Here is a 57,671-nt window from a genome sequence, read left to right on the forward strand (position 1 = left end):
TGTTGGCTTGAGGAATTTGCCGCTCAGGCGGTCTTGCGCTGCGGCGCCGCCAGCTGCGTGACGATCTCCTCTTCGACTTCGCGCAAGCGGTCCTTGCCGAAGAAGATCTCGTCACCGACAAAGAAGGTCGGCGAGCCGAACGAGCCGCGGGCCACGGCGTTGCTGGTGTTCTCGATCAGCTTTTTCTTCACCTCGTCCTGCTGCGCGCGGGCGATGATGCGGTCGATATCGACGCCGGAAGACAGGAACGCCTCGCGGAACACCTGCGGATCGTCCATCTTCTTGGGCTCGGACCACATGTGGTGATAGGCCGCGCGGAAGTAGGGCTCGAACAGCCCTTCGAAATCGGCCGCAACGACGCCGCGCATCAGCATCAGCGTGTTGACCGGGAAGAACGGGTTCGACCTGAACGTCGTGATGTTGTGGCGCTGCAGGAAGCGCTCGGTCTCGATCGCGTTGTATTCCGGCTTGTTCTTGATGCCGCGCAGCGACTCGCCGGGCGACATGTTGCCGGTCGCCTTGTAGACGCCGCCAAGCAGCACCGGGATGTAGTCGAACTTCACGCCGGTGCGCTTCTCGATGTCGGGCAGCGCGAGTTCGGCGAGATAGGCGTTCGGACTTCCAAAATCGAAATGGAATTCGACCTTGAGCGGAGCAGCCATGGAACGCCCTTCCCTTCGATTGTCGGCGGCCGTCTGCCCGGCCGGATTGATCGTGGCCCGGACCATAAGTTCTATTTTAGAACTGTCAATATGATATTTGTCATCCTATAGCCGAACCATAGGCCTGTACGCGGCATCCTATTGAAATGATGTTAGTTCTGTTTTAGAATTTTACTTCCACTGTCGTCGCAGAGCGCTGGAGACGCTGATGAAATGGGATACCCTCGAGGAGGAGCCGTGCTCGCTGGCCCGCACCGTCGCGGTGATCGGCGATCGCTGGAGCCTGTTGATCCTGCGCGAATGTTTCCTGCGCATCCGCAGGTTCGATGACTTCCAGGCGTCGCTCGGGATCACCCGCCATCTGCTCGCCGACCGGCTGAAGAAGCTGGTGCGCTTCGGCGTGCTGCGCAAGATTCCCTATCAGGAGGCGCCGAAGCGCTACGAATACATCCTGACCCAGAAAGGCCTCGACCTCTACCCGATCATCATGTCGATCGTGCACTGGGGCAATATCCACATGGTCGACGCGCGCGGCCGGCCGATGCTGCACGAACACAAGACCTGCAGGAAGATGTTCGACCCCGTCATGGTCTGTTCGGAATGCGGCGAACCGCTGAGCGCGAAGGATGTCCACGTCCATCCGGGCCCCGGCGCGCGAAAGTCCTCACCCGTGCACGCAAGGGCGCAGGAGCGGGCCAGACGAGTAGCTGAATCGACCTAGAAGTGACCGTCGACCGCTGCGCGTTTCAGCGTGACGACGTCGCCATCAGCACGACATTGCCGCCAAGCAGGCAGCCTACCGGCCGGCCGCCGGCGAAGCCGATACGGACACGGATCTCCGACAGGCGTCCCATCGCCCTGCCCTGAAGGATTCGAATCTCGTCATCGTTCGGCGTGATCAGGCCGTAATCGAGCAAGCCGAACACCAGCGCCGCAGCCGCGATGCCGGTTGCGGCGTCCTCGCGATAACCGGATGAGCGCGGGAATTGCCGTGCCTCGAACAGGCGTACCGCGCGGTCGACCACCGCAAACGGATAGAGCCCGGTCGATCCGATCCGCCCGCAGACCGCCTCGACGTCCCCGACCGCGGGATCCAGCGCATTCAGCGCCTCCGGCGAGCGCATCGGGATCAGAGTCTTGATCCGCGATGTCACGGCATTGCAGGGCGTTCCGTCACCGATCGCATCCGGCCCGACCGCGAGAGCCCGGAGCACGTCGTCGCATTGCTCGGCGCCGAGCGGAACGGTCTTTCCGACCGGCTGGGTGATCTCGACACGGGGCTCGCCGTTGCGATCCCGGCTGATGAAGCCGGTGACCGGACCGCTGCGCGTTGCGATCCGGATCGTATCGCCCGGCAGTCGCCCCTGGCGTGCAAGCAGCCAGAGCGCACCGATGGTGGCGTGGCCGCACATTTCCATTTCGTGGTTCGGAACGAAGAAGCGGAACGTCGCGTCGAAATCGTCACTCTCCGCCGGCAACACGAAGCCGGATTCATGACCATGGCGGCGCGCGACATCCTGCATGTCGGATGCGCTCATGCCCCTGGCATCGACCACGATCGGACAGGGATTGCCTCCCTCACCGTCCACCGTGAACACGCTAACCAGCTCGACTGTCGTCATGATGCCATCCCCGAGGCTGCTACTTGACCAGCGTCGCGCCGGTTTCCGGATGCTGCAGCCAGCCGAGCAATGCCTCGTGGAAGCGCGCCGGCGCCTGGATCTGCGGCGAATGGCCGAGGTCGGGGAATTCGATCAGCTGCGCATGCGGAATCCGCTTCGCCGCTTCCTTGCCGAGCACCGGATAATTGCCGAGCGTCTTGCGGATTTCCGGCGGCGCGGTGTCCTTGGCGATCGCGGTGGTGTCCTTGTCACCGACAAACAGCAGGGTCGGCGGCTTGATCTGCTCGAATTCGTAGAACACCGGCTGGGTCGCGATCATGTCGTAGAGCCGCGCCGAGCTTGATGCGACCGCCGCGCGGCCCGGGCCGCGATACATGCCGGCCAGCATCTGCACCCACGTCTCGTAGGACGGATCCCAGGTGTCGGCGTAATAGGTGGCACGCTCATAGGCGCGGATGCCGTCTGCGGTGACGCGCGTCTCGCGCTGCATCCAGCCGTCAAGGCTGAGCCACGGCACGCCCTTGGCCTTCCAGTCCTCAAGCCCGATCGGATCCACCAGCACCAGCCGGTCGGTGGCGTCCGGATACATCAGGGCGTAGCGCATCGCCAGCATGCCACCGGTGGAGTGGCCGACCATGATCGAGTGTTCGATCCCAAGCGAAGCCAGCAGCGCGCGGCTGTTGCCGGCCAGCTGCTGGAAGGTGAACTGATAGCGTTCCGGCTTGGAGGATTTGCAGAAGCCGATCTGATCCATCGCGATCACGCGATAACCGGCGCCGCTGAGCGCCTTGATGGTGCCGTCCCAGGTGGCGGCACAGAAATTCTTGCCGTGCAGCAGCACCGCGGTCTGCCCGTTCGGCGTCGCCGGCTTGACGTCGAGATAGGCCATGTCGAGCTCCTGCCCCTGCGAGCTGAAGCGATAATGCTCGACCGGATAGGGATAGTCGAAACCCTGCAGCTCCGGGCCATAGGCCGGCTCGGCGGCCGATTGCGCCGATGCGCTGGACGCGCCGAGCGCGACGGTCGCAACGACGGCAAGGTGAAACAGGGCTCTCAGGTGCATCTCTCAAGGTCCGGAAATCAGGGGCGATCCGTGATGCCGTAGCCGAACGCAAGGGCGCCAGCCAGCGCTACAGCGATGATTTGTTCGTGATCGGCTTCGAGGCAGCTAATTGAGCATGATCTTCTCGGAAAACCGCTTCGCACTTTTCCGGATCATGCTCTAGGCCGGATCGAACGCCCGGATCGGCGGCAGATTGCCGTTGAAACGCTCAACCTCGACGGTCGTGAGCTGGCCGGTGCAGCCCTGCGCGAAAGATGACGTGCCGATGTCGCGGGTCAGCACGTTCGGATTGCCGTGAACGCAGAGCGGCGCCTCCTCCTCGGGGTCCATCGGGTCGTACCAGGCGCCGGTCGGCAGCTGGACCACGCCGGCCGCGATGCCGTCGGTGACATGCACCGCGGCAAGGCAGGCGCCGCGGGCGTTGAAGATGCGAATGATGTCGCCGTCGGCGATGCCGCGCGCCTTGGCGTCGCGCGGGTTCATGCGCGCGACCTCGCGGCCGCGATGCTTGGCCTCTAGCGAGTGACCACCAAAGTCGAGCTGGCTGTGCAGACGCGTCACCGGCTGGTTGGCGACGAGGAAGCACGGCGAGCCTGATGTCGGCGTGTCGGTCTTCTCGAGCCAGACCGGATGGCCCGGACAGTCCGCATCGCCGTGGTCGGCGATCTTCTGCGAGAAGATCTCGATGCGGCCGCTCGGCGTCGGCAACGGCCGCGCCACCGGGTCGTCGCGGAAGCGGCGCAGCGTGCCGCCGTCGTCGAGATGTTGCGGCACGACCAGGCTGCCGCGCTGCCAGAATTCCTCGAAGCTCGGCGCCTCGAGCCCGCCCGCGGCGAGCGCCTTGCGGGTCGGCTCGTACAGGTGCTCCAGCCATTGCCGCGACGTGCGCCCTTCGGTGAAGGGCTCGCGGGCGCCGAGCCGCTCGGCGAGATCGGCAAAGATGTCGTAGTCGTCGCGCGCGAGGCCGAACGGCTCGGCGATCCGGTGCATGGCGACCATCAGCGGATCGTTGGTGGAATAGCCGATGTCCTCGCGCTCGAGCGTCATCGTCGAGGGCAGCACGATGTCGGCGTGGCGCGCCGTCGCGGTCCAGGCGAGCTCGTGCACCACCAGCGTGTCGAGCCGCGCAAAGGCCTTGCGCAGGCGGTTGAGATCCTGGTGATGGTGGAACGGATTGCCGCCCGCCCAGTAGACGAGGCGGATATCCGGATAGGTTCGCGTCTCGCCATTGTAGCGGTAGGTGGTGCCGGGATTGAGCAGCATGTCGGCGATGCGCGCCACCGGAATGAAATCGGCGACGCCGTTGCGGCCCTGCCCGAGCGTCGGTCCCGGCACCGCATTGACGCGCCGGCCATAATAGCCGATCGCGCCGAGCGAATAGGCGTAGCCGCCGCCGGGCAGGCCGATCTGGCCGAGGGCTGCCGCCAACACCATGCCCATCCACACCGGCTGCTCGCCATGCTCCGCGCGCTGCAGCGAATGCGACACGGTGATCAGCGCACGCCGCCCGGCGAGCCGCCGCGCGAGCGTCGTGATGGTGTCGGCGTCGATGCCGCAGATCGCGGCGGCCCATTCGGCGCTCTTCGGCTGGCCGTCGCTCTCGCCGGTCAGATAGCGCAGGAACACCGGCCAGCCCTCGGTGTAGCGATCGAGGAAGGCCTGATCGTGCAGGCCTTCGCTGACCAGGGTGTGGACGATGCCGAGCATCAGCGCGGTGTCGGTGCCGGGCACCGCCGTCATCCATTCGGCGCCGGCCTCGACGGGCAGATCGTCGCGCAGCGGGCTGACCAGGACGAACTGACAGCCGCGCCGCTGCGCCGCCTCCATGGCGCCGCGCTCGATATGCTTGCTGATCGAGCCGCCCGCCACCATCGAGTTCTTCAGCGCCATGCCGCCGAATGCCAGCACGATGTCGGTTTCGGCTGCAATCTGCTCCCAGGTGACGTTGCGCTTGGTGATGTCCTCGTAACCGGTAAGAATCTGCGGCAGCAGCACCGAGGACGCGCCCGAGGAATAGGTGTTCACCGAACGGACATAGCCGCCGAGTGCGATGTTGAGGAAACGGTGCACCTGGCTCTGCGCGTGATGGAAGCGGCCCGCGCTCGACCAGCCATAGGAGCCGCCGAACACCGCGCCGGGGCCGATCGTGTCGCGGATCCGCGTCAGCTCGCCGCCGAGCAGATCGAGCGCCTGCTCCCAGCTGACCGAGACGAATTCATCGCGGCCGCGGCGATCATCGGGCCCGGGCCCACGCTCCAGCCAGCCGCGGCGGATCGCCGGTTGCGCGATGCGCGCCTGGTGGCGCAGCGCGCCGGGGAAGTTGTTGATGATGCCGTTCGGATCGGGATCGCCGCCATATGGCCTGACTTCGAGCCCCGCCTTGCCGAAACGCGCCGAAAACACGCCCCAATGCGAGGTGTGCGGCTTGAACCCATCGGACAGATCGAGGCCGGGATCGGGGTAGCCAATGGTTTCGCTCATCGAGTGTCCTTCATCCGCAGCCAGCAGTAAGGCCGCGCCTGTGTCGCGACGTTCCGGCCAGTATAATGATCCAATCGGCGCGCGGTACCCGCTATCAGAGATGTCGCACCGCACCGTGCCGGCATGACTGCGGGTGGTGGCGGAACTCCCCGCCGGGGCCGCGCTGCCAAAATATCGAAAACAACCCCATGCACAGTAGCCGGCGGTTGCCGCCGTTCGACAAGGCAACTTGACGCGTCGGGCAACTCAGAGGTATTTTTCCACTATTCCGAAATCGTGCAACCGTCCCCTCGCCCGCAATCGCGGGCTCTCCGGTTGCGATTGCGGCCGAAAATCCTCACCCACAATTCAAACTGCACCGGCTGCCGCAGCGAGCGATCGCCTGCGCGCTTGCCGCGCGCGTTCCAGGGAATACCGACATGACGACTGCACCAGACATCACCGTGCCGACGACGGTCGCCGCAACCGACCAGACTGCGGCTGCCGCAGCCCCGCGGATAACACTCTCGCCGCGTGGATTCGCCATCGACCACCCTGACCCGAAGCTTGGCGAACAGCTGATGGCGAACGCACTGGGGGCCGCCGATCGCGACGCGATGGAGGGCATCCTCCGGCAATTGGTCAAGGCCAGCGTGAACGGCGGCAAGCCCTGCGAGGTCAATCTCGCTTTCATGATCTCGATGGTGAAGAGCATTCGCCCACGGGATTCCGTCGAGGCGATGCTGGTGGCGCAGATGGTTTCGGTGCATGTGATGGCGATGCGATGCGCCCACCACCTCGCGCATGCGGACGACCTCGCCCAGCACGACAGCGCCGCGCGCGCATTGGGCCGGCTCGCCCGTACGTTTCCCGCCCAGATCGAAGCGCTGAACCGCCACCGCAGCCATGGCGAACCCGCCATCACCGTGCAGAACGTGAAGGTGGAGGACGGCGGCAAGGCCATTGTCGGCAACGTCACGCAGCATGCGAGCGTGATCGTTTCGGACAAGAACCCGGCATCCGCGGCGCGGGCGCCGAAGGCCGCGGGCTCCAGGCGAAAGAACGATTCCGCTGATGCCAGGCAGGACGCACAGGCATGAGCGATCACATCAGAACGACCGGGGCAATGCTGGCGAGCCCGCGCTGCGGCGCCAAAACCCGCACCAGTGGCGCGTGCCGCTCGCCGGCGGTGCACGGCAAGACGCGCTGCCGCATGCACGGCGGCGCACCGGGATCCGGCGCGCCAAGGGCAAACCAGAATGCCCGCAAGCACGGCCGGTTCAGCAGGGATGCGATCGCCGAGCGACGGCAGATTCGGGAGGTGCTGGGTGAAGTGCGGAAGCTGCTGGAGGGGATGAAGTGATCTGTTTTCGCAGCAACCGAGGGCCGTTGGCGTTCTTGGTGTATAGGGTATGCGCACCACACGGGGAGATACCTGGAACGATAGTGCCGTCCGGAATCTCTTGGCCTAGTCATTAGCAGCTCATTGATCGCTTGCTATGACGGTCGACGGAGACAAACGCATCTATTTCCGGGTGCAAGCACGCAAAAAGCCAGGCATTTTTGCTCCCTCACTAAATTCCATATCGTCGAATCCCAAGAATATTGGCGCGCCATAAGTGTATTGGAATGCCACGCCGACCGTTGCTGCTCGTTGAATGACGTTCAAAAGCTCGCCGTTGAGAGTGAACATGGCATTGATCCAGCCATTCACTAGTTTCGGACCGTCAGAAAGGTGCGCGGCGATTGGGACAGGTGTTCCATCTATTAAGAGAGATATAGCGCCCATCTTCATGATCTCGCGCTCCCGGCCTTCGGGATCAAAGATGGCGTAGAGGGCTACGCCACCATTCAGGCAAAGCAGAAGGAATTTATTGATTCCATGGTATGTTTCTCGCTCGCCTTTGAGATAAATTCCGTCGTCGATGGCCTCAATTGTCCAGACGGCTTTCTTCTGACCATTATTGACTACGTTTAGTTTCAAGAGGTCTTCGTGGGGGATGATGTTGACTTCAGTTTTCCCTGCCTTAGTCATCTCGCTCAGAAACTTGGGATCAACGCCCATGTCTCGAACGTATTGGACGATCGAGGCCGAAACGATTTGTGCGATGTCACTGTCTTGATCACTCTTCTGGTCAGAAAAGAAACGGTGAACCCCATAGTTTGAGTCTTTGGAAATGTATCGATAGCCGCCGACAGCCTTGGTGACACAGCACGAGGTGTCAGAAATGCTGCATTGGCCGCGCTCGCTCTCACTGGCTTCGAAGGCGTGGCGCACGACGGCAAGTCGATCGCAACCACTGACATGATATTTGAGACCGGAAGTGACCGCCCCATCTACGTCTTCGTGCCCCAAGTAAGAATGACGAGCAGGTCGCAATCGGCCTTGCTGCCAGAGCAGGCCGCCGAAGCCTCGAAGTTGGCCCAAGCTCTAGACAAGGCGCCGAAAAACCTCCGCCATATCCCGCGGCTACTTGCCCAATCGCACGAAGGCCGGCTGCAACCGCTGAACGCGTTTATCTCGGCCTGGGCCGGTCTCGAAATCCTCATCAGGGCAACGTTCGAGCAATATGAAAGATCGTGGAACACATCCATCAAAAGCGCTCTTCCAAACAGTGCGCTGAAGGTGGCTGAACGCATGCGCACGGTTATGAAAGACAAGTATCGGCTCGCGGATAAATTTGCCATCATGGCAAGCACGCTCGATTCCGCGAACGCTGACCAAGATATTGTTGTCTTCGAGGACCTGAAGAACGCACGGGACACTTTCTTCCATACGCTGTTGACCGATCCCACGGACCTTCCTGGTGATACGACCCGGCGGCTGCTCCGATTCAGGCCCGCTATCTGCGTGAAGCCAGGCCGTGACGTTTGATCCGTTCGGCGACTAGCGCGCGGATACCTACGCAATCTTGCCCAAGAGAAAGATTCCGCGATTGTAAGGCGGCTCGAACATGCCTCCTTCACGACCGGGATAGACGATGCGTTCGCGGCGCTCCAGAAAAAGAAGGCCCTGACCTACGCGGACTTGCTGTTCACGCATAAGACCCTCTTCGAAGCTATGTATCCGTGGGCCGGGCAGGACCGTCTTCAAACGGCACCGAACATCGCCGTTAGCCGGGGCGGCGTTTTGTTCGCACATCCCAAGTCCATCCAAAACGCAATCGAGCACGCTCTGAAGCTCGGCAACGATCCCAAGACCATGCGCGATAAGCCCGGCGAGGTCATGGGCTATCTGGCCCACGGCCATCCCTTTCTGGATGGCAATGGCCGCACGATCATGGTTGTTCACTGCATACTGGCTCAACGCGCCGGCTTCAGCATCGATTGGGCCTCCACAGACAAGACCGCCTACCTTCAAGCGCTCACGAAAGAGCTCGACGACCCTGGCAAAGGCTTCCTCGACAAATATCTCGAACCTTACATCCGCCCAGCGGTGAGCGATCTCAAAGAACACATCGCGGCGGCCAAAGGGCTCGATGGAGGCAGGGGCGAGACCGACACCGTTCGCGGAAGCAACGACGATCCGGCGATACAAGCCGAGTACAAGCAGCAGCTCAAACGCGACGAGCAAAGCAAGGGCGCTTGATCATTGGGCCTTTAGGCCAACGAATGGTACTTCGCGCGGCTTGGCGTTACGGTGACCGTGCACTTAATTTCCATTCTCGAAATGGGCCGCGCGGCATTGCCGCGCTGGGTGACGCGGTGCGGCTAACCGTTTTCTCAAGCTGACAAACTATCGGCATAAGGGAAACGAAGCCTTCCGGAAGTGAGGCCCATTGGTGACACCACTATCTGCCTCGACCCATTGCGGAACTGCTCGGCGTCGTGGCCCGATATTCCTTGGAACTGGACTTGCAGAACGCGCGGATGCGCCCATTCACCGTTGCGGCCAAACTGGACGTCGCCCATGACCGTCTTGAAGGTCGCCTTCCGTACGTAGGTTGAGAGGCTTGCATCGTCTAAGCCACCGGTCGCTTCGACAGCCTGCGCCAGCACCTGCATCTGGGCGTAAGCGAGCGGCGCCATGTAATGGCCCAAGGGATCGACACCCGCGTCACCGGCCCGTGTCTGGTAGGTATTCAGCATTTCCTCAACGCCAGCGAACATCATGTTGGGGACTGGTACCCAATACTCGTAATTCACGAATCCGTTGAGCAGCTGGCCGAGCGTGGTCTTCACCACTGTGTTTTGTGGCCCGATCATGCCGGCACCAACCATCTTCGGGCGGAACGAGTGTGCATGAATAGCGCGCACGAGGCCGATCGAGTCATCGAGGTATGAACAGAGAAACAGAAGGTCGCAGTCGCTCTTGGCGACGGCGTCGATGACAGGCGTGAAATTCTCCGTCGTCAGCGGGTAAGTCGCTTCATGGACGACACGGAAGCCGTGCTTGGCCGCATTAGCTTTTGCGCCAAGGATGGGGTTGCGAGAGAATTCCGCATCCGCCGAGACCAATGCCACGGTCAATGGTCGAGGCGTCTGCGCCGCGCCTAGCTCGAAGAATCCCTCGGTCAACGCGGCGTTCGGGTCCGGCCCGGTTGGGATCATCGCGAAGTAGTTGGGATAGGCGAGCGCATTGTTAACGCCGAGGCCCATCAGACCAACGAAGAACCGCTGCCGCTCCATGATGAGCGGCATTGCTGGCAATATGGTGTTAGTGCCGTAACCGCCGATGACGAGATCGACATGGTCCTCGTCCATCAACCGCTTGTAGAGGCCGGGAACGCGCGACGCATCGGCGTGATCGTCGTAGCAGATGAGTTCGACCGATTGGCCAAGCAGTCCGCCCCGGCGGTTGATATCCTCCCGCCAAATCTCATGCGCAAGCTGCGCCGACCGGCTGTTGCCGGCAACGGGGCCGGTCAGCGACAAGCAATAACCGATACGGATCGGTGCGGGCACGTTTGGCCCCTTACTTGGCGTGGCTGGCGAGAAGCTGAAGTTCCCAAGCCAGCGCAACAGCGCTGCCGCCGCCATGTTCGAGAACGACGCCTGCGACACCAGCAGCGGTTTTCTCTCGCGCCCAATCGCGCTGCCATTCGCCGAGCACGGCGAGCCAGGTGATTGGCACGGCACCCGCTTGAACCATGCGGCGCACAGCCATGTCATGGGCTTCCAGCGAGACGCCGCCCGAAGCGTCGGTGACGATGAACACGTCATACCCCTCGCCGAGCGCCTGTATCGCAGGCATGGCCAAGCAAATCTCGGTGTAGAGCGCGGCGAGCACGAGTTGCTTGCGCCCGCTCTTCTTCACGATGTTGGTAACGTTCGGGTCCTCCCAGGTATTGATGAAGGTGCGGTTGATCGGCTTCTGCTCGGGGAAGACATCCTGAAGCCCCTTGATGACATAGCCGCCGCGCTCCTCGATCACCGTGGTGAGGATCGTCGGCACGTTGAAGACTTTGGCGGTCTTCGCGAGGCCGATGACGTTGTTGATGATCATCGTCGGCTCGTGACTATTCAGGTTCGTGAACTGGTAGGGCTGATGGTCGATCAGCACGAGAATGCTGTCTTCGGGACGAAGCAAGGCGTCGAGGCCGGTCTTGGCAGGCATAAGAACTCCGTTAACAGATGTACGGGTGATGGCTCAGGGGCTGGGCGGGTCCAGAAAGACGTGAAGGGTCTTGATTTGACCGCGTTCAATTTGCGCGACGTCGGTGCCCGTCACGGCCGCAGGACCGTTCGGTGGACCGGACTTCCACCGCAGCCGTCCCATGCCGTGGTGGCCAACAGCAGGGCCAATCGCCGTGAAAACGAAATCGGCCGGCAAGTTTGCCAGCAATCCATCCACCGCCTTATTGATGGCGGCATGACCTGTCGCCGAGGCATCCGGTGGTTCAAAGAGTGTCGCATCGCCAGCATAGAGTTCCGAGATGGCCTTCATTCTGCGAGAGGCGTCGCGCTCGCCGAACACATGCGCGAGATTTGCCTGCATGAGGCCGTCATAGTCGATGGGTGCTGTGCTCATCTTCCGCCCTCCGGAGTTGGGAATTTTCGGAAGGGCGTGCCTCGTCAATCGCTCAACGCGATGTCGTTCGCCGATCCGGTTGCGGCGATAGTGTCGGTCCGCTTAACGAAACACACTGTTCGATTTTGCGATTCGCAGTCTGAATCTGCTACGGGATGACGGTCAGTTCTTGCGGTCGCGCCGCCATGCTGCCGGTGTCGTGCCGGTGAGCTTCCGGAACGTTCGCCCGAAATGAACCGCATCGGCAAAGCCCGTTGCCTCGGCCACCTCGTTGAGCGACGCGTGGCTGTCGACCAGGAGAGCCTGCGCGCGCCGGACTCGCGCATCGAGTTGCCAGCGATAGGGTGCCATCCCGGTCGACGCCTTAAAGGCGCGGCTAAAATGCGCGGGTGAAAGACTGATCAGCGCTGCCAGACGCGTGAGATCAACGCGCTCGGGCAAATGGGCGTCGAGATATTCAACGGTGCGTCGAAGCTGCCAGGGCGCCAGTCCCTTCCTGTTCGTGGCAGGAGCCGGTGCATCGGCGAACAGAAGCGCTGCAATCGCGGTCGTCAGCCCGTCACCATAAAGCTGCGCCGATGGGTCGGGATCGTTCACCGCGTCAGAGAGCAGCTTCGTCAGGGTCCAGATGCGATCATCGGAAAAACGCAGCCGAGGCGCATCGATTGCATCGGCGTTGAACCGGGTACCCAGCTGCTCGCTCAGCACCGCGAGATCAAAGCTCAACGTGGTGTCCCGCACGAAGCGAGCATCAACGCAGAAGCCCCATATTTCCGTGCCGGCGGGCGCAAAGAGTAACTGCCGCGGCACATAGCCGACCGGGCAAGGCTGGTTCTCTCGGAGACGCGGCTCGCACGGGGCTCCGGTCTCTTCCAGAAGAATATTGAGGCGGGTTTCATTCTCGTGGCGAAGATGATGAGACACCCGGCCCGCGCAGTGGAATTCGTTGAGAGCAACGCGCACGCCATTCCAGTCGCGCCGTGCCGTCGAGAGACCCAGCACATTCTCAGGCAAGAGGGAGGGACGTATGAGCATGGTTACTTATAGTCTAACCAAGCCAAATCTTAAACGCTGGTCGCTGGGCCGGGGCGATTCCGACAATTGCTTCCACAACGCGCGAGTGGCGGGTACCTCGAAGTGAGTTCCAGCAAAATCAATGCATTAGCCCTTCTTAAGGCGCATGTAGGATTGGTCTTATTTGCTGGTGCTTTGCCTGCCCATCGACTTTGCCGCTGGTCATCGGGCCTTCACCCACTCACGGCTTCGCCGCGCACGCATCGATCAACAGCTTCGCCACCGTGAACGCCGACTGCGCCGGCCTCTCTCCACGGTCGCGTTGCTGAGGCCGCAGCCGCGATAACCCTTGCGCACGGCGCGGTGGACAGCTCATGAATATAGGCGAGCACGTGCTCGCGCGCATCGGCGTGACGCCGCACCTTGACGTTCGGCTGGTCGAGGCAATAAATGACAATCATCATATAATGACCGACCCGACGCCCGGGCAGTTCCGAGTCCCGGCCATGCCGGCTCACAGGAAGGGCGCGACAGGAGAACCATGCGTCGAATTGTTGTGACGGGCCTGGGAACGGTGTCCCCGCTGGGCTGTGGCACCGAATTGGTCTGGTCGAGACTGCTGTCTGGGCGCTCCGGGCTTGGCGCATTGCCGGAGTGGGCGATGGCGCTGCCGGCCCGTGTCGCCGGAATGGTTCCCGATAAGGCCGAGGATTCGGAGGGCGGCTTCGATCCCGATCTGGCGTCCCCTCGCAAGGACCAGAAGAAGATGGACCGGTTTATCCTGTTCGCGCTGCTCGCCGCGGAGGAAGCCGTGGCGCAGGCCGGCTGGATGCCGACCGAGGCGCGCGCGCAGGAGCGCACCGCCACTGTGATCGCATCCGGAGTAGGCGGGTTTCCCGCGATTGCGGAGGCCGTGCGCACGGCGGAACGGAGCGGTCTGCGTCGCCTGTCGCCGTTCACCATTCCCTCCTTTCTGGCAAATCTCGCAGCCGGGCACATCACCATCCGCTACGGCTTCAAGGGTCCTATCGGCGCGCCGGTGACCGCTTGCGCCGCGAGCGTTCAAGCCATTGGCGATGGAGCGCGCCTGATCAGGTCCGCCGAAGCCGACATTGCGATCTGCGGCGGCGCGGAGGCCTGCATCGATCCCGTGAGCCTTGGCGGCTTTGCGGCGGCGCGGGCACTTTCGACGTCCTACAACGACACGCCGGCGCGAGCTTCGCGGCCGTTCGACCGCGACCGTGACGGCTTCGTCATGGGCGAAGGCGCAGGTGTCCTCGTCATCGAGGAGCTCGAACATGCCGTGCGGCGCGGCGCCAAGCCGATCGCGGAGATCATCGGCTACGGCACGACGGCGGACGCCTATCACATCACCGCCGGCCCGGAAGATGGCGACGGTGCCCGGCGCGCAATGGAGGCGGCACTCCGGCAGGCCGGGTTGCGGCCCGACCAGGTCCAGCATCTCAACGCGCATTCGACCTCCACGCCGGTCGGCGATCTCAGCGAATTGGAGGCCATCAAGCGCGTGTTCGGGCGCGAGGGAGGGGTTGCCGTCAGCGCAACCAAGTCAGCGACGGGACATCTGCTCGGCGCGGCCGGCGGCGTCGAGGCCATCTTCACAATCCTGGCGCTGCGCGATCAAATCGCTCCGCCCACGCTCAATCTGGAGAACGTCGATCCGGCTGCGCAGGGCATTGACCTCATCGCGAACGTTGCGCGGCCGATGGCCATCGAACACGCGATCTCGAACGGCTTTGGATTTGGCGGCGTCAACGCCAGTCTCGCCTTTCGACGATGGTCTTGAGCCGGTTGTCGATCAAATCCGCGATGAGCCGCCCGAGCACGCCGCTGCGCCCGACAGCGAGCGGCCGCCTTCTCGCGGTGTCTGCGGTAGAGCACTAAAGCGCGATGATTTTCGGTTTAATCGGCTTGACCGCAGACTCGCTTCGCCTCTCCCGCTTGCGGGGTCGAGACGAGCGAAGCTCGCTCTTAGGCCGACGCGCTCGGCAGCGCTCTTGCGCGCCTGAGCGCGGCGGGTGGAGGCTCTCTCCACGATGCGACTCGTGGAGAGAGCCCCCACCCCAGCCCTCCCCCGCAAGCGCAGGGCTATCGCATATGAGAGTGGGGTGATGTGGGCAGTGGCGTTGGGCTCCCTCTCCCGCTTGCGGGGGAGGGCGGGGTGGGGGTGTCTCCGCATTGTGTTCAACCGGCATGATTCCCGACATTTTGGACCGGCATGATCCCCGACAGTTTGGGTTAAGCGGTCTGTTCGCCCGGTTCGCGCAGCCCCTCACGAGGCGGAGCGAACCGGGTGAACAGGCCGCGGCGGTCGATGAGACCGACGTCGAGGTCGCAGAAGCGGACGACGTGGTCACCGGTATCGAGTTCGGCGATGCCGACAAGTTCGTTCACCAGCGCCTGACCGATAAAGACGAACTTGCCTTTCCATTTAATCTCCCCATTGCCGCGAACACGGCGGGCCTGGTGATCGGCGTCATACCAGGGGTCTTGCTCGCGATCCGGCATGGTGCGTTGAGATGCTCGATAGGCGTCCTCCGGCGGCCGTTGGCCCAGCGCTTCGTGAGGACGTTCCTTATTGTAATGCTCTCGGAAGGCGTCAAAGCGGGCCTGTTGCTCGGACGCATTATCTGCCGGTGGGCTCGATGTTTGCGCCTTCAAGGTGCGATGCATGCGCTCATGGCGACCGTTCTCCTGCGGCGAGGCCGGACGGATGAAGTGCGGCGTAATGCCGAGCTTCAGCCACCAGACCGACAATGTGGTGAGACCGCCGGCGCCGCGCGAGCCGAACGGCGAACCATTGTCGCAGCGGATTGCCCGCGGCAGGCCATGCTCGCGGAAAGCCCTCTCGAAGCGGGGGCGGACGCCCTCGGTCGTCGGTGCGACGATCTGCAGTTCGATCAGGAAGCGACTGTGGCTGTCAGCCACCGTCAACGGATCAATCCGGCACTGGTCGCGGGTGCGGAACCAACCCTTGAAGTCCACGCTCCACTCGTCGTTCGGCTCCTGCACCGGCGTGCAGGGACGCCGCTGGTCGAGCGGACGGCGGCGGCGCTTCACCGGCGAGATCAGCCCCGCGCGCTTGAGAATGCTCCCAATCGTCGACGCCGCCGGCCAATCGATCTCCGGCGCCTGGCGGTCAAGCAGGGCGAGCAGCTTGCGCGGTCCCAGATAGGGAAAGCGCTGCCGAGCCGCGATCACCTTCTCTGCAATCGCCGCATCGGTCGTTTGTCGGCATTGCTGCGGCGCGTGCGAACGGTCCCTGAACCACTCCGGATCGCCGCTCTGCTTCCGCTGGCGCCATGCGTAAAACGTGTCGCGGCAGATACCGTGACGGCGGCACAACTCCGACACGCTCCAGTTCCCGCTCTCGTACTCCATAAGCATCCGGATACGCTCTTCCATCCGACTGGTCTCTCTGAACGGCATCGTCGGGCCCTCCCGCCGATGCTTCTAGAAACCTGTCGGCAATCATGCCGGTCTAAACTGTCGGGTATCTATCCGGTCTGTACCATTGGGAATCCCACCGTGGAAACACCCCCACCCGCCACGCATCTTGCGATGCGTGTCGGCCTCCCCCGCAAGCGGGAGAGGCGAAGTGAGCCCGCGGATAGACTCCCGTGCTTCATCTGCGATAGCCCTGCCCTTTGCGGGAGAGGGAGCGCAGCGTCTTCGCGGCCACCAGTTCGACCTAACTTCATCAAGCTTTAACTTGAACGGTCGCGCCGTGATCCGGATAAAGACCACGGCCCGGCGATCCGGCCAATACCGGCAAATCATGTCTCGCGCTAAACCTTGTGCACAGCGTTGTCGCCGGTGGTGACCTTGATATCGGCATAGCGACACGCGCCGTGGCGGCGCTGGAACGGCGCCACGGCCAGCAGCCAGATTTTCGAGATGGCCTTCGCCGATCCACCGATATGGGCGGCGTAGTCTGCTGCGATGTCGCGTTCCTGCGCTTGCCAGGTCCCGAGGGCCGCCTTCCCGGAACGGACGATCATATGCGTCTCGATCGCGTTCCAGCCGGGCAACGGGCAGCGGAAAACCTTGCCTTCTGGCAAATGTTCGCTCCAGATGTAGGTCAGATCCTGCCCGTCCTCGAACTTCACGCCGATCGAAAGATAGTCGTGGGTCGCAGCCTGGTCTTCCGCGACGGCGGTCGGCAATTGATCGATTTTCCAGCGCCATGCGAGCCGCGGACGAGAGGCCAACGGAAGCGACAGCGGCCGCTTGATGATGCTGACGTGGCCCGTCGTGTCGCAGACGATCTCGCCGTCCGCACCCTGGCTGAAGACTTCCTGTCCACCGCCAAAACCGAGCCAGGTTCGACCAGCCTGACGGCAGCTTGCCGCCACGCTCAAGACGCGCAAGCTCGGACTTGAGCAGACCGCCCACATCGCCGTGCGCCAGGAGACTCTTGACGCCCACGCCGGCATCGGCGCGCCACAGCAGGGCGATACCGGTCACCTTGACATCCGCCTTCTTGTAGATGTCTTCCGGCGTCGCCAGCACCCCGTCCTCACTGGCCCATTCCGCGGCCGAACGCGCGACCTCGATCCGTCCATCGTGGGAGGCCGTCATGGTCCCGGTATCCAGCATCGGATTGTAGATCGGCCGGAGCCCGCGCGTGCGCGCGTGGAAGATCAGGCCGGGACCGAACCAGAGATCGTGTTCGCGTGACAGCCACATCCGACCGCTCAAGAGGAACGTCACCTGTTGGCCCTGCGCCGCGTCGAGCCCGAGATCGGTCCATGGCAGATCGCTGCCGTTGATCTCGAAAACCTTGTAGGCAACCAGTTCCGGTGAACTCGCCTTCGCAATGATTTCCTTGATCCCGCTCACCAAATCCGCCGGAGCCGGACCGCCCTGCTCGGCCGCTTGCACCGTCCGCAACGCAGGCGCGGCAAAGGGCAGGACCAGACCGAGCGCCGATGCACGCAACATGACATCACGTCGGGAAATTTTCCCGATACGGCCGGCCGCGGACGACACGCCAAAACAAGCAAAGCACATGCATTCCTCCCTGGTCCCGGTCGACGCCGGCGTTTGGCCGTGTTTCATCGATGGGCTTTCGAATGCTATGCTTTCGCTGCGAATTCAGCCTGCCATGATGTGCCGAAATGGCGGCCTGTTTGGCGCGTGAGGGCAGATGCACCAGACTGGTTACACACGCGCGAGCACGCTTGGTCCGATTGCCGACGTCGTGACGGCGGCCGGTGGATCGATCGAGCGGGTGTTCCGCCGCGCCGATCTTCCCCTCGGATTGCTGGAGGCGCCGGACACGCTGTTGCCGCTGCGCGATCACTTCCGGCTGTTGATGGTGACCTCGCGGGAATTGCACGACGAAGTCTTTGCGGTCCGGCTTGGTCGCCAGACGTCGATGGCGGGCCTCGGGATTTTCGGCAGATGGGTGGCCCAGGCCCCGACCTTGCTCGAGGCGATCCATCGCGCAGGAACGAGCCTGCCGCACATGCTGCAAAACGCCACCCAGCTGGTCGTCCGCCGTCATGGCAGCGAAATTCATTGGTCGTATGAATTGACCGACCCCGCGCGCGACGGACGCCGGCAGAACGAGATGCTCGCCATCTGGTACATGATCGCCGTGGTCAGGCATTTTGCCGGCGCCTGCTGGCTGCCGAGCCGGATCATCTTTGGCGACCTGCCAAACCGGCTGCGATACCTGATCGGCGAGTTGACGTGTACCGTTACTTCTATCGGCGACGCTGCCAGCGCAATCGTCTTCGATCGGCTGCTGTTGACGGCCGTCAATCCAAATCTCGGACAAGGCGATGGGCTGACCGCGAGCGAACTCGGACGCATTTTCGACCTGCCGGATCCGGAGGACCTGCCGGGCCGTGTTTTCGTACTGATCGAATTGGAGCTGCTCGATCGGCGTCCGACCCTTTCACGCATCGGAAACCGGTCGGGACTCACAAGACGAACCCTGCAACGCAGGCTCAGCGAGGTCGGACTGAGCTATAGCGACCTGCTGCGAAACGCGCTGCAGCGACGTGCGGTGAGACTGTTGTGCCAGACCGATCGATCGATCGGCGACATTGCATCGGTGCTCGGTTATGACGACCCCGCCCACTTCAGCCGGGCCTTCGAGCGCTGGAGCGGCGCGGCTCCCACCCGTTGGCGGCGTCTGCTTGAATCGCGCGTCCGGGGCGAAACCAATGGCGCGCCACTCAGAATAAAATCGCGAACCGATATGTAATTGAGATTGCTACACAATCCTTTACGCCGCGGCTTATCAGATCCAGCGCCTGCCAGAGCTTCCCAGCTGCAAGCATCGGTCAAGGGCGAGGGATATTTCAGAAGACAATTCAAATGGTTAGCTTTGCAGGCACGCGGATTCCTGGCGGCTCGACGGCCTTGAATTCAAATCGCCGTGCGAGCCTTGCCGGCGTCAACCAAAGCCGCACATCGCGCGACTAATGCAAAGGACGCTTCACATCGATCCGGAAACCGGCACCCGAAGACTTAAATCGAACCAGACCGGCCACGAAGCGACAAACAGCCACCGAAAAATAAAACAATGAGCTTCCTTCCGAGCTGAAACACACAGCAACGCTGAACGATGCATAAAGAATGTCGCGACTTCGTTTGGCTCACGGTTCGAATTGAACGCCCCTGTGGTTGTGCGACAAAGGACTCGCATCTAGGTTCCGCACCGGCCGGATTTCTCATGTTTGCCGCCTAAGGACGATTTCCCGCGACGCGGCCTGGACGCCTGCGCCGCCCATGCGGCTCCCCTTCGGAGCAGCCAGACCAGGAGACGACTGCATGTCCACCTCACAATCCCCGAAACTCGCGGAATCGACCGCGGTCAACGAGGCCGTCAAGGCACGGATGGCGCCGAAGCAGGCGACACAGGCCGCGCCCGTCGACATCACCGCCAATCCGGTGGCGAAGATCGTCTTCAATCCCGAAGCAGCTCCAGAGGAGCGCAGCCGCCAGGTCGGAGCCCTGCTCTCGCCTGATCTCGCCGAGGAGTGCAAGGCGTCGATCAAGCAGCTCGAGGCCTACAAGGAATATCTGGCGCAGCAGCGCACGCTGATGCAGCGCAAGCTGATCGAGCTGTCGTCGACGACCGTCTTCGCCAAGATGAAGCAGACGTTTGCCGACATGAACAAGGGCGTTCTCGACTTCCGCGAGATGATCCGGCCCTTGGTCGACAATCTGGATGCGCTCTACACGCTGCGCACCGCCGGCGACAATGTCGTGCTGGATACCTTCGCGGAGATCGAGGAGGATCGCAAGCGCGAGGCCGATTGGGACCGCCGTACGTCGGAGATCGAATCCGAAACGCGGCAAGTCAACTCCGACAAGGAGATGCTCGATCGCGACATCGCCAAGCTGAAGACGCAAACCGGCCTGTTCGGCGGCATCAAGAAATCCGCGCAGGCCGAAATCGCCGCCAAGGAGCTGCTGATCGCCAAGCGGATGGAGGGCCTGAAGGCCTGCCGCGACAAGGCGCTGGCGATCATCACGGAGAAGGCCGAGCACGACGCCAAGCAGGGCAAGTTCAAGGCCGAGAAGGATCAGGTCCGCAAGATGCTCGACATCTCCGGTCCCGAGCACGTCAAGCGCGTCGAGGGCATCATCAAGGCGGCGCTCGGCTATATCGACAAGTCGCAGGTCTCGGTCTCGGAGCTGCGCGACGAACTCGGAGGGATCGAGGGGCAAGCCGACAAGCTGGTCAAGATCAACTCGCAGATGATCACGGTGGTCGCTATCCTCGACAAGGGCATCGACCTCGCCAGCGCGGCGAACAAGGAGAAGGTGCAGGCGCTGTCGACCGCCCCGGCGGGCGAGGATACCCTTGCCCGTCTCGAGCGCGAGCGCAAGAAGAACGATTTCGAGCGCCACGTCACCACCCTGCTGGACAGCGGGCGGAGCACCAAGAAGACGGTGGCCGATCTCGAGAAGGACGCGGTTGACGCCAACACCTTCCACGACGCCCTCGGCAAGCAGAACGTCAATCTGCGCGAACTCTCCAGCGACGGCATCGCCAGCGTCGCGACCAGCCTGAACACCACCATCCAGGCGCTCAACAACTCGGCGCTCAACGAGGCCTCGGAGAGCGTGCGCGATTCGATGCGGGCGATGAACGCGGTGACCGACGACGTCGCCAACAAGGAAGTCATCCGCCAGGCGCTGCAGGTCGACGAGGCATCCAAGCGGATCATGGAGAAGGTCGAGTCGATGTCGAACATCGCCGAATCGCTGCAGGCCGCCAACAAGCTGCGGGAAGACGGGCTCTCCAACATCCAGAGCCGACTCGGCGAGCTCAGCGATGTCACCGCCACCGTACGTGCGCGGCTGCAGGAGAGCATCGGCATGGACGCCAAGGATCCCGGCGCGCCGGCCGCCTCGGCGGCAGCGAAACCGGTCGACGACAAGGAAATTACGTTCGGGCAGATCTGAGCACAAGTCTGAGCCCGCCCCGGACCGGCGCTGCCGGTCCGGCCTTCCCACTTCCACGCCTGACCGATGGAAATCTGAAATGGCCGACAACTTCCTGATCACCGGCAGCGAGGCGCTCGCCAACCGGAAGAACTTCAAGCTGGTTGGCTGCACGGAGAAGTTCGAGGAATTGTGCACCATCCTGACGCGGATGGAAGCCAACAGCGTGATCGTCTCCGGTCCGAGTGGCGTCGGCATCACCACGCTGGCGCTGGCGTTGCAGGCGCGCAAGGTCGACCCCGACGCGCCGTTCGACATCGTCAACAAGCGGCTGTTCTGGCTCGACACCGACGGCCTATTCGGCCTCGGCGACAACGACGCTATCGTCAAGCAGTTCAAGGCCATATTTGCGACCCTCAACCGCACCCCGGACAGCGTTCTGATTGTGGAGGATACGCTCGATCTGATCGATGCGCTGCGCAACAGCGGACTGATGCACATCGTCAACGCGTTGACGTCGATGGTGAAGACGAAGAAGACGCAGGTCTTCCTCGAGGTGCGCGAGGCCGACCTGACACAGGTGCTCAAGTGTCATTCCGACTTCCGCGATCATTTTACGCTGATGGATCTGACCGAGCCGGTCGGCGCTGAACTCGAGGAGATCGCGCTGCACGGCGCTGGGGATCTCGAGGAGAGCTACGAGGTCCGGATCGATCCGGCTGCGGTCAAGGCCGCCATCGACATGTCGAGCAAGTACCGTTCGCTCGACACCGGCCTCAGCGCGGCGCAGCCCGCGCGCACCCGCACGCTGCTCGATCGCGGCATGGCGCGCTATTTGCTGCGGGCGCACTCGACGCCGCCGCTGCTCGCGGAGCTCGAGGCGGAGCTCGCGCGTCTGATGGCTGGCGGGCCGTCCTCCGGAAACGAGGAAAAAGCCGCCACCGTGCGCGCCGCCATCGCCCGCCACAAGGCCGAGTTCGCCGAATACCAGGCCAAGATCAAGGGCTACTACGCGGCGCAACGCGAGGGCGAGAAGTCGATCGCGCACATGGAGGCCCAGCTGCGTGGGCTCGAGGAAGAGGAGAAGAAGCGGCACCTCGACGATCCCGCCGGCAAGGCCTCCGGCGGCGATGCCGACTTCGATCTGATCGCCAGGGCGTCCGGCTATGCGACGCCCGAGATTCTCAAGCTGCGCGGCGACATCGCGCAGACCCAGGCGGCCGTCGATGAAAATCGGGTGAAATACAAGGCCGTCACCAAGCAGATCAACGATCGGCTGCTGTTCACCGCAGATATGGTGATCGATGAATTCTCGCTGATCTCCGGTATCGACGCCTCCAAGCTCAAGCAGAACGACGCCGTCAAGCTGCTCAATCTGCACGGCTCGCTGAAGCGGCGCGTGTTCGGTCAGGATGCGGTGATCGATCATGTCGATCGTGCGGTCAAGGTCTGGCGGCGGGGGCGGCGCACCGACAAGCCGCTGCCGTTCCTGTTCTGCGGCGCCAGCGGCGTCGGCAAGACCGAGGTCGCCAAGGGGTTGGCGGAAGCCCTGTTCGACACCGACAAGGCGCTGAACCGCTACGACATGGGCGAGTTCATGGAGAAGAACGACGTCACCAAGCTGATCGGCGCGCCTCCGGGTTACGATGGCTTCTCGGCCGGCGGCGAGATGACCAATTCGGTGCGGGCCAATCCGTATCAGGTCATGCTGTGGGACGAGATCGAGAAAGCTCACCCCGACATCTTCAACATCTGCCTCAACATCCTCGACGACGGGCGCTGCCGCGACAATCTGGGCCGCAAGGTCGAGTTCGGCGACGTGGTGATGCCGATGACGACCAACATCGGCGCGGAGCATGCGCTGCGGGTCGGCACCGGTCCCGGCGACCTGAGCCAGGATGAGGCCTATGAGTTCACCATCCGCGACCTGAAGAAGGCCTTCCGAACCGAATTCCTGAACCGCTTCGAGGGACGCGAGAACATCATCCTGTTCCACAAGCTCAACATGGACACGATCGAGAAGATCGTGTTCCGCGAAATCTCGCGCATCAACGCCTTCTACGCGGCGCAATCGATCGAGGTCCGCTTCCCCGAGGCGCAGCTTCGGGAGTTCTGCGACAAGACCTATTCGCCCGAGATCGGCGCGCGCGGCCTGCCAGGCCGCATCAAACGCATCGAGGCCATGATCGTCGAGAAGACGATGACTGAGGCCGCCTTCAGCGGCACGCTCGACATCGGCTTCGATGCCACGAGCCGCAATTTCACGTCGACCTGGATCCGCCATGACAGAAAAGCCGCATGACGACGCCGATGCGTTGCTGGACGGCATCGACAAGACGCTGTCCGAGTTCAAGACCAAGGCCTATGAGGCCAAGAAGTCCTACGACCAGTCCGACCTCGGGCGCGCCCACCGGGAGCTGAGCATGCTCGGCCGGTTCTGGTCGCAGTTCGTCCGCTCCTGCGGGTGGATCTACCTGAAGCTGATCGCTCCGGTCACCTGGCGGATCTACCGCTTCGTGCGCTGGGCGTTCGCCCGCTACCGCGCGCTTTGGGCGCGCTGCGTCTACGCCAAGGACGCTTATGGCGATCCGGAATTCAGCAAGGCGCGCGGCGGCATCATGATCCTCGCGACGATCGCCGTCTGCTACATCCTCTACTGCGCCGCGGCGGTCGCCGCGACCTTGCCCTGGTACCTTGCGACCGTCCGGCACGACGAGCAGCTATATCTGTCCAACTCCCAGAACCTCTCGAGTTCGCAAACCGAGGGACCGGAGGTCCACGAGGTCTACGGTTGCGAGACGCTGCCCTGCACCGACCAGAACACGGTGACCTTCCGGGTGCGCGCGACCTGGTTCAACGAACTCTGGAGCGTGCTCCATCATGGTTCGCTGTTTTATCCCGGCTACGTCGCAGCCGCCGTCAGCCCGGTGCTGAACCGCTGTATCATCACCTCCTACGGTGTCCGCAAGAAAATCCTGGTGCGATCGTGGGATATCTATCCCGACCTCGTGCAGGTCGAATGCATGCCGACCGGCGCCGATGAGGGCAAGGACAGCAAGGTGATCAACAACAAGGACTATCGCTAGATCCACTTGGTGCACTTCAGTAGACAGGCAATCTTTGGCGCGCCGCTCAGAGCAAAACCGCAAACTCTTACTCAATTGAAATTGCTTGTGATTTTTCCCTCCCCGATGATTCGGTAGCCGCCGGCGCCGACTTCGGCCTCACGCGCTGCAGCAGGCATCTCGGCACGTCTCACGACAGCATGCGCCTTGGATAGCTTTGGGATCGGAGTATTGTCGTCGGCAGCAGTCGAAGCTTTGAGACCGGGGAATTCGCGTACGCGCTCGATCGCGATCAAGGCAGTGGCGCTCGAAGCGATGCACTCCAGAATCAAGCCGATGATCGCGACTGCGGTCGGACGGCGCGGCAAATGGAGGACAGTATGGCTTGGCGTGACGATAAGGCCCGTGCAACCCTGATCCGCGATGCCGCGGGAAGCGTGCAGCCGGGCAAGGCCCCCCGGAGCTTTGCCGAACTTCTGTTCGGCTACACCAATGTCGAGGACCTCGCCAATCACGATGCCTTGTCGCTGGCCTTCCTGGCGGAACAAGCCTGGGAGCACGTGCAGCAGCGTACCGCCGGCAGCGCCGACATCCGTGTCGTCAATCCGATGATGCCGGACGGGCGCGAGATTTCCGTGCTCGAGATTCTCAACGACAACATGCCCTTCCTGTTCGATTCCACGACGGCGGAGCTGGCCGAGCAAGGCATCGAAGTCACCCTCGTCGCGCACCCGATCCTCGCGGTGGAGCGCGATGACCAAGGCAAGCTGCTGCGCTTCCACGGCGAAACACTGCCGGAGGGAGCAAAGGGTACGCGGGAAAGCCTGATTCATCTCCACATCACCCGCCTGGACGCCGATGCCGATCGCCAGAAGCTGATCGACGGCCTCACCAGGGCGTTGAACGACGTCCGCGCCTGCGTCACCGACTGGCGTGCCATGCGCGACCGGGTCGAGGACGCGATCAAGACCTTCTCTTCCAATCCGCCGCCGCTGCCGATCGACGAGGTCGCCGAGGCCAACCAGTTCCTGCAATGGCTCTGCGCGGACAATTTCACCTTCCTCGGCGTGCGCGAATATCGCTTCTCGCCCGACGGCGATGCGTCCGACGACATCACGACCGGCAAAGGCCTCGGCGTGCTCCGCGATCCGGATGCGAAGGTCCTGCGCCGCGGCGGCGAAATGGTGGTGATGACGTCGGAAATACGCGAGTTCATGCACGACCCCACCCTGCTCATCGTCATCAAGGCCAACGTCTCCAGCCGCGTTCATCGTCGCATCCGCATGGATTATGTCGGCATCAAGCTCTACACGCCCGACGGCCGGCTGGAGGGCGAATTGCGGGTCGTCGGCCTGTTCACCTCGGGCGCCTATACCCGCTCCGCACGGCAGATCCCTTATGTCCGCCACAAGGTGACGCGGGCGCTGCAACGCGCCGGCTTCGACCCGAACAGCCATTCGGGCAAGGCGCTCATGCATATTCTCGAAGAATATCCGCGTGACGAATTGTTCCAGGTCGACGTCGACACGCTCTACAATTTCGTCATGGAGATCCTGATCCTCTACGAGCGTCCGCGCGTCCGCGCGCTGGCGCGGGTGGACAAGTTCGATCGCTTCGTCTCCATCCTCACCTTCATTCCGCGCGACAAATACGACACCGACGTCCGCACGCGCGTCGGTGCCTTCCTGGCGCAGGTCTACAAGGGGACGCTGTCGGCCTCCTACGTTTCATTCCCTGAAGGGGCGCTTGTGCGCGTCCACTACATCATCGGACGCTATGACGGCAAAACTCCCGTCGTCGAACGCGCCACGCTCGAAGCCGGGATCAGCGCCATTGCCGCGACCTGGGCCGACAAGCTGAAGGCCGCGCTCACTGCCTCGACCGATGGCATGCGGGCACGCATGCTCACCACCCGATATGCCCAGGCCTTTAGCGGCGGCTATACCGAGGTGTTCGGCGCGGAACAGGCGATCACCGATATCGCCACCATCGAAAAGCTCACGCCAACCCGCCCCGTGGCGATTTCGGTTCACCGTGACGAAAGCGAGGCCGATCCCAAGCGCTTCGGACTGAAGGTGTTCTCGCACGGCGCGCCCCTGTCGTTGTCCTACCGCGTGCCCGTGATCGAAAATCACGGCCTGCGCGTGGTCAACGAACGCACCTATCAGATCGCGCCGCGCGCCACGCCGGCGCCTCCGCCGGTTTGGCTCCACGAGATGACGATCGAGACCAGCGACGGCCAGCCGATCACGATCAGCCCGGAATTCAGCCATCGCCTTGAAGCCTCGATCATGGCGGTGGTCCGCGATCACGCCGAATCCGACGGATACAACGGCCTGATCCTGCGCACTGCCCTGGGCTGGCGGGAAGTCTCGACCATCCGGGCGCTGTCCCGCTACCTGCACCAGATCCGCGCGCCGTTCACCCAGGATTACTTGTGGGAGACCTTGCGCAAGAACGCCGCGATCACGGCCAGCCTCGTCGCGCTGTTCCAGACCCGCCTCGATCCACGCCTCGCCTCCACGGAGGCCGAGCGCGCGGCACGCGAGACGGCCCTGCTTGCCGAGGTCGAGGAGCAGCTCAAATCCGTCGCCTCGCTGGACGAAGACCGCATCCTGCGCCGATTCACCAACCTGGTGCAGGCGACGATACGCACCAATCTGTGGCAGATCGGCGAGGATGGACATCCGCGTCCGGTGATCTCCTTCAAGTTCGACGCGCGCCGGATCGACGACCTGCCGGCTCCACGACCTCTGTACGAGATCTTCGTCTACTCACCTCGCGTCGAAGGTATTCACCTGCGCTTCGGCAAGGTTGCGCGCGGTGGCTTGCGCTGGTCCGACCGGCCGCAGGATTTCCGCACCGAGATCCTCGGCCTCGTGAAAGCGCAGCAGGTCAAGAATGCCGTGATCGTGCCGGTCGGCGCCAAGGGTGGCTTCGTGCCCAAGCGCCTGCCGCCGCCTTCCAATCGCGACGCCTGGCTCGCGGAAGGCACCGAAGCCTATCGCATCTTCGTTCGCTCGCTGCTGGAGCTCACCGACAATCTCGACGGCGACATCGTCGTGCCGCCCGAATCCACCGTGCGCCATGACGGCGACGACCCCTACCTCGTCGTCGCCGCCGACAAGGGCACCGCCACCTTCTCCGACGTCGCCAACGCGATCTCGGTCGAGAAGAACCATTGGCTCGGCGACGCCTTCGCGTCCGGCGGCAGCCAGGGCTACGACCACAAGAAGATGGGGATCACGGCGCGCGGTGCCTGGGAGACGGTCAAGCGCCACTTCCGCGAGCTCGGCACCGACATTCAGACCACGCCGTTCACCGCGGTCGGGGTGGGCGACATGTCCGGCGACGTTTTCGGCAATGGCATGCTGCTCTCGCCGGCGACAAAGCTCGTGGCGGCTTTCGATCACCGCGACATCTTCATCGATCCCTCGCCCGATCCTTCGATCAGCCTCGCCGAGCGCAAGCGCCTGTTCGACCTGCCGCGATCGAGCTGGCAGGACTACAACAAGTCGCTGATCTCGCCGGGCGGCGGCGTGTTCTCGCGCCAGCTCAAGGCGATCCCGCTCACTCCGGAGATGCGCACCCTGCTGGATCTCGACAAGCCGCAAGCCACGCCTTTCGAGGTGATGACGGCAATCCTGAAGGCGCGCGCGGATCTCCTGTGGTTCGGCGGCATCGGCACCTATATCCGCTCCGCCGGGGAAAGCGACGATCAGGCCGGTGACCGCGCCAACGATCCGATCCGCATCACGGGCGGCGACGTGCGGGCCCGGGTGATCGGCGAAGGCGCCAATCTCGGCGTCACCCAGCGCGGCCGCATCGAAGCGGCGCAGAAGGGCGTCAAGCTCAACACCGACGCCATCGACAACTCGGCCGGCGTGAACACGTCCGACGTCGAGGTCAATATCAAGATCGCGCTGGCGCGCCTCGAGCGCGAGGGGCGCCTCAGCCCCGCTGACCGCAACAGCCTGCTGGCCGCGATGACCGACGAGGTCGGCACGCTGGTGCTGCGCAACAACTATCTGCAGTCGCTGGCGCTCTCGCTCGCCGAACGCAAGGGCGTGGCCGAGACCGGCTTCCTCACGCGGCTGATGCAGTCGCTCGAGCAACGCAGCTTGCTCAGCCGCGCGGTGGAGTTCCTGCCCGACGACGCAGCGCTCACCGAGCGCACACGGCGCGGCCAGTCCCTCGCACGGCCCGAGCTTGCCGTTCTGCTCGCCTACGCCAAGCTGACGCTTTACGATGACCTGCTCGGCACCAGCGTGCCGGACGATCCCTATCTTGCCCGAGAACTATCGCAGTATTTTCCGCGCGAGGTTCAGGACAAATACCCGACGGCGGTCGATTTCCACCGCCTGCGGCGGGAGATTATCGCGACCAGCCTCGCCAATGCGGTGATCAACCGCGGCGGCCCGGCCTGTGTCGTGCGCCTGATCGACGAGACGGACGCCGATATCCCGACCATCGTCATGGCCTATGTGGCGGTCGATGAATGCTACGGGCTGAAGTGGCTCAGCGACGCGATCGACGCGCTCGATACCTGCATCGACGGGCAGGTGCAGCTGTCGCTCTACGCTTCCGTGCAGGATCTCCTGCTCTCCCGCATGGTCTGGTACGTGCGCAATGTCGATTTCAAAGACGGGCTGGAGGCCGTCGTCGCGCGCTTCGGCCCGGCTATCCGCGAGATCGTCGCCGGGCTCGACGCCGCGTTGCCGACGGACTTGCAGGCCGCACGTGCCAAGCGGCGGCAGGAACTCACCGATGCCGGTGTCCCGGCCGGCCTCGCCGGCGAACTCGCCGATCTCGACGCTCTGGTCTCGGCGCCCGATATCGTGACGGTTGCGGAGCGTACCAACCGCCCCATCGGCGACGCCGCCGCGACCTTCTTCGCCGCCGAGGCGAATTTCCGTCTCGACCGGATCGTCGCCGCCGCGCGCAGCGTGCCGGCAAACGATTATTTCGAACGGATGGCGATCGACCGCGCCGTCGAGCAGATCGCCGGCGCCGAAAGAAGGCTGGCCGCGGATATGCTGGCAACCGGCCAGTCCGGCCAGCAGGCTGTCGAGACCTGGCTCGCGGCGCACCCGGAAGCGGCGCGCATCCGCCGCTCGGTCGAGGAGATCGCGGCCAGCGGGCTGACGCTCGCCAAGCTGACGGTGGCGGCGAACCTGCTGGGGGACCTGGTCAAGGCCTGAGGCGTGCGAGGCAGCGATGTGAAACCCTAAGAGCGCAGGCTGTTAGCCGGCGAACGGAGGACTGCAATGATCCACGCTACTTGCCATACCGCCGATAATGTCCGCTGCATCGAGTTCGATGCCACACCCTGGTTCAGCGAGGCTGACGCTCCGAGCATTGTCGATTTGGCCCAGCGAGGATGGGCCAGCACGGCGATTGCAGATTCCCTCGAGCGCCGACGAGGCTATGAAGGCTTGCACGACCTCGTTGAGTATGCGGCGAAGCGACTGCAACCGGAATCCCTGGAGGACCCAACCTGGGAAACCTTCGCATGCGTCGTCGATGGACCCGACGCCGTGGCCTGGCTCGAGGGCAACCGGCCCGACATTGTGGCAAGGATCAGGAACGCCATGTGAGGCGCCAGCAATTGCGACGATTGACCGGCGGCATCGCACGCGAAGCGGAAATGGCGCTTCCTAGGGAGTAACGGGGGAATGCTCACCCCTCGAATGCTAGGACTGTACTCATAAATCCGGTACCCGCGTGCGGTGATAGCGAGGTCCGAATCGCCCTCGAAAGCAGGCGTCGGACGATGCGGAAGTGAATGTCCGCTAAGGGCCAAGAACAGACATCACGTAGGTGGACCATCCTTTACTTGGCGTTCCCCTCTGATCCGCCTTAAGGTGCCTCTTGGTTGGATTGTGTGCCATGGTGCAAGAGAGGCCAGTCCGGGTCGAGCGCAGATTGTCGGCGATAATGGCCGCCGACGTGGCTGGCTACTCGCGGCTCATGCATAGCGACGAAGAGGCCACGCACGCCAGATTGACCTCTCTTCTAACGGAGGCCGTCAATCCGTCAATCACTGAACACGGCGGCCGCATCGTCAAGAACACCGGCGACGGGTTCTTGGCGGAGTTTCCGAGCGCAGTGCAAGCGGTTCGAGCTGCTCTACAATTCCAGACCCGGGTCAAAGATCTTACAACCGCCGATGCGGAAGACACGCGTATTGGTTTCCGTGTCGGCATCAATGTCGGCGACGTGATTGTCGAGCCGCATGACGTTTTTGGCGACGGCGTAAATATTGCGGCACGGCTTGAGAGCATCGCAGAGCCCGGCGGTATCTGCATTTCGTCTTCTGCTTACGACCATATCCGAGGCAAAGTCGGCATCGAATTCACCGATCTGGGCGAGCAAGCCCTCAAGAATATCGAACGTCCCGTGCGCGCCTATGCTGCTGTGGTCCTGGAACGATCATCCACGCCGGCAGCATCGGCCGAGCGCGCGAGGCCCAGCGCACTTTCAGCGCCTCGTCTTTCGATCGTGGTGTTGCCGTTCGCTAACCTCAGCGGCGATCCCGAGCAGGACTACTTCGTGGATGGCGTGACCGAAAGTTTGACAACTGATTTGTCGCGTGTCGCAGGTTCATTCGTCATCGGCCGACACACCGCATTCACTTACAAAGGTAAGGCGGTCGATCTCAAGCAGATCGGCCGAGAGCTGAACATCCGCTACGTGCTCGAAGGGTCTGTACAGCGGAACGGTAACCGGCTTCGGGTGAACGTTCAGCTTATTGAAGCTGAAACCGCCAGTCACCTTTGGGCGGACCGCTTCGACAAACCCGTCGCCAATCTGTTCGATATGCAAGACGAAATCGTCGCGCGGCTCGCTAACGCACTGAATACCCAACTCATTGAGGTTGAGGCACGACGAGCGGGTCGCTCGCTAGATCCCGATGCAACGGACCTGAACTTCCAAGGTACCGCGTGGTTAAATAAGGGCGCGACCCCCGAGCACTTGAGGCAGGCGCGTGGCTTTTTCGAACGTGCCCTAACCATTGATCCCCGAAGTGTGGGCGCGCTGGTCGGCATGGCAACCCTCGATATGATAGTAGGAATTGCCGTACTAACCGACGACCGCATCGGACGCTTTTCGGCCGCCGAAACAAATGCGATCAAGGCGCTTTCATTGACCCCAGATGACGCCTCCGCTCACTTTATCTTGGGTTGCGTCTACATGTTCACCAACCGCCATGCCCAAGGGATTGCTGAATGCGAACAAGCATTAGTGCTCAATCCTAATCTTGCCGACGCTCATGCCGCGCGTGGTTTGGCCAAATTTTTAATCGGTCGGGCCGCAGAGACCGAAGGTCACATACTTGAGGCTCTTCGTCTCTCCCCTCGGGACACCTTTGCTAACTGGTGGATGCATTGCCTAGGCAGGGCCAAGATACAACTAGGTGCGAATGCCGAGGCCGTCAATTGGCTACGACGAAGCATTGAGGCCAACCGAAATTTTCCTCTCACTCATTTTCAGTTGGCCGCTGCCTTGGGCTTGCTCGGTGCGCTGGATGAGGCGCGAGCTGCTGCAAAAGAGGGGCTTGCGCTCGATCCCGGCTTTACTATCCGCCGCTTCAGCACCGCGAAATCAAGCGACAATCTGACTTACCTTGCTGGGCTGGAGCGGGTCTGTCAGGGCATGCGCCTAGCCGGGGTGCCTGAGGGGTGATGTCGCAGACGGGTCACAAGGCGACATCCTTGCGGTCGGGCCGCCTGTCCGCTTTACCTCTCCAAAGCGGACATCCCGGATTTATGAGTACGCGCCCTAATGCTGCACCCGGTCCGGAAACGCCGTGTAGACGAACCAGGGTTCTGGATCCTCAGCCGTCGGAACATGGTTTTGCCTGGGCCTGATGACGATGGTCACGCCCTTCAAGTGCTCGTCCCAAAACACGCCCTTGTCGAGCACCTGATCGTTCGGGTTCTTGTAGACCTTCTTGAGCCATCCGCCGCCGGTTTCGTAACCGACGGCCTTGTTTTCTCGGACCCACTCCTTGCCGCCGGCCGTCGTTGTCCGGATCTCATCGATATTGTCGTGGATGATCTGTCCGATCGCCTTCATCATCGTGTCCTGGTCGCGCCACCTTGACGCCGCTTTGGTCTTGCCTTGACCCCGCCAGACGCTGAAATTTGTCGGCTGACCGTTGGTTTCCGATGGTGGCACCGCGAGCTTCTTCTCGCCGACGACCCTCTCCAGGAGTTTCGTCTCGGTCAGGTGCTCGTTGTGTCGTCCCAAAAGGTGCCCTCCCTCCTTTTCCCATATCAGCAGCTCGCGCGCGCCGACCTGCTTGTATTGCTTTGGCAGGCGAGGGGTGACGCTCGGCGGTGCGCCAACCGGCTTCTTCGGTGGGCCGGGCTTCATCGCCTGCACGAACAAGCCGCCCGGCTCCGAGCCCGTCGCCATGCTGAAGTGCAGGAAGGACACATTCATGCCGACGTAGCCCGCGAACGTATTGGTCAGCATCGCCAGTTCGAGAAGCTCGTGCCGGCGCTTGATGTTGAATTCGATCGTGGTTCGGAAATCGACCAGGTCCGGGGTGGTCGATCCGTTCAGCATCATCTCGTCGCGGGCATTCATCGGGATGATGGTGCCGTTTCGCCGCACGTAATGATCGATGATCGGCGGCTCATAAGGCTTCAGCCGCACCAGCCGCATTCCGGGAATGCTGGTCCGGACCGGGACGTCGTCGAGCGAAAGCTCGAGCTTTCGTCCGTCGTCGTAGTAAACGACCATCGTATGGAATTCGAAGGTATTCGGATTCGGATCGCTGGTGACGTTCGAGATGTTATGGTTGACGAAGCGCTCCTGATATTCCGGGTCGGAATGGGCTATCGTGCGAACGGTCTTGGCGTCTTCATCGACCAGTCGATATTGCTGGCTCCGTGGCTCCGGCTTCGGCGCCGCCCCCTTCACCGCCGTCAGGATTGCGAGCAGATCGTTCCGCGCGCTCGGCGACACACGAGTGTTGAAAGCGGTGGCAAGCGCATCGCTCGCATCCGGCGTGGAGAGACGTTCGTACAGCTTCAAGGCCAGTGCCGGATCGTCGACCGCCTGAAAGGCCGTTTTCAGCGAATTCAGACGCCGCACCCCGTCCGGCCCCGAAAGCGGCGCGCGCAGCAGCGCCATCACATCGGTCTCGAATTGCTGCTCTGTCATCTCTGGTCTCCAACAACCGCCCGGCAACGTCCTTTGGACGTAGCGGGCGTTGCGTTGGTTCGAACGGTCGCGACATGTTGAACGGCCCGGAGACTCTCGTTCTGTCTGTGATCTCGACGCACACTGAGGGCCACACGCGCGCGCCGAAGATCAGGTCGGCGCGGCAAGACCAAGAAGTTTTGCGCGTGGACCGATGCTGAAATGATGGCGCTCGAGAAACGTTGGCGCTACGGCACCAAGCAACGCACCGCCCACGAACTCATGCCTCTCCTTCAAAGGGGCGCGCTGCCAAAATATCGAAAGCAACCTCTCGATGGCGCGCCACTCAGAATAAAACCGCGAACTCTGATATCATTGAAAACTGCGATATAGCATCCAAGCGGGCCTGCCGATCGGCTTTGCCGCCGGTCATCGGGCCTTCATCCCCCTCACACCTTCACGCTCGCATCGATCAGCAGCTTGGCCACCGTGAACGCCGACTGCGCCGGCCCCTCTTCGGACTGCTGGCCGGTGACGTAGATGCCTTCGATGAGCAACAGCAGGGCGTCGCCGAGCACGGCCGGGTGACGCGCGCCCATGGCGGCGGCGAGCTCGCGCAGGCGCTTGCGAAAGACCTTCTTGTGCGCTTCGGCGACCTGCCGCGCGGGATTGTCCCGCGACGGGTATTCCACGGTCGCGTTGCTGAGGCCGCAGCCGCGATAACCCTTGCGCACGGCGCGCGTGGACAGCTCACGGATATAGGCGAGCACGTGCTCGCGCGCATCGCCGTAGGATTTTCCGCCGGGCTTCTCGAATTCCTCCCAGAAACGCAGGTCATAGTCGCGCATATAGGCGGCGGCGAGATCGTCCTTTGACGCGAAGCTGCGATAGAGGCTCGGCTTGGTGACGCCGGCTTGCTCGACCACCTCATCGACGCCGACGGCGCGGATACCCTCGCGATAGAACAGCTCGCTCGCGGAGGCGCGGATCCGGTCGGCGGCCCGGACCGGGCGTTCCGCGGATGGTTCGACGGTTTTCTTCATGACGGCTTTTCCGGATTCTCCCGCACGGCAGGCTTGACAATGTTACTTACCGGTACGTATACACACCGCATCGCAATACGTACCGGTAAGTAACATGCCCAATGCCTCCATTCAACCCACCCCCGTCCCGAGACGCCCGTTCGGCCAGAATTACGTATTCGTCGTCGTCGCCGTGATCTTCCTTGCGCTGCTCTCTTCGGCGGGCCTGCGCGCGACGCCGGGCGTGCTGATGCTGCCGCTGCAACAGGCGTTCGGCTGGAACGTCGGCGTGATCTCATCGTCCGCCGCGATCGGCATCTTCCTCTATGGCCTGGCGGGCCCGTTCGCCGCGGCCGTGATGCAGCGCTTCGGCATCCGCCGCACGGTGCTGGGCGCGCTCGCGCTGATGTCGGCGTCGACCGGCGCCAGCTATTTCATGACCGCGCCGTGGCAATTGTTCCTGACATGGGGATTGCTCTCCGGCATCGGCTCGGGCGCGGTCGCCAACGTGCTCGGCGCCACCATCGTCAATCGCTGGTTCACCACCAATCGAGGCCTCGTCATGGGACTGCTGACGGCGAGCACCGCGACCGGCACGCTGATATTCATGCCGGGCCTCGCGGCGTTGGTGGAATGGGGCGGCTGGAAGCCGGTGGTGCTGACAGTCGCTGCGTGCTGCGCGGCACTCATTCCGCTGGTCTATTTTCTCGTGCCCGAGCGGCCGGCGTCGGTCGGCCTGCGCTCATTCGGTAGCCAGCACGACGATCATGCCGCGCCGGCGGCGCAGGGCAATCCGTTCACCGCCGCGTTCTTGAACCTCGCGCGCGCAGCGAAGACGCGGGCGTTCTGGTTCCTGTTCGCCACCTTCTTCATTTGCGGTTTCACCACCAACGGTCTCGTCGGCACCCATCTGATCGCGTTCTGCAGCGACCATGGCATCGTCGAGGTGCATGCGGCGAGCCTGCTTGCGTTGATGGGGTTCTTCGACCTGTTCGGCACCACCTTCTCAGGCTGGCTCACCGACCGTTTCGATCCGCGCAAGCTGCTGTTCCTGTATTATGGGCTGCGGGGCCTGTCGCTGATCTACCTGCCCTACTCGGATTTCTCGCTGGTCAGCCTGTCGGTGTTCGCGGTGTTCTATGGTCTTGACTGGATCGCGACCGTGCCGCCGACCGTGCGCATCGCCAACGAAGCATTCGGTGACAAGAACGCGCCGCTGGTGTTCGGCTGGGTGGTCGCCGGCCATCAGCTCGGCGCCGCCTGCGCCGCGTTCTTCGCCGGCTTCATGCGCTCCGCCCAGGGCGATTACCTGCAGGCCTTCATGATCGCCGGCGTCACCGGCATCATCGCGGCCGTCCTGTCACTGATGATCGTCCGGCGCCCGGCGCAAGCCGTGCTCGCCGCGGCGTGAGAAGGGGCACACAGTGGTGCGACGCTACAGCCGCTATTCGGCGCGCACGTAAGTCGAACGGAAATAAATATCCGGACCGCCGGTCGGATCCTTCATCGGATCCGACGTCATCGTCAGGTCATTGCCCTCGATCTCGAAACCAAAGGTGATCGGCTGCAGGTACTGCACCGCGGACACTTCGGGATAGAATACCACCTTGTTGCCGCCGATCGACTCGAAGGGACCGGCGGCACTGGCCATGGTTTTCGACCATGCAATACGGTCGGCATCGGTCACGGCGCCGACGCTGGCTTTGCGATCCTCGGCGAAGAACATGTAGATCATCCGGTGACCTGTGGTGTGGATGCGATAGCCCTTGGGGTGCTCCCCGTAGGTCTTCACCACGGTCTCGACGCCGACCTGCCGCCGCTCGAAGCTGACCAGCTTCCAAACGCCGATGAATTGCGACGGCACTTCGTCGGTCATGGCGTCCATCAAGGCCCCCTGGTGGCGCTGAGCGTCCGGCTTCGTGCGCAGACGCTTATTCGTCGTCTATTCGACGAACGCGCCTCGGCATTCGAAAATCCTTGATTTTGCTGGCGCTCCCTAGGGGAATCGAACCCCTGTTTCAGCCTTGAGAGGGCCGCGTCCTAACCGCTAGACGAAGGGAGCGTTGAGGGGGAAGGCAATAGCCTTGAAATCGGCCTGCCGCAAGATGGCTTGTGCATTGCGGTGGGGATTTTGTCGGCCATGCTTGACGCGCCGGGCCGCTATTTCCCGCGGAAGCAGCCCCAAACCGGCCTGCCATGAGGGACCCCCGGCGCGGCCCGCCTGCACGGACCAGCGATGCGGCCGGGCCGATCGCATGACGGCCACCTCCGGATGTCACGTCTCCATCGTGCACGGCCCTGCTTTCGCCAAACGGAAATGCAAAACACTTGCCTGTGAAGTCACGCGGCGCCCGGCTCTGCTAACATCGCAGCCATTCACCACGCTGCGCGCCCGGCAAGGCGCTCGAGAAGCAAGAGGAGTGCTTGGAACAAAGCGCAAATCCTTGGCGCACGGCAATTTGGCTCACCAACATCTTGGCAAAACAAACATCATCGCGGCCGCAGGCCATGGAAGACGTTCCGCCCTGCCCGCATCGGTCAATAGCTTAAGCAGAGCGAGGACAGACCATGATCAAGCTAAAAATCAACGGCCAGGAACAGAATTGGGATGGCGACCCCGACCTTTCGCTACTCTGGTATCTCCGTGACGAAGCCGGCCTCACCGGTAGCAAGTACGGCTGCGGCCAGGCGCTGTGCGGCGCCTGCACCGTGATCGTCGACAAGGAGGCGGTGCGCGCCTGCATCACCTCGGTCTCCGACGTCGTCGGCCGCGAGGTCACCACCATCGAGGGCCTGCACCCGACCGGCGATCATCCGGTGCAGAAGGCATGGCGCCAGGTCAATGTTCCGCAGTGCGGTTACTGCCAGGCCGGCCAGATCATGCAGGCGGCAGCGCTGCTGGACCAGAACCCGAAGCCGAGCCACGACCAGATCCGCGAAGCCATGGCGGGCAATATCTGCCGCTGCGGCTGCTATCAGCGGATCGAGAATGCCGTGCACCTCGCATCGACGGGGGTGTGACATGAACATTCGCACCAATCCGGGCAAGCTTCGCGGCTTCGAGAAGCACGTGAAGGTCGAGAACGTTTCGCGCCGCAGCATCCTCAAGGGTCTCGGCATCGCCGGCTCTTTCGTGCTCGCCGCGCCCGTGATGACGCGCCAGGCGTTCGCCGCGTATGAGACCGGCGCCGGCAAGATGCCGCATGGCGTCGTGGTCGACCCGCGCGTGTTCGTCGCGATCGCCCCCGACGGCATCGTCACCATCGTGGCACACCGCTCCGAGATGGGCACCGGCGTCCGCACCAGCCTGCCCCTGATCGTCGCCGAGGAGATGGAGGCCGAATGGTCGCGCGTCCATGTCCAGCAGGCGCATGGCGACGAGGTCAAGTTCGGCAACCAGGACACCGACGGGTCGCGCAGCACGCGGCACTATCTGATCCCGATGCGCCAGATCGGCGCCTCGGCGCGCTCCATGCTGGAAGCCGCCGCCGCCAAGAAATGGGGCGTGCCGGTGACCGAGGTGAAGGCGCAGAACCACGAGGTCGTCCACAGCGCGAGCGGCCGCAAGGCCGGCTTCGGCGAACTCGCCGCCGACGCCGCCAAGCAGTCGGTGCCGAGCATTGAAGGCCTCAAGTTGAAGGATCCGAAGGACTTCCGCTATCTCGGCAAGGGCCAGGTCTCGATCGTCGACCTGCACGACATCACCACCGGCAAGGCGCATTACGGCGCCGATATCCGGCTGCCCGGCCTGAAATACGCGGTCATCGCCCGTCCGCCGGTCACCGGCGGCAAGCTCAAATCGTTCGACGACAGCGCGGCGATGAAGATCCCCGGCGTCGAGAAGGTGATGGAGGTCAAGGGCTGGCCGTGGCCGTCCAAGTTCCAGCCGCTCGGCGGCGTGGCTGTGATCGCGCGCAACACCGGCGCCGCGATCAAGGGCCGCGACCAGCTGAAAATCGTCTGGGACGACGGCGCCAATGCCAAGTACGACTCCGTCACCTATCGTGCGTCACTCGAAGAGGCCGCGCGCAAGCCGGGCCTCGTGGTGCGCAAGGAGGGCGACGTCGATGCTGCCCTGAAGAGCGCCGACAAGGTGATAACCGGCGAATATTATCTGCCGCATCTCGCCCATGTCAGCATGGAGCCGCCGGTCGCGGTTGCCGACGTCAAGGGCGACAAGGCCCAGATCTGGGCGCCGGTGCAGAGCCCCGGCGGCACCCGCGAGGACGTCGCCAAGACGCTCGGCATCCCCGAGGACAATGTCACCGTCAACGTGACGCTGCTCGGCGGCGGCTTCGGCCGCAAGTCGAAATGCGACTTCGCGCTCGAGGCGGCCCTGCTGTCGAAGGAACTCGGCGCGCCGGTCAAGGTGCAATGGACCCGTGAGGACGACGTCCACAACGGTTTCCTGCACACGGTCTCGGTCGAACGCATCGAGGCTGGCCTCGACAAGAGCGGCAAGGTGACTGCGTGGCGGCACCGCAGCGTGGCGCCGACCATCGCCTCGACCTTCGCCGCCGGCGCCAATCACGAGGCGGCGTTCGAACTCGGGATGGGGCTGGTCGACATGCCGTTCGAGATCGCCAACATCCAGTGCGAGAACCCGGAAGCCGCCGCGTTCACGCGTATCGGCTGGTTCCGCTCGGTCTCCAACATCCCGCGCGCCTTCGCGGTGCAATCCATGGTGGCGGAGATCGCGCAGGCGACGGGGCGCGACCCGAAGGACATGCTGCTGGAGCTGATCGGGAGCCCCCGGATCGTCAAACTCGATTCGGTGAAGGACCTCTGGAACTACGGCGAGCCCTATGACAGCTACCCGATCGACACCGCGCGGCTGCGCAAGGTGGTCGAGCTGGTCGCGGAAAAGGGCGAGTGGGGCCGGTCGTTGCCGAAAGGCCATGGTCTCGGCATCGCGGTGCACCGCTCCTTCGTCAGCTACATCGCGACCATCGTCGAGGTGGCGATCGACGACAAGGGCAAGTTCACGGTGCCGCGGGTCGACACCGCGATCGATTGCGGCACCTACGTCAATCCGGAGCGGATCCACTCGCAGATCGAAGGCGCCGCGATCATGGGGCTGAGCCTCGCCAAATACGGCGAGATCAGCTTCAAGGACGGCAAGGTGCAGCAGAGCAATTTCGACGACTTCCCGGTGATCCGGATGGACGAGTCGCCTGCGATCACCAACGTCCACATCGTGCCGCCCGGTCCGGACACCCCGCCGAGCGGCGTCGGCGAGCCCGGCGTGCCGCCGTTTGCACCGGCATTGATCAACGCGATCTTCGCCGCAACCGGAAAGCGCATCCGCGCCCTTCCGATCGGCAAGCAGCTGGAGACCTGAGGAACGTTAGGCAAGACAGGAAGTTCTCATCGATCTGAGGCATGATCCGGAAAAGTGCGAAGCGGTTTTCCGAAAAGATCATGCCCCAACAAACAGCTAAAGCGCGATGAAGATCGCGCTTTAGAGGAGCAGACCGATGAGAACCCCACCCGTGAAGTTTCAAGCGCTCGCGGCAACCGTGGCCGCGGGCGTTTTTCTTTTTGCGACGCAGACAGCGCTCGCGCAGACCGCTGCGCCGCCAAGCACAGCGACGCGGCCGGCCAAGGTGCTGCCCGACCAGACCTCGGTTCCGAGCAACGCCCCGCCGGCGACCACCGGCCAAGCCACCGGCGAGGCCAGCCGTGACCCGATGATCAAGAAAATGAATGAGGACGAGAAGCAGAAGGTCGACACCAAGGGCAAATAGCGGGAACAAGCAGCGGGAAGCGGACCGGGAAGCGGCGGTCTCCCCAGCCGCCGCTTCCCGATCGCATCGCCCCCTGTCTGCTAAAGCGTTTTCGAGCGAAGTGGACACCGGTTCGCGTGAAGAAAACGCGTCAAAACAGAAAGCCAGAGCTTCGGTTCTGATCAGAACCGAAGCTCTGGTCGCGTCTTACTTCTTGTTGAGCGCGAACACCCAGATCACGCCGCCTTGCGGCACGTTGTTCTCGAAGCCCGCGACCTTGCCGGCAAGCGCGTCCTGGATGCGCTGCGCGTCGACGCCCCAGCCCGACTGGACCGCGATGTATTGCGTTCCATCGACCTCATAGGACATCGGCATGGCCATGATGCCGGAGTTGGTCTTCTGCTCCCACAACAGCTCGCCGGTCTTGGCATTGAAGATGCGGAACATCCGGTCGTTGGTGCCGCCGGCCAGAACGAGGTCGCCGGCGGTCGCCGTCACCGAGCCGAACAGCTGTGAGGTCTTGAAGTCGTGCTGCCAGACCTTCTTGCCGGTGGCCGGATCCCACGCCTGCAACTCGCCAAAATGATCGGCGTTCGGTGCCGGCGTCAGTCCGATGTCCTCCGGCTTGGTGCCGAGCCAGAGCTGGCCAGGAACCAGCGGTTGCTTCTCGCCGGTGAAGCCGCCGCAGAAATTCTCGTTGGCGGGAACATAGACGAGCTTGGTGCTCTGGCTGTACGCCGCCGACGGCCAATCCTTGCCGCCCCACAGCGACGGGCAGAACTCGACGCGCTTGCCGATCACCGGCTTGTGGTCGGGATCGACGATCGGCCGGCCGGTCTCGGCCTCGATGCCTTTCCAGACATTGGTCTTCACGAACGGCCAGCCGGACACGTAATTGATCTTGTCGGGCTTGTTCTCGAGCACCCAGAAGATCGCGTCGCGACCCGGGTGGATCAGGCTCTTGAACGAACGTCCGTCACGCTGCAGGTCGACCAGCATCGGCGCATCGACCTCGTCCCAGTCCCAGGAATCGTTCTGGTGATACTGGAAGTGCTTCTTGATCTTGCCCGTCTCGGGATCGAGGCCAATCACCGAACTGGTGTAGAGGTTATCGCCGGCGTGAGCCGAGCCCGGCCACGGCGCAGCGTTGCCGACGCCCCACAGGATCGTCTTGTTGTCCCTGTCGTAGACGCCGGTCATCCAGGCCGATCCACCGCCCGACTTCCAGTCGTCGCCGGTCCAGGTCTCATGGCCGGGCTCGCCTTCGCCGGGGATGGTGAAGGTGCGCCAGAGCTCCTTGCCGCTGTCGGCATCGTAGGCGACGACATAGCCGCGCACGCCGAACTCGCCGCCGGAGCCGCCCACGATCACCTTGCCGTCAACCACCAGCGGCATCAGCGTCAAATATTGCCCCTTCTTGTAATCCTGGACCTTGGTGTCCCAGACCACCTTGCCGGTCTTGGCATCGAGCGCGACGACGTGGTCGTCGGTCGTGGCAAAGTAGACCTTGTCCTGCCACAGGCCGACGCCACGGCTGGTCGGGTGCAACTGGAACAGATCGTCGGGAAGCTGGCGCTTGTAGCGCCAATATTCCTCGCCGGTCTTGGCGTTGAGTGCGATCACCTGTCCCATCGGGGTCGCGGCGAACATCACGCCATTGTTGACGATCGGCGGCGCCTCATGGCCCTCGATGACGCCGGTGGAGAAAGTCCAGACCGGCTTGAGATCCTTGACGTTGGAAGTGTTGATCTGATTGAGCGGACTATAACCCTGTCCGTCATAGGTCCGGCGATAGAGCATCCAGTTGCCGGGTTCGGGATTTTCGAGACGTAATGACGTCACCGGACTGTAGTTTTCGATCGGCCCTGCGACGGCGTAGGTCGAGACGAGACACGTGAATGCGACGCAACCCGACAGTAACCACTGCTTGCTTGTCATGAGATGCTACCTCCCTGCTCTGTTTTGTTTTTTCAGCTTAGGTCATGCAGAAATCCCGGTGTGGCCTCATCCTCCTTGCTGAGCACCCACCTTCCCAACGAATGGCGCTGCGACCGTGATCGCGCCGTCGGCCACCGTCAGCGGCAATGCCGCGAGGCGACGTGGCGCCGGCCCGAACACGACTTGCGCATTCTGCCGCGGATCGTATTCGGAGTTGTGACAGAGGCATTTCAGGACGTTCTTGTCGCCCTGCTCTTCCTTCACCCAGGCGGTGATCGGACATCCGGCATGCGAGCAGATGATGGAGTAGCAGACGATGCCGTCAGGCGCGCGGGCACGCGTCGCATCGTCCAGTTCGTTCGGATCGAGCTTGACCAGCACGACCTCATTCAGCCGCGAACCTTTGCGGACGACGGAGGATTTCGGATCCTTCGGCCAGGCGCGAATGGGGGGTCCACCGAGCGTCAGATCATCCGGCTTGATGACCTCGCCGGCCTTGTCGCCTTCGGCGCGCACCAGGAGGTCGGCCTTTTGCGGTCGCTCACTGGCGCCAGGCTGATCTTCGTCGTCGGCGGATGCAGGCTCGATCGCGGCAAGACAGGCGCAACCCGCGAGCGCGGTCAACACCGCGCGACGCGTCGGGTCCGCGCACGAGCCCGACGCCTCGGATTCACCGATCTGGTCGACGGAAGCGCTGGGATTGGACTCCGACATGGCGCAAGCTGAGCGTGCAACTCAGCCGAAAAGATGGCGGCACACCTTCTCGATGCACGAACGCATGCGCAAAAAATACGCTGCAGCTTTTGGTTGATTTAACTGCGCCGCTTCGCGGTTGCGTCGATCAGGGTTCGTTGACGAAGGTCAGCCTGCCGACAGGTTTCAGCGTCTTTGCATCAAATGTGCGGATCTCTGTTGCACCGCCTATATCAAGCGTCAGCACAAACCGCTCGCCGGCGACGCCGGTCGAGACGATGCGGGCGCCCTTCGGCAGCGCAGCAGTGACGTCGGACACCGAAACAGGGCTTCCCTCGCTGCGATAAAGGCGGTAGCCGATGGCGATCAACACGACGGCCACGGCCAGTGCCGAGGTCAGCCCCGCGATCAGCATCATGCGCCGCACCCGCGCGATCAGCGCGGCCTGGTCGGGGGTCGGTTCGGTCACAGCGGTGTCGGTCATCACAAGGCTCTATATCTTTGCAACACGTCTCTTCGAATGGCGGTCGGAAGCTGGAGGTCATCGTCGCGGGCGACGAGGGCTCGGCCCGGCTTGACCGCGTGCTCGCGCAGCGCACCCCGGAGCTGTCGCGGTCCCGCCTGAAGGCGCTGATCCTCGCCGGTTCCGTGACCGTCAAGGACGCCGTCGTCCGCGACCCCGCTTATCATGTCGTCAAGGGCGATACGATCATAATCGACGTTCCGGAGGCCGCGCCTGCCGAGCCCCAGGGCGAGGACATCGCGCTCGATATCGTGTTCGAGGACGACGACATCATCGTCATCGACAAGCCCCGCGGCCTGGTCGTGCACCCCGCGGCCGGCCACGCCACGGGAACGCTGGTCAACGCGCTGATCGCGCATTGCGGCAGCAGCCTGTCCGGCATCGGCGGGGTCAAGCGGCCGGGCATCGTGCACCGGCTCGACAAGGACACCACGGGACTGATGGTGGTCGCCAAGAACGACCACGCCCATCAATCGCTGACCGCGCAGTTCGCCGACCATGGCCGCACCGGCCCGATGGAGCGCGGCTACATGGCGTTCGCCTGGGGCGTGCCGAACCGGCCCCACGGCACCATCGACGCGCCGATCGACCGCCATCCGCACGCCCGCGAGAAGATGGCCGTCCGTCAGAGCGGCCGCGAGGCGATCACCCATTTCGAGGTGCAGCAGAGCTTTGCCGGCCGCGACGGCAAGCCGGTCGCCTCGCTGCTGGCCTGCCAGCTCGAGACCGGCCGGACCCATCAGATCCGGGTGCACCTCGCCCATCTCGGCCATCCGCTGATGGGCGACAGCGTTTACGGCGCCCACTTCAAGACCAAGGCCGGGCAGCTCAGCGCGGAAGGTAAGGACGCACTCACCGCCCTCGACCGGCAGGCCCTGCACGCCTATCTGCTGGCTTTGGAGCACCCCCGGACCGGGGAACTTTTGCGCTGGGAACAGCCTTTGCCGGAGGATTTGCTTCTCCTGCAAAGGGCGCTGGAAGCGGCGGTATGACGCACCCCCTGATGAAAAGCCTCGTTATGACAACAGGTTATACCAGCCACACGGGGACGTGACGTCAGCAATCCTTCCCTATCACGGACAGTTTGGTGTATGTTGCACCTGCGTTGAATATCCAACGCGGAACATCGCAGCATGGCCGGCTTTAACCCAGCGGCCACCTGCCTGGCCCGCCGCTATCGGGGGCCTGAACCACTGGAGGGCGCAAGTAATGGCCCGTACAGCTACCTTACCGGTTCTCAATGGAGAGTCCGGTCTTTCCAGATACCTCGCCGAGATCCGCAAGTTCCCCATGCTGGAGCCCCAGCAGGAGTACATGCTCGCCAAGCGTTGGCGCGAGCATGACGATCGCGACGCGGCGCATAAGCTCGTCACCAGCCATCTCAGGCTCGTGGCCAAGATCGCCATGGGCTATCGCGGCTACGGCTTGCCGATCTCCGAGGTGGTCTCGGAAGGCAATGTCGGCCTGATGCAGGCGGTGAAGCGATTCGAGCCCGAGAAGGGCTTCCGTCTCGCCACCTACGCCATGTGGTGGATCAAGGCGTCAATACAAGAGTACATTCTGCGTTCCTGGTCGCTCGTGAAGATGGGCACCACCGCGAACCAGAAGAAGCTGTTCTTCAACCTGCGCAAGGCGAAGAGCAAGATCTCCGCTCTGGAAGAGGGTGATCTCCACCCCGACCAGGTGAAGTTGATTGCCAAGCGCCTCGGCGTGACCGATCAGGACGTGGTCGACATGAACCGCCGCCTCGGCGGTGACGCGTCGCTCAACGCCCCGATCCGCGACGACGGCGAAGCCGGCGAATGGCAGGACTGGCTGGTCGACAACTCGCCCAACGCCGAAGCCGTGATGGCCGAGAGCGAGGAGTTCGATCATCGCCGCCAGGCCCTGAACGGTGCGATCGGCGTGCTCAACCCGCGCGAACGCCGCATCTTCGAGGCGCGGCGTCTGGCGGATGAGCCGATGACGCTGGAAGACCTCGCCGCCGAGTTCGGCGTGTCGCGCGAGCGCGTGCGGCAGATCGAGGTCCGCGCGTTCGAAAAGGTGCAGTCGGCCGTCAAGGGCACGATTGCCCGGCAGGAAGCAGCGCTCGAGGCCGCGCACTAAGCGCGCGGTGGGCGAGCCAACAGACACGAAAGCCGGCGGCAACGCCGGCTTTTTTGTTGTTTGCAAAGTGGTGCTCGGCACGCACCTCGATCCAGGACGTATACCCATAGATCCGCCTGCCGACGAATGTCCGCATCAGCCTCGGGATCGGACAAACGAGGCGCACTTCGTCATGTCGCCTTCGGGTCAAACTCGGAGGTCAGAACGCGCACTCGTGACGTCCGCTCCACCCCCGACATCGGACTTTCGACAGCCAGCGCGGCACTTCCGAAAAGGGCCAATAACGGACTCATCCACCGCAACAACCCTTTGATCCTTTGATCTAACCGAGGGTGTCATTTTTCGGAAAAATGCCAGACCCCGTCCCAACCGGCTGGCGGCGGAATGCTGCGCAATTGGCAGACGCGGTCGACAAATAGCCGCGAAGGTCCATCCTCCGCATCATGGAGGAGGCACCTTTCGAAGCACCCCTGCGCCTCGTCCCAATCCTGCCGGCGATAGCTGGCGAGACCATCCGAGAACATCTCGCGAAGCTGAATCCGCTCCGGCTCGAGCTCGCCAACGCGACCCATTGCTTCGAAGATACGGACCGGCTCGGTCTTGCCGGCGACAGTGATGAGGTCAAGTTCGCGTGCCTCAACGACTTGTTGGGCGATTCGATAGGTCTCCTCGCTGAGGATGAGCGAGGTGCCATAGAGTTTGTTGATGCTCTCGAGACGCGAGGCGAGGTTCACCGTATCGCCGATCACGGTATAGGATCGCGCCGCATCCGAGCCAATGGTCCCGACCACGGCTTCGCCGGTGGCGATTCCCATACGGATAGCAAGTTTGGGTGGATTGCGTCGCATCCCGGTGATCTCAGGCAACTGGGCGCGAAGCAGGGTGATCGCATCCTGTTGTGCAAGCGCCGCGAGGCAGGCATCGCTGGCATGATCGTCGCCAGCAGAGAAAGGCGAGACCCAGAACGCCATGACAGCGTCGCCGATATATTTGTCGATGAAGCCGTGATGCGCATGAATAACGTCGGCGACCGTTCCGAAATAGCTGTTCAGCAAGTTGACGACGGCGCTGGCAGTTAGTTGCTCGCTGATGCCGCTGAAGTCCTTGATATCGGAAAAGAAGATAGTGAGCGTGCGGCGCTCGGCCTGTTCGGCACCGCTGCCGATCAAACGAGTGACGATGCGTGGGTCGACAAACTTGCCGAACGTATCCTTGATGCGCTCCCGCGAGCGAAGCTCCTCGACCATGCGATTAAACGATAGAGCGAGTTCACCAACCTCGTCGCGCGTGAGAATCGACAACGGCTCCGAATCCGTACCGGACTCGATTGCGCGGGTGCGGACCACAAGCTGGCGCAAACCTCCAACCACACGGGCCGATCCCACTGCGCTTATGCCGAGGCCGATTCCACAGGCGGCCAAGAACAGGCCAAAGCTCAAGTAGGTATTAAGCCGTTGTCTTGCGAGAACAGTGCGGGTTGCCCGATCTGTAAGACTGGCAAGGCTACGGCGAATCTCGGACAGGTCCGGTCCGAAAGCTTGTGCAAACTTGCTGAAGCCAAGTGAGGCCGTCCGGGCATCCTCGCGTCGGCCATCGGCTAGGGCCGCCATTGTTAGCTCACCGGTGGCTAGAAATTCCTCGAGGCTGCGGCTGAGGTATTTGAACGATCCCTCTATGCGCGCCAGCTCGATGCGTTCAGTGGTCTGGTAGCTCGGGTCTTGAATGGCCTTAGCGAGCAACGCAGTGGCCTTGTCGACGTCGGTGCGCAATTCCTCCGTCATCGCCTGCTTGGTGGAAATTGCCGCTGCGAGTTCTGGAGGATTCAAGGGATCAAGGCGTAGCGCACGCAAAATGCCGAGTTCGTACCTGTCGGTATCGACATCGATCTCTGCGACCAGCCTCGTCAGCGGCAACTCGTATTCGACAATGTTGCCTATTTGATCGCTGTCCAGCTTTTGAATAACGGCGAGTACGCCGACCACGACGCCAAACAGCGCAAGCAGAATCCCGGCGAGAAGAAAGATTTTCTTGCGGATCGTCATTAGGGCGGGTCCGGGCAGAGCATGACGTAGGTCGCATAATTGGGCTTAGGCAGGGAGCCCCCAATAGGCGACATCGCTTGATCACCTCGCAAGGGCTGCGGAGCGCTCTGCTGTGCGGCGACGGGCATTACGGCCACGAAGCAACTTCCCAGACCTGCGAGCACAGAGGCCACCGTGAAGTGTGTTGCCCTCATATCGTGATCCCCTTCACAGCCTAGGTCAAACCCAGAAGTCCTGGAGAGCAACCGGGAAGTCCGCTTCGCCCTCACGAACGGACATGGTCAGCCTGGCCTGTCAGGTCGGAAAAGTGACACAAGCGGTCGTCAACGTCACAATCAATCTTGAAGACCCGGCTCGAGCATATCGATCAGCCCGCGCTGCGACGCCTGGTGCTGGGTGACATTGCCCGGCTGAAGGCACGGCGGCTCGCCCAGATCCGTTACCTTGCCAGGCAACTACGCGCTCACCGCGATCTCGCTGCCCGCCTTGACCTCGTGCTCAGCATTCCCGGGATCGGCGAACGCACCGCACTCGCGCTCTTGATCCGCATGCCCGAGCTCGGCCGTGTCAGCCGCGAGGAGGCTGCGGCCCTCGCGGGGCTCGCGCCCTTCGACAACGACAGTGGGCAACATAACGGCCAACGGCGCATCGCCGGCGGTCGGGCTCGGCTGCGACGTTCGCTGTTTGCTGCGGCGCTTCCGGCGGCATTCCGCTGGAACAAGGCCCTCATTGTGCTCTACACACGCCTAACCGCAGCCGGAAAGGCCCACAACGCAGCTCTCATCGCTTGCGCGCGAAAGCTGCTGATCTATGCCAACACTGTCATCCAGCGCGGAACGCCTTGGCTCGAACAGGCGTCCGCGACTTGATGGTTGCTACGGGGCTGGTTTTTGGCATGATCCTTCGGCACGCACCTCGATCTAGGACGTATGCCCAAAGATCCGCCTGCCGACGAATGTCCGCATTAGCCTCAGGAGCGGATAAGAGAGGCACTCTTGGCCATGTCCGCTAAGGGCCCAGGAGTGGACTTTCACAACTCTAGCTGGAGGTGATTATTGCGTCATTCCGGGAGACCCGCCTTGCGAAGGGCGTCTCGGAAACGTTCCGCGTCCGTTGCATTTCTGAATGGTATTGGTGGCAAATTGCTCACGGTTGCGCTCGGGATCGCGAGAAGCCAATCACCGATCGCCGCGCGCGCCGCATCTTGCTCGCCTAGCAGCGCAAAGCTAACGGCAAGAAGGGCATGGCCTTGCCACCAGTCTCGCTTACGCTGCACGGCTTTTTCGGACCACTCACGAGCTTTGACGTAGTCCTGGGCAACAAAATATGCCAGCGCAAGCCCAGAGAAGCGGAAAAAGTTGCCCGGTTCGCGCGGGTTCAATCTGAGGCATGTCTCCGAATTTTGGACACTCTCTTCTGCCCGTCCAGCGAGGGCAAGCACCGTGCCGAGACTGCCAAAAGCAATCAAGAAATTTGGATTGAGCTCAAGGGCTCGTCGATAGGCCGCGATGGCCTTGTCATGGTACCCAAGACCCTGACCCAGAATACCACCGAGCATCCAATACGAATATTCATCGGCATCATCGAGCCGGATCGCTTGTTGGGCTGACTGCAAAGCTGCCTCAAGCATTTCCCGTGGGTTGCTGGAAAAGCCCATCAACGCCAAATGATATGTCGCAGCAGCAAGAAGCTGATGACCCTTCGCAAATGATGGATCGATGCGCGTGACTTCGACCCCGATCTCGCGCGCTCTTGCGATGCTTTCCGACGTCAGCCCGTAAATTTCCTTCCACCCGCGCTTGGCGAGATCCCAAGTGCGAAAATCCGGTCTCTCGCTTCGTTCAGCCAGAACCCCTTCGCTAAAGACAACTTGACATTGGGTCGAGCCCACGACGCTGCGCGTGATTTCGTCCTGTATTTCAAAGATGTCAGCGAGATCGCGGTCGTATTTCTCGGCCCATAGGTGGCGCCCCATTGCGGTCTCGACTAGCTGCGCAGTGACACGAACACGCCGGTCTATGCGCCGGACGCTGCCCTCAAGCACGTAACGGGTACCGAGGTCGCGTCCAACCTGCTTCACGTCGACAGCCTTGCCCTTGTAGACAAATGTCGAGTTGCGAGCGATTACCGACATCGTGCTGGTATGGGCCAGTTCTGTTATAATATCTTCTGTGAGCCCATCAGCGAAATATTCCTGCTCGGGATCGCCGCTCATGTTCTGGAACGGCAGCACGGCGATGGATGGTTTGTCGGGAAGCGAGAGCACCGGAGGCTGGCTCACAGCCGAACCTGATCTTACTTCGAAAGGGGTTTGACCAGACGGCCGAACCCGCCACGCCCGCATAGGCTCGGCAATGTTTTTGAGGGACTGCTGTCCTATGTCATCATAGGCAATTTCAACTTTGCCCCGCACCTGCCGATAAGCATCATCGGACATGCAGATCCCGCCCGGTTCGGCGATGCTCTCAAGGCGGGCGGCAATGTTGACACCATCGCCGAAGATGTCGTTGTCATCAAAAATGACGTCACCGACATGAATACCGATCCGGAATTCGATCCTTTGATCGGGCGGCACGCCGGCATTCTGCTCGGCCACACTGCGCTGGATTTCAACTGCACCGCGCACCGCATCGACGGCGCTGGCGAACTCGATCAGCATGCCGTCACCGGTCGTCTTGACCATGTGGCCTCGATGGGAGGCTATGGTGGGGTCAACGGTGGTCTTCCTTACAGCCTTTAGCCGGGCCAGCGTCTCTTCTTCGTCGGCCCCCATCAGCCGACTATATCCCGCAACATCCGCCGCCAGCACCGCTGCCAGTCGCCGTTCCACGCGCTCGTTGCTCAAGACGCACCTCGGACCGGAAAATCAAGGGCCAGCTTAGCAGAAAAGTGGGCCAATGTCCGATAGGTCCAGTGTCCGAGATGGGTCAGAAGGCGATAGGCCTGAGGTCGGATCGGGTTTCTGCTTCGTCTCCGAAAGCGGGCCTCCCGGATTTTAATGGAGTACGCGCCCCACTCGCCCCACTGCCGCGCCATCGCCGCGAGCGCAGCCCTCGCAGTAGCGGGCGTCCTTGAAGTCGATCCAGTTGTCCCGCGCGTTGGAGAAGGTGTAGCCCGCCGTCAAGGGCACGATTGCCCGTCGGAAAGCTGCTCTCGGAGCCGCGCACTAACGCGCGGAGTCGAGCCAAGAGACGCGAAAGCCGGCGGCAACGCCGGTTTTTTTGTTTGGGCGTGATTTTCAGCACGCGCTTCGCCGACGCCCACGAACCTCCGCTCCCCCTCGATCGACCAATCGGGAAGCGATCGCCACGGGGGCGGGCGCGGATGCGAGGTTGTGATGCCGATCACACTGCAATCGACCGCCGGCGGCTTCTCCGCCGAGTTCACGAGCAAGCTGCCCGCACTGGAGCGGGCGATGACCGAGGGCGGGCTCGAGCCCGCCGACTTCGTGTTCTCGAAGGACTCGGCCGCGCCGGCGGCGATGCCGTTCGTCGGTCCGTTCTTCTACGACTACACCGTGTTCACCGGCGGCGAGAGCTTCACCGTCACCGAGCCGAACGACTTGCGGTTTCTGGACTACATTTCTGACCGCTTCCTCGCGGCCGAACAGCCCGATGAGCCGGAGGTGGCGCGGCCGCCCGGCGCGATCGGCCGGTTCTTCCGCTGGATGGCGCAGCCGATCTGAACGAGCGCTATCCTACTCACCGCACCGCCGCGCCATGGTCGCGAGCGCGCAGCCTTCGCAGTAGCGGGCATCCTTGAAGTCGATCCAGTTGTGCGCGTAGACGTGCTCCAGCGCGATGCCGTAACGCGCGCGCAGTCTGTAGGATAGGCGGAGCGCCGCGATACCCATCATCCCACCGCGCAGGACAAGGTTGACGGGTATCGCTTCGCTCCACCCGTCCTGCGAAGCTGGTTTTTGCCATGGTGCTTCGGCACGCCGCTCGATCTAGGACGTATGCCCATAGATCCGCCTGCCGACGAATGTCCGCATCAGCCTCGGTAGCGGACAAACGAACCGCACTTAGTCATGTCAGCCAAGGGCCAGTGCGGACGAATTATTGCGCTCCGGCGCGGAGACGGCTTGGCCAACCGACACGGACCAACGTTTCATCTGGGTCAGAGATTGCAAATTCGTACATCCCCCACGGCTTGTCTTCGGGTGATTGCTGAAATTCGCGCGCCGCAGCATCAACACTCTCGAGGTATAGATAAAGCCCAAAAGGGTTTCTGCCCGGCGTTAGCCATCCCTCGACCGCGTCCGTCAGATGTAAATATCCGCCCTTCCCGTTCGACAGCATGCGATAGGTGTCCGGCTCTCCCGGAGCAGGCCTTTCGCTGTCCGGGCGCGCAAAGCCCAGCCGATTGTAGAACCGCTCCGACGCATCAAGGTCATTACACGGCAGGATCGCGATCAAAGCTCCAGAAGGGCTCATTAGTACACTCCGACGTCATGCAACAACTTTCGTCCGCTCTTCTCAATGTCTGAAAATTTGTCACCTTTAAGGTGGGAGTTGGAGCTGGGCAGCCAGATGACCGCCGCCTGCCGACGAATGTTCGCATTAGCCTCAGGAGCGGACAAAAGAGGCGCTCTTGGCCATGTCGGCTAAGGGCCACAACCGGACTTGGCACCATTTAGCGGAGTGGACGAAGGTCTCTGGAGGTTGAAAGGCGATCATAGGGGCCGGCGGCCCCGCGACGGGAGGGGTTCCTTTTTGCTCGCCGCCGGTGTTTCCTCTGCACGGCGGAGAACGGGCATGCAGAGATTGCTGGGAGAGAAGATCGGCGAAGGCGTCTTCGCTGATGTCCACGCCTGGGCGCCTGGTCAGATCGTCAAGTTGTCCAAGCCAGGTATCCCGCAGTGGGTCGTCCAGCACGAGACGCAAATGACCCGCGCGGTCTTCGCCGCCGGCGGCCCAGCGCCGGAGGTGCTCGGCGAAGTCACCCTGGACGGCCGCTTTGGCATCGTGCTGCCGCGGTTCGATGGGCCGACCCTGACGCAGGCTACGCGCACCGGCGCCATCACGCGTGAACAAGCGGGCGCAATCCTTGCGACGCTCTGCCTTGCCGTTCACAAGACGCGACCGCCGCCGCACGCACTCTCGCTGCGCGAGGCGATGCACGCCAGATTGCGGTTCGGCGGCAGCGTGCTTCCGGAGCGCATCACCACCGGCGTCCTCGCGCTGATCGAGCACCTCGCGCCCGATGACGTGCCGTGCCATTCCGATCTTCACCCCGGCAACGTGATTATGACGGCGCAGGGTCCGAGACTGATCGACTGGCTTGGCGCGGCTCGTGCGCCCGCCGCCTACGAGATTGCACAGTGCCATGTCCTGCTTGCCGAGATTGGCCCGGAACACGCCGACGATCCGGAGCGGGCCACGGTCAATTCGGTTCTGCAGGCGGAGTATGCGCGGCTGGCCGGCATAGCCCCTGCGGCGCTGATACGGCGGCGATGCAGCCCTATTTGCCGATCGTCCGCGTCTTCCTCCTGCTCGGCGGGGCCATGCCTGACATGCGGGAGCGGCTGATCCAGCGCGTCGAGGCGGCCCTGCGCTCGGAAGGCTGAATTGTTTTGGTCGCGCGCGAGCCGGAGTGGCCTGTCGAAGCGAGCCCTCAGTGTCTTCTTTGGGTCAGAAGCCGCCGATAGCGACCGAACCAGGGGACTTCCGGTTCACCTCGAAGAGCGGAAGTTCGCGACGGTCATGCAGACCGTCAGCCTTGGGCCAATTCCGGACATTTGGCAGGCCCGTCCTTGCAGCCGTCACCGAACGAGGCCTTACTTGCGGCGTGTCCGCAGTGGCCTCGCTTCACAAGCTATTGTATCATGCGGTCTAGCGGAACCGCGAGGGTAGCAGGTGGTCACAGTTGCAGAGTGGCTGGCCTCGCTCGGTGTGTCCGAGTACGCTCAGCGCTTTACCGAGAACGATATCGACACTGCTGTCCTCCCTCATCTGACTGATCGGGACTTGAAAGAGCTTGGCATCTCAGTCGGGCATCGGCGCAAGATGCTGGCAGCAATCGCCCAGCTTGCGCCCACCCCGTCGGCAACTGCGTTCCACCCCGAGCCGCGGGACGACACTGAGCGCCGCCAAATTACGATTTTGTTCTGTGACCTCGTCGGCTCGACGGCGCTCTCCACCCGGCTCGACCCAGAGGATCTGCAGGAGATCATCGGCCCCTATCACCGATGTTGCGCCAAGGTCATCACCCAATCCGATGGTTTCGTCGCCAGATATCTCGGCGACGGCGTGCTCGCCTATTTCGGCTATCCGCAGGCCCATGAGGACGATGCGGAGCAGGCAGTGCGCGCGGGGCTGGCGCTGGTCGAAGCCGTGGCGAAGCTCGATGCCGGCGAGGCGACGTCGTTGCACGTGCGGGTCGGTATTGCCACCGGCCTAGTGATAGTCGGAGATTTCATGAGTGAGGGGCCGGGGCACGAAAACGAAGTAGTCGGCGAGACTCCTAATCTTGCTGCGCGTCTTCAGGCGCTGGCTGAGCCGGATGCCGTGGTCATCAGCGGCGAGACTCGCCGCCTGCTTGGCGACCTGTTTGAGTGTCGCGAGCTGACACCGGTTCGTCTCAAGGGCTTCCACACCGCCGTGAGCGCCCATCAGGTTCTGGGTGAGAAGGCGTGCGAGAGCCGGTTCAAGGCATTGCGCGGAACGCGGCCCACGACCCTGGTCGGACGGAGAAAGGAACTTGATTTGCTGCTTGACCGCTGGGATCTGGCGAAGGGCGGCGAAGGTCAGATCGTATGGCTCTCCGGCGAGCCGGGAATCGGGAAGTCCCGGCTGGTGCAGGCGCTGCAACAGCAGCTCGGAGCCGATGGCGGGCATCGGTTGATGGCCTACCAAAGTTCGCCCGAACGCTCTGCCAGCGCCCTCCATCCGGTCCGCGCTCAGCTGGAGTATGCCGCAGGCTTTCTCCCCTGGGACGATTCGCTCCAGAAGCTTGTGAAACTCGAAGCCCTGCTCCAGCGCGATGTTCAAACCGCCTCCGAGTTCGTCCCTCTCTTCGCCTCGTTCCTGGGGCTGCCGGCTGCCGAGGGCCGCCCGACGCCGGACCTCACGCCGGCGCAGCGGAACGCGAAGACGCTCGCGGCCCTGGTGCGTCATCTCGAAGCGTGCGCGGCACGACTGCCAGTTTTGCTAATCTTCGAGGACCTCCATTGGGCCGATCCCACGTCGATCGAACTGTTTGGAACGCTTGTCGAACGGGTCCGCCACCTGGCCATACTGGCCGTCCTCACCTTCCGGCCCGATTTCGTTCCGCCCTGGACGCGCCCGGGCCACGTCACCCTGCTCAGCCTCAATCGCCTGGGCCGGCGCGACGCGGCGGATTTGGCGGAGCGGGTCGCTGGCGGCAAACCTCTGCCGGCCGAACTGGTGGACCGCATCCTGTTCAGGGCCGACGGCGTGCCGCTCTTCATCGAGGAGCTGACCAGGCTCGTGCTTGAGTCAGAGCTGATCACGGAGACAGTCGATCGCTATGTCCTGCGCGGCAGTATGCCGGATACGGCGATCCCAACTACACTGCGTGATTCGCTGATGGCGCGGCTTGATCGCGCTGCATCCGCCAAAGAAGTCGCTCAGGTTGCCGCCTGCATTGGCCGAGTGTTCTCGCACGAGATGCTTGCAGCGGCTTCGACCCTTGAACCAGATGCACTTCGCGCAGCTCTGGACCAGCTCTCGAACAACCAATTGATCGATCGTTCCAGCCTGCCGTCGGCGCAGGTCCATGTGTTTCGTCATGCGCTCGTTCAGGAAGCCGCCTATCAGTCGCTGCCGAAGACTAGGCGCCGTGAGCTGCACGCTCGTATCGCTGACGTCGTTGAGGCGCGCTTTCCCGAAATCATTGCGCAACAGCCAGAATGGCTGGCGCATCACCATGCCGAGGCCGGGCACGCCGGACGCGCATCGGAGTGCCTGCTCGATGCGGCGCGCCGTGCGAGATCAGGCTATGCACTGCGCGAGGCGACCGCTCATCTCGAAAAATGCATCGCCCTGCTGCAGACGCACCGATGCGGGAATGCGCATGAAGGAGCCCACATCGCGGAGAGGCGCGAACTCGAGGCGCTAGAGATGCTTGGCGACTTGGCGGGTCTGATGGACGATCTTGCGGGGGCAAATAGCCATTATGACGAAGCCCTGATACTCGCATCCGCGGACGAAGACAGGACCAGGATCGAGCGAAAGCGCCATCGCTCGCGCGCTGCCTTCAGCGGCGGGGCGAGGATCGCGTTCTACGAGCACGGGGGCGGCGAGACCACGCTGCTGTTGGTCAGCCCGCTCGCCTATGGGCTGGCCACGATCCAGCCTATCCTCGAACAGTTCTGCCAGGAGTTCCGGATCGTCACGATCGATCCGCGCGGATCTGGCGCGTCCGATCCTTTGACGCGACCCTATTATGTCGAAGACCACGCCAAGGACGTCCGGGCCGTGATCGCCGAGCTGGGTGGCGGCCCGGTGGTCGGGGTCGGGATCTCCGCCGGAGCAAACATGCTCTTCAGGCTCGCCCACGCCGAGCCGAGCCTGTTCACGGCTCTGGTCGCGCTGGGCACTCCACCAGGCGACTTCTCGCGAACGTTCAATGCCGTCTACCTGGAGCGGTGTGTCCATGACAAAGCGGTGAAGGACGTCGCCGAAATCATGCGAGTGCATACTGAGCTCGTCTATTCCGAGCCCGAGATGGAGGAGCTGCGGGAGCGCACGATTCGAAGCCGACTTTCGTTACCGCGCGAAACCCTTCTGAGTTTCTTCGACCCCGATCCAACGAAGGATGTCATGCCGCTTCTCTCCGCCATCACGGCGCCGGTGTTGGTTGCCCATGGGCGCGAGGATCGCCTCATCGCATTTGCGGCGGCCGAGGAAATCGCGGCGCGTCTCCCGAATGCGCAGCTATGCGCGTTCGACCGGAAGGGGCACCTTCCTATCTTCACGGCAACGACCGAGTTCTGCAATGTTGTGAGGCATTTCGTTCGGCAATCGCTCGGGTGAGGCTCCGCCCAAGGGTTGAACTCCGGTCTTCTCATTTGCGCTGGCGGAGGGGCGCACCCTTACACATCGTTTGCTAGGAGCTGTGTTGGGCGCCACGACACCGATGTCGCATTTGGGTCAGAAGGCGATATCCCGGAGGTCGGATCGGGTTTCCGCTTCATCCCCGAAAGCAGACGTCCGGGATTTTAACGAGTACCCACCCTACTCGCCCCACTGCCGTGCCATGGTCGCGAGCGCGCAGCCCGCATCCTTGAAGTCGACCTAGTTGTACGCGTAGACGTGCTCCAGCGGAATGCCGTAACGCGCGCGCAGCACGCGCCACGCCGCGATCTGCGCGTCCGTTAGCGCCTTGATGTTGCGCCAGGGGCATCAGCTTCGGGAGCGGACAAGCGAGGCGCACTTGGTGATGTCGGCTAAGGGCCAGAAGCCGAATTAAACCCGACGACTTGCATGTCTGTTTGCTCTCAGTTGTAGACCCGGGACAGAGGAATCAAGTTACTGGGCCTCGGCCATCTTCGGTCGAGATGATTGCATCTGCGCGCTGGTTGCCGAGGGCCGGTTCGACGGCGGTACCAGATCCGGTGATCGGACGGCGGCGTCGGGCGGCGCGCCCTGGGACGGCCGATTGGCCGCGGGGGCCGGAAGCACGATGACTTTCGCTCCGACTTTCACTCGTTCATAAAGGTCCACGACGTCCTCATTGGTCAGCCGGATACAGCCGGACGAAACCCGCTTCCCGATCGTATCGGGCTTGTTGGCGCCGTGAATTCTGTATTCGGTATCGCCCAGATACATCGCCCGGGCGCCGAGCGGATTGCCGGGCCCCCCTGCCATGAACCGCGGCAGATAAGGCTGGCGCGAAATCATCTCTCCCGGCGGACGCCAATCCGGCCATTCTGTCTTGCGGGCTACGGTCTGTTCACCGGACCATGTGAAGCCTTCGCGACCGACACCGATGCCGTAGCGCATCGCCTGTCCGTCGTTCAGAACGAGGTAGAGGAACGTGTTTCCGGTATCGATGACGACGGTGCCGGGCGCCTGGTGACTGGCGTAATCAACCACCTGCCGAACAAATTTTCCAGGAGCGTCAGCGGCTTTTGGCGTTTCGATCCGGGGCGCGGGGACCGGGATTGGAACCGGAGCTGGCGCAGGAGCCTGAACCGGCGCCGCTACGTGAATAGGAGC

The 57,671-nt window shown here is 62.8% G+C and carries 46 protein-coding genes, 1 tRNA gene and 2 pseudogenes (1 of these 49 only partly in view); 23 read left to right on the forward strand and 26 right to left on the reverse strand.

Translation table 11 applies throughout. From position 1 onward, the window contains the following. Window positions 1-23 precede the first annotated feature (23 nt). Complete coding sequence (locus tag WDM24_RS33245; protein WP_338828771.1) at window positions 24-662, reverse strand: 2-hydroxychromene-2-carboxylate isomerase; 639 nt, start codon at window positions 660-662, stop codon at window positions 24-26. 208 nt (window positions 663-870) lie between these two features. Here WDM24_RS33245 and WDM24_RS33250 point away from each other — a divergent pair, with 208 nt between their 5' ends. After that, a complete protein-coding gene (locus tag WDM24_RS33250; RefSeq protein ID WP_338691623.1) occupies window positions 871-1,383 on the forward strand; it encodes a helix-turn-helix domain-containing protein in 513 nt (170 codons plus the stop codon). A 25-nt stretch (window positions 1,384-1,408) separates the two neighbouring features. On the opposite strand, the gene WDM24_RS33255 is transcribed toward WDM24_RS33250, so the two are convergent. The 3 genes from WDM24_RS33255 to WDM24_RS33265 form a co-directional block, all read right to left on the reverse strand. After that, entirely contained in the window at window positions 1,409-2,284 is an 876-nt protein-coding gene (locus tag WDM24_RS33255) for a PhzF family phenazine biosynthesis isomerase (RefSeq protein ID WP_338828772.1), read from the reverse strand. 19 nt (window positions 2,285-2,303) lie between these two features. After that, complete coding sequence (locus tag WDM24_RS33260) at window positions 2,304-3,347, reverse strand: alpha/beta hydrolase (protein WP_338828774.1); 1,044 nt, start codon at window positions 3,345-3,347, stop codon at window positions 2,304-2,306. Between the two features lie 159 nt (window positions 3,348-3,506). Further along, window positions 3,507-5,828: a molybdopterin guanine dinucleotide-containing S/N-oxide reductase gene (locus WDM24_RS33265; RefSeq protein ID WP_338828775.1), complete on the reverse strand. Its 2,322-nt coding sequence runs from the start codon at window positions 5,826-5,828 to the stop codon at window positions 3,507-3,509. 419 nt (window positions 5,829-6,247) lie between these two features. Between WDM24_RS33265 and WDM24_RS33270 the strand changes: the two genes are divergently transcribed. Then, on the forward strand, window positions 6,248-6,907 hold the full coding sequence (locus tag WDM24_RS33270; RefSeq protein WP_338828776.1) for a hypothetical protein: 660 nt from the start codon (window positions 6,248-6,250) through the stop codon (window positions 6,905-6,907). Then, the gene (locus WDM24_RS33275) at window positions 6,904-7,170 is read left to right on the forward strand and encodes an HGGxSTG domain-containing protein (RefSeq protein WP_338828777.1); all 267 of its coding nucleotides are present in this window, start codon (window positions 6,904-6,906) and stop codon (window positions 7,168-7,170) included. Before WDM24_RS33270 ends, WDM24_RS33275 begins: the two co-directional genes overlap by 4 nt. Window positions 7,171-7,332: 162 nt before the next feature. Here the strand turns inward: WDM24_RS33275 and WDM24_RS33280 are convergent, their stop codons facing one another. Continuing rightward, window positions 7,333-8,085: a hypothetical protein gene (locus WDM24_RS33280; protein WP_338828779.1), complete on the reverse strand. Its 753-nt coding sequence runs from the start codon at window positions 8,083-8,085 to the stop codon at window positions 7,333-7,335. Between WDM24_RS33280 and WDM24_RS33285 the strand changes: the two genes are divergently transcribed. After that, the gene (locus tag WDM24_RS33285) at window positions 8,044-8,682 is read left to right on the forward strand and encodes a hypothetical protein (protein WP_338828780.1); all 639 of its coding nucleotides are present in this window, start codon (window positions 8,044-8,046) and stop codon (window positions 8,680-8,682) included. The genes WDM24_RS33280 and WDM24_RS33285 overlap by 42 nt on opposite strands. A 27-nt stretch (window positions 8,683-8,709) precedes the next feature. Here WDM24_RS33285 and WDM24_RS33290 read toward each other — a convergent pair whose 3' ends face one another. Beyond that, complete coding sequence (locus WDM24_RS33290; protein WP_338828781.1) at window positions 8,710-8,850, reverse strand: hypothetical protein; 141 nt, start codon at window positions 8,848-8,850, stop codon at window positions 8,710-8,712. Between WDM24_RS33290 and WDM24_RS33295 the strand changes: the two genes are divergently transcribed. Continuing rightward, window positions 8,836-9,396, forward strand: a complete 561-nt coding sequence (locus WDM24_RS33295) for a Fic/DOC family protein (RefSeq protein WP_338828782.1) — start codon at window positions 8,836-8,838, stop codon at window positions 9,394-9,396. The two genes, WDM24_RS33290 and WDM24_RS33295, sit on opposite strands and share 15 nt — an antisense overlap. A 134-nt stretch (window positions 9,397-9,530) precedes the next feature. Here WDM24_RS33295 and WDM24_RS33300 read toward each other — a convergent pair whose 3' ends face one another. From WDM24_RS33300 to WDM24_RS33315, 4 genes are all read right to left on the reverse strand, one after another. Beyond that, window positions 9,531-10,712, reverse strand: coding sequence for an amino acid ABC transporter substrate-binding protein (locus WDM24_RS33300; protein ID WP_338828784.1), 1,182 nt, complete (start codon window positions 10,710-10,712; stop codon window positions 9,531-9,533). A 10-nt stretch (window positions 10,713-10,722) separates the two neighbouring features. Continuing rightward, window positions 10,723-11,364: a hydrolase gene (locus WDM24_RS33305; RefSeq protein ID WP_338828785.1), complete on the reverse strand. Its 642-nt coding sequence runs from the start codon at window positions 11,362-11,364 to the stop codon at window positions 10,723-10,725. A 33-nt stretch (window positions 11,365-11,397) separates the two neighbouring features. Next, on the reverse strand, window positions 11,398-11,778 hold the full coding sequence (locus WDM24_RS33310; RefSeq protein WP_338828786.1) for a nuclear transport factor 2 family protein: 381 nt from the start codon (window positions 11,776-11,778) through the stop codon (window positions 11,398-11,400). Between the two features lie 162 nt (window positions 11,779-11,940). Beyond that, a complete protein-coding gene (locus WDM24_RS33315; RefSeq protein ID WP_338828787.1) occupies window positions 11,941-12,792 on the reverse strand; it encodes an AraC family transcriptional regulator in 852 nt (283 codons plus the stop codon). Between the two features lie 541 nt (window positions 12,793-13,333). Between WDM24_RS33315 and fabF the strand changes: the two genes are divergently transcribed. Next, on the forward strand, window positions 13,334-14,596 hold the full coding sequence (gene fabF / locus WDM24_RS33320) for a beta-ketoacyl-ACP synthase II (protein ID WP_338828788.1): 1,263 nt from the start codon (window positions 13,334-13,336) through the stop codon (window positions 14,594-14,596). A gap of 452 nt (window positions 14,597-15,048) precedes the next feature. Here fabF and WDM24_RS33325 read toward each other — a convergent pair whose 3' ends face one another. Further along, window positions 15,049-16,215, reverse strand: a complete 1,167-nt coding sequence (locus WDM24_RS33325; RefSeq protein ID WP_224496526.1) for an integrase core domain-containing protein — start codon at window positions 16,213-16,215, stop codon at window positions 15,049-15,051. Window positions 16,216-16,598: 383 nt separating this feature from the next. Continuing rightward, entirely contained in the window at window positions 16,599-17,165 is a 567-nt protein-coding gene (locus WDM24_RS33330; RefSeq protein WP_338832493.1) for a DUF3047 domain-containing protein, read from the reverse strand. 848 nt (window positions 17,166-18,013) lie between these two features. Between WDM24_RS33330 and WDM24_RS33335 the strand changes: the two genes are divergently transcribed. From WDM24_RS33335 to WDM24_RS33350, 4 genes are all read left to right on the forward strand, one after another. Further along, a complete protein-coding gene (locus WDM24_RS33335; RefSeq protein ID WP_338828789.1) occupies window positions 18,014-19,027 on the forward strand; it encodes a helix-turn-helix domain-containing protein in 1,014 nt (337 codons plus the stop codon). A gap of 569 nt (window positions 19,028-19,596) precedes the next feature. Further along, window positions 19,597-21,240, forward strand: a complete 1,644-nt coding sequence (locus WDM24_RS33340) for a hypothetical protein (protein WP_338691641.1) — start codon at window positions 19,597-19,599, stop codon at window positions 21,238-21,240. Window positions 21,241-21,319: 79 nt separating this feature from the next. Continuing rightward, window positions 21,320-23,521 (forward strand): AAA family ATPase, encoded by a 2,202-nt coding sequence (locus WDM24_RS33345; RefSeq protein WP_338828790.1) that lies wholly within the window; start codon window positions 21,320-21,322, stop codon window positions 23,519-23,521. Continuing rightward, on the forward strand, window positions 23,502-24,305 hold the full coding sequence (locus WDM24_RS33350) for a hypothetical protein (RefSeq protein ID WP_338828791.1): 804 nt from the start codon (window positions 23,502-23,504) through the stop codon (window positions 24,303-24,305). The genes WDM24_RS33345 and WDM24_RS33350 overlap by 20 nt, the downstream gene beginning before the upstream one ends. Window positions 24,306-24,376: 71 nt before the next feature. Here the strand turns inward: WDM24_RS33350 and WDM24_RS33355 are convergent, their stop codons facing one another. Further along, entirely contained in the window at window positions 24,377-24,580 is a 204-nt protein-coding gene (locus tag WDM24_RS33355; RefSeq protein WP_338828792.1) for a hypothetical protein, read from the reverse strand. 72 nt (window positions 24,581-24,652) lie between these two features. Here WDM24_RS33355 and WDM24_RS33360 point away from each other — a divergent pair, with 72 nt between their 5' ends. The 3 genes from WDM24_RS33360 to WDM24_RS33370 all read left to right on the forward strand — a co-directional run bounded on the left by WDM24_RS33360 (window position 24,653) and on the right by WDM24_RS33370 (window position 31,970). Then, a complete protein-coding gene (locus tag WDM24_RS33360) occupies window positions 24,653-29,485 on the forward strand; it encodes an NAD-glutamate dehydrogenase (protein WP_338828793.1) in 4,833 nt (1,610 codons plus the stop codon). 66 nt (window positions 29,486-29,551) lie between these two features. After that, window positions 29,552-29,881 carry a hypothetical protein gene (locus WDM24_RS33365; RefSeq protein ID WP_338828794.1) on the forward strand — a complete coding sequence of 110 codons (330 nt, stop codon included), beginning with the start codon at window positions 29,552-29,554 and terminating at the stop codon, window positions 29,879-29,881. A 292-nt stretch (window positions 29,882-30,173) separates the two neighbouring features. Beyond that, window positions 30,174-31,970 carry an adenylate/guanylate cyclase domain-containing protein gene (locus WDM24_RS33370; RefSeq protein WP_338828795.1) on the forward strand — a complete coding sequence of 599 codons (1,797 nt, stop codon included), beginning with the start codon at window positions 30,174-30,176 and terminating at the stop codon, window positions 31,968-31,970. Between the two features lie 96 nt (window positions 31,971-32,066). Here WDM24_RS33370 and WDM24_RS33375 read toward each other — a convergent pair whose 3' ends face one another. Beyond that, window positions 32,067-33,428: a hypothetical protein gene (locus WDM24_RS33375; RefSeq protein WP_338828796.1), complete on the reverse strand. Its 1,362-nt coding sequence runs from the start codon at window positions 33,426-33,428 to the stop codon at window positions 32,067-32,069. A 458-nt stretch (window positions 33,429-33,886) separates the two neighbouring features. Further along, on the reverse strand, window positions 33,887-34,480 hold the full coding sequence (locus WDM24_RS33380) for a TetR/AcrR family transcriptional regulator (RefSeq protein WP_224741133.1): 594 nt from the start codon (window positions 34,478-34,480) through the stop codon (window positions 33,887-33,889). Window positions 34,481-34,574: 94 nt separating this feature from the next. Between WDM24_RS33380 and WDM24_RS33385 the strand changes: the two genes are divergently transcribed. Continuing rightward, window positions 34,575-35,870 (forward strand): MFS transporter, encoded by a 1,296-nt coding sequence (locus tag WDM24_RS33385; RefSeq protein ID WP_338691651.1) that lies wholly within the window; start codon window positions 34,575-34,577, stop codon window positions 35,868-35,870. Between the two features lie 33 nt (window positions 35,871-35,903). Here WDM24_RS33385 and WDM24_RS33390 read toward each other — a convergent pair whose 3' ends face one another. Together WDM24_RS33390 and WDM24_RS33395 are read right to left on the reverse strand one after the other, a co-directional pair. Next, window positions 35,904-36,344 carry a lipocalin-like domain-containing protein gene (locus WDM24_RS33390; RefSeq protein ID WP_338828797.1) on the reverse strand — a complete coding sequence of 147 codons (441 nt, stop codon included), beginning with the start codon at window positions 36,342-36,344 and terminating at the stop codon, window positions 35,904-35,906. A 102-nt stretch (window positions 36,345-36,446) separates the two neighbouring features. After that, window positions 36,447-36,521: transfer RNA gene (locus WDM24_RS33395), tRNA-Glu, on the reverse strand. A gap of 506 nt (window positions 36,522-37,027) precedes the next feature. On the opposite strand from WDM24_RS33395, the gene WDM24_RS33400 reads away from it, so the two are divergent. From WDM24_RS33400 to WDM24_RS33410, 3 genes are all read left to right on the forward strand, one after another. Beyond that, a complete protein-coding gene (locus WDM24_RS33400; RefSeq protein WP_338828799.1) occupies window positions 37,028-37,480 on the forward strand; it encodes a (2Fe-2S)-binding protein in 453 nt (150 codons plus the stop codon). A gap of 1 nt (window position 37,481) precedes the next feature. Beyond that, window positions 37,482-39,800, forward strand: coding sequence for a xanthine dehydrogenase family protein molybdopterin-binding subunit (locus WDM24_RS33405; RefSeq protein ID WP_338828800.1), 2,319 nt, complete (start codon window positions 37,482-37,484; stop codon window positions 39,798-39,800). A gap of 136 nt (window positions 39,801-39,936) precedes the next feature. Continuing rightward, complete coding sequence (locus tag WDM24_RS33410) at window positions 39,937-40,206, forward strand: hypothetical protein (RefSeq protein ID WP_338828801.1); 270 nt, start codon at window positions 39,937-39,939, stop codon at window positions 40,204-40,206. Between the two features lie 186 nt (window positions 40,207-40,392). On the opposite strand, the gene WDM24_RS33415 is transcribed toward WDM24_RS33410, so the two are convergent. The 3 genes from WDM24_RS33415 to WDM24_RS33425 all read right to left on the reverse strand — a co-directional run bounded on the left by WDM24_RS33415 (window position 40,393) and on the right by WDM24_RS33425 (window position 43,300). After that, a complete protein-coding gene (locus tag WDM24_RS33415) occupies window positions 40,393-42,123 on the reverse strand; it encodes a methanol/ethanol family PQQ-dependent dehydrogenase (RefSeq protein ID WP_338828802.1) in 1,731 nt (576 codons plus the stop codon). A 66-nt stretch (window positions 42,124-42,189) separates the two neighbouring features. Further along, the gene (locus WDM24_RS33420) at window positions 42,190-42,837 is read right to left on the reverse strand and encodes a Rieske (2Fe-2S) protein (RefSeq protein ID WP_338828803.1); all 648 of its coding nucleotides are present in this window, start codon (window positions 42,835-42,837) and stop codon (window positions 42,190-42,192) included. A 127-nt stretch (window positions 42,838-42,964) separates the two neighbouring features. Continuing rightward, window positions 42,965-43,300 carry a hypothetical protein gene (locus WDM24_RS33425; protein WP_338828804.1) on the reverse strand — a complete coding sequence of 112 codons (336 nt, stop codon included), beginning with the start codon at window positions 43,298-43,300 and terminating at the stop codon, window positions 42,965-42,967. Window positions 43,301-43,350: 50 nt separating this feature from the next. Here WDM24_RS33425 and WDM24_RS33430 point away from each other — a divergent pair, with 50 nt between their 5' ends. Both WDM24_RS33430 and rpoH read left to right on the forward strand, forming a co-directional pair. Beyond that, complete coding sequence (locus WDM24_RS33430) at window positions 43,351-44,331, forward strand: RluA family pseudouridine synthase (RefSeq protein ID WP_338832494.1); 981 nt, start codon at window positions 43,351-43,353, stop codon at window positions 44,329-44,331. Window positions 44,332-44,548: 217 nt separating this feature from the next. Further along, window positions 44,549-45,445, forward strand: a complete 897-nt coding sequence (rpoH, locus tag WDM24_RS33435) for an RNA polymerase sigma factor RpoH (RefSeq protein ID WP_029084390.1) — start codon at window positions 44,549-44,551, stop codon at window positions 45,443-45,445. A 335-nt stretch (window positions 45,446-45,780) separates the two neighbouring features. Here the strand turns inward: rpoH and WDM24_RS33440 are convergent, their stop codons facing one another. After that, window positions 45,781-47,487, reverse strand: coding sequence for an adenylate/guanylate cyclase domain-containing protein (locus WDM24_RS33440; protein ID WP_338828805.1), 1,707 nt, complete (start codon window positions 47,485-47,487; stop codon window positions 45,781-45,783). Between the two features lie 341 nt (window positions 47,488-47,828). On the opposite strand from WDM24_RS33440, the gene WDM24_RS33445 reads away from it, so the two are divergent. Then, on the forward strand, window positions 47,829-48,356 hold the full coding sequence (locus WDM24_RS33445; RefSeq protein ID WP_338828806.1) for a transposase: 528 nt from the start codon (window positions 47,829-47,831) through the stop codon (window positions 48,354-48,356). 191 nt (window positions 48,357-48,547) lie between these two features. On the opposite strand, the gene WDM24_RS33450 is transcribed toward WDM24_RS33445, so the two are convergent. Next, the gene (locus tag WDM24_RS33450) at window positions 48,548-50,332 is read right to left on the reverse strand and encodes an adenylate/guanylate cyclase domain-containing protein (RefSeq protein WP_338828808.1); all 1,785 of its coding nucleotides are present in this window, start codon (window positions 50,330-50,332) and stop codon (window positions 48,548-48,550) included. A 492-nt stretch (window positions 50,333-50,824) separates the two neighbouring features. Between WDM24_RS33450 and WDM24_RS33455 the strand changes: the two genes are divergently transcribed. Continuing rightward, window positions 50,825-51,172 carry a hypothetical protein gene (locus tag WDM24_RS33455; RefSeq protein WP_338828810.1) on the forward strand — a complete coding sequence of 116 codons (348 nt, stop codon included), beginning with the start codon at window positions 50,825-50,827 and terminating at the stop codon, window positions 51,170-51,172. 12 nt (window positions 51,173-51,184) lie between these two features. Here WDM24_RS33455 and WDM24_RS33460 read toward each other — a convergent pair. Both WDM24_RS33460 and WDM24_RS33465 read right to left on the reverse strand, forming a co-directional pair. Continuing rightward, window positions 51,185-51,307 (reverse strand): annotated as a pseudogene (locus WDM24_RS33460) (N-acetylmuramoyl-L-alanine amidase); the annotation flags it as partial. A 238-nt stretch (window positions 51,308-51,545) separates the two neighbouring features. Next, entirely contained in the window at window positions 51,546-51,923 is a 378-nt protein-coding gene (locus WDM24_RS33465) for a VOC family protein (protein WP_166209588.1), read from the reverse strand. Window positions 51,924-52,244: 321 nt separating this feature from the next. Here WDM24_RS33465 and WDM24_RS33470 point away from each other — a divergent pair, with 321 nt between their 5' ends. Then, complete coding sequence (locus tag WDM24_RS33470; RefSeq protein ID WP_338828811.1) at window positions 52,245-53,018, forward strand: aminoglycoside phosphotransferase family protein; 774 nt, start codon at window positions 52,245-52,247, stop codon at window positions 53,016-53,018. Between the two features lie 327 nt (window positions 53,019-53,345). Beyond that, entirely contained in the window at window positions 53,346-56,486 is a 3,141-nt protein-coding gene (locus WDM24_RS33475; RefSeq protein WP_338828812.1) for an alpha/beta fold hydrolase, read from the forward strand. 264 nt (window positions 56,487-56,750) lie between these two features. Here WDM24_RS33475 and WDM24_RS33480 read toward each other — a convergent pair. Beyond that, window positions 56,751-56,828 (reverse strand): annotated as a pseudogene (locus WDM24_RS33480) (N-acetylmuramoyl-L-alanine amidase); the annotation flags it as partial. A 153-nt stretch (window positions 56,829-56,981) separates the two neighbouring features. Next, a protein-coding gene (locus WDM24_RS33485) for a L,D-transpeptidase (protein ID WP_338828813.1) crosses the window boundary here: on the reverse strand, window positions 56,982-57,671 show its 3' portion. 186 nt of this gene lie beyond the right edge of the window; the window shows 690 of its 876 coding nt (coding positions 187-876); its start codon lies beyond the right edge, outside the window; its stop codon occupies window positions 56,982-56,984.

Source organism: Bradyrhizobium sp. 27S5 (assembly GCF_037217225.1).
Lineage (GTDB): Bacteria > Pseudomonadota > Alphaproteobacteria > Rhizobiales > Xanthobacteraceae > Bradyrhizobium > Bradyrhizobium septentrionale.

What these genes read in the sequence shown, in the direction of transcription:
- WDM24_RS33270 (WP_338828776.1), top strand. Translation starts at nt 6,248, where the DNA reads ATGACGACTGCACCAGACATCACCGTGCCGACGACGGTCGCCGCAACC.
- WDM24_RS33345 (WP_338828790.1), top strand. Translation starts at nt 21,320, where the DNA reads ATGGCCGACAACTTCCTGATCACCGGCAGCGAGGCGCTCGCCAACCGG.
- WDM24_RS33465 (WP_166209588.1), bottom strand. Translation starts at nt 51,923, where the DNA reads ATGAGCCCTTCTGGAGCTTTGATCGCGATCCTGCCGTGTAATGACCTT.
- WDM24_RS33420 (WP_338828803.1), bottom strand. Translation starts at nt 42,837, where the DNA reads ATGTCGGAGTCCAATCCCAGCGCTTCCGTCGACCAGATCGGTGAATCC.
- WDM24_RS33360 (WP_338828793.1), top strand. Translation starts at nt 24,653, where the DNA reads ATGGAGGACAGTATGGCTTGGCGTGACGATAAGGCCCGTGCAACCCTG.
- WDM24_RS33245 (WP_338828771.1), bottom strand. Translation starts at nt 662, where the DNA reads ATGGCTGCTCCGCTCAAGGTCGAATTCCATTTCGATTTTGGAAGTCCG.
- WDM24_RS33255 (WP_338828772.1), bottom strand. Translation starts at nt 2,284, where the DNA reads ATGACGACAGTCGAGCTGGTTAGCGTGTTCACGGTGGACGGTGAGGGA.
- WDM24_RS33350 (WP_338828791.1), top strand. Translation starts at nt 23,502, where the DNA reads ATGACAGAAAAGCCGCATGACGACGCCGATGCGTTGCTGGACGGCATC.
- WDM24_RS33440 (WP_338828805.1), bottom strand. Translation starts at nt 47,487, where the DNA reads ATGACGATCCGCAAGAAAATCTTTCTTCTCGCCGGGATTCTGCTTGCG.
- WDM24_RS33375 (WP_338828796.1), bottom strand. Translation starts at nt 33,428, where the DNA reads ATGGCGCTGCTGCGCGCGCCGCTTTCGGGGCCGGACGGGGTGCGGCGT.
- WDM24_RS33305 (WP_338828785.1), bottom strand. Translation starts at nt 11,364, where the DNA reads ATGCCTGCCAAGACCGGCCTCGACGCCTTGCTTCGTCCCGAAGACAGC.
- WDM24_RS33455 (WP_338828810.1), top strand. Translation starts at nt 50,825, where the DNA reads ATGCCGATCACACTGCAATCGACCGCCGGCGGCTTCTCCGCCGAGTTC.
- WDM24_RS33275 (WP_338828777.1), top strand. Translation starts at nt 6,904, where the DNA reads ATGAGCGATCACATCAGAACGACCGGGGCAATGCTGGCGAGCCCGCGC.
- rpoH (WP_029084390.1), top strand. Translation starts at nt 44,549, where the DNA reads ATGGCCCGTACAGCTACCTTACCGGTTCTCAATGGAGAGTCCGGTCTT.
- WDM24_RS33390 (WP_338828797.1), bottom strand. Translation starts at nt 36,344, where the DNA reads ATGGACGCCATGACCGACGAAGTGCCGTCGCAATTCATCGGCGTTTGG.
- WDM24_RS33365 (WP_338828794.1), top strand. Translation starts at nt 29,552, where the DNA reads ATGATCCACGCTACTTGCCATACCGCCGATAATGTCCGCTGCATCGAG.
- WDM24_RS33385 (WP_338691651.1), top strand. Translation starts at nt 34,575, where the DNA reads ATGCCCAATGCCTCCATTCAACCCACCCCCGTCCCGAGACGCCCGTTC.
- WDM24_RS33380 (WP_224741133.1), bottom strand. Translation starts at nt 34,480, where the DNA reads ATGAAGAAAACCGTCGAACCATCCGCGGAACGCCCGGTCCGGGCCGCC.
- WDM24_RS33425 (WP_338828804.1), bottom strand. Translation starts at nt 43,300, where the DNA reads ATGACCGACACCGCTGTGACCGAACCGACCCCCGACCAGGCCGCGCTG.
- WDM24_RS33290 (WP_338828781.1), bottom strand. Translation starts at nt 8,850, where the DNA reads ATGCGTGAACAGCAAGTCCGCGTAGGTCAGGGCCTTCTTTTTCTGGAG.
- WDM24_RS33265 (WP_338828775.1), bottom strand. Translation starts at nt 5,828, where the DNA reads ATGAGCGAAACCATTGGCTACCCCGATCCCGGCCTCGATCTGTCCGAT.
- WDM24_RS33370 (WP_338828795.1), top strand. Translation starts at nt 30,174, where the DNA reads ATGGTGCAAGAGAGGCCAGTCCGGGTCGAGCGCAGATTGTCGGCGATA.
- WDM24_RS33310 (WP_338828786.1), bottom strand. Translation starts at nt 11,778, where the DNA reads ATGAGCACAGCACCCATCGACTATGACGGCCTCATGCAGGCAAATCTC.
- WDM24_RS33340 (WP_338691641.1), top strand. Translation starts at nt 19,597, where the DNA reads ATGTCCACCTCACAATCCCCGAAACTCGCGGAATCGACCGCGGTCAAC.
- WDM24_RS33400 (WP_338828799.1), top strand. Translation starts at nt 37,028, where the DNA reads ATGATCAAGCTAAAAATCAACGGCCAGGAACAGAATTGGGATGGCGAC.
- WDM24_RS33260 (WP_338828774.1), bottom strand. Translation starts at nt 3,347, where the DNA reads ATGCACCTGAGAGCCCTGTTTCACCTTGCCGTCGTTGCGACCGTCGCG.
- WDM24_RS33250 (WP_338691623.1), top strand. Translation starts at nt 871, where the DNA reads ATGAAATGGGATACCCTCGAGGAGGAGCCGTGCTCGCTGGCCCGCACC.
- WDM24_RS33415 (WP_338828802.1), bottom strand. Translation starts at nt 42,123, where the DNA reads ATGACAAGCAAGCAGTGGTTACTGTCGGGTTGCGTCGCATTCACGTGT.
- WDM24_RS33410 (WP_338828801.1), top strand. Translation starts at nt 39,937, where the DNA reads ATGAGAACCCCACCCGTGAAGTTTCAAGCGCTCGCGGCAACCGTGGCC.
- WDM24_RS33325 (WP_224496526.1), bottom strand. Translation starts at nt 16,215, where the DNA reads ATGGAAGAGCGTATCCGGATGCTTATGGAGTACGAGAGCGGGAACTGG.
- fabF (WP_338828788.1), top strand. Translation starts at nt 13,334, where the DNA reads ATGCGTCGAATTGTTGTGACGGGCCTGGGAACGGTGTCCCCGCTGGGC.
- WDM24_RS33470 (WP_338828811.1), top strand. Translation starts at nt 52,245, where the DNA reads ATGCAGAGATTGCTGGGAGAGAAGATCGGCGAAGGCGTCTTCGCTGAT.
- WDM24_RS33405 (WP_338828800.1), top strand. Translation starts at nt 37,482, where the DNA reads ATGAACATTCGCACCAATCCGGGCAAGCTTCGCGGCTTCGAGAAGCAC.